The 50,089-nt window shown below is 68.9% G+C and carries 44 protein-coding genes and 9 pseudogenes; 24 read left to right on the forward strand and 29 right to left on the reverse strand.

The window, feature by feature from the left end; translation table 11 throughout:
• Positions 1–88: 88 nt before the first annotated feature.
• The 4 genes and pseudogenes from ACIRD7_RS40975 to ACIRD7_RS40990 form a co-directional block, all read left to right on the forward strand.
• A pseudogene (locus ACIRD7_RS40975) lies at positions 89–442 on the forward strand (VOC family protein); the annotation flags it as partial.
• A 188-nt stretch (positions 443–630) separates the two neighbouring features.
• Positions 631–1,635 (forward strand): serine hydrolase, encoded by a 1,005-nt coding sequence (locus ACIRD7_RS40980; protein ID WP_403461197.1) that lies wholly within the window; start codon positions 631–633, stop codon positions 1,633–1,635.
• Positions 1,636–1,817: 182 nt separating this feature from the next.
• Positions 1,818–2,612 carry a hypothetical protein gene (locus ACIRD7_RS40985; protein ID WP_403461198.1) on the forward strand — a complete coding sequence of 265 codons (795 nt, stop codon included), beginning with the start codon at positions 1,818–1,820 and terminating at the stop codon, positions 2,610–2,612.
• Entirely contained in the window at positions 2,605–3,081 is a 477-nt protein-coding gene (locus ACIRD7_RS40990) for a GntR family transcriptional regulator (RefSeq protein WP_403461199.1), read from the forward strand. Before ACIRD7_RS40985 ends, ACIRD7_RS40990 begins: the two co-directional genes overlap by 8 nt.
• Positions 3,082–3,250: 169 nt before the next feature.
• On the opposite strand, the gene ACIRD7_RS40995 is transcribed toward ACIRD7_RS40990, so the two are convergent.
• The 3 genes from ACIRD7_RS40995 to ACIRD7_RS41005 form a co-directional block, all read right to left on the reverse strand.
• On the reverse strand, positions 3,251–3,964 hold the full coding sequence (locus ACIRD7_RS40995) for a 2-phosphosulfolactate phosphatase (protein ID WP_403461200.1): 714 nt from the start codon (positions 3,962–3,964) through the stop codon (positions 3,251–3,253).
• A gap of 990 nt (positions 3,965–4,954) precedes the next feature.
• Complete coding sequence (locus tag ACIRD7_RS41000; protein WP_403461201.1) at positions 4,955–7,294, reverse strand: GDSL-type esterase/lipase family protein; 2,340 nt, start codon at positions 7,292–7,294, stop codon at positions 4,955–4,957.
• Positions 7,295–7,508: 214 nt separating this feature from the next.
• A complete protein-coding gene (locus ACIRD7_RS41005; RefSeq protein WP_403461202.1) occupies positions 7,509–7,799 on the reverse strand; it encodes a DUF1330 domain-containing protein in 291 nt (96 codons plus the stop codon).
• A gap of 136 nt (positions 7,800–7,935) precedes the next feature.
• Here ACIRD7_RS41005 and ACIRD7_RS41010 point away from each other — a divergent pair, with 136 nt between their 5' ends.
• Both ACIRD7_RS41010 and ACIRD7_RS41015 read left to right on the forward strand, forming a co-directional pair.
• Positions 7,936–8,901 (forward strand): AraC family transcriptional regulator, encoded by a 966-nt coding sequence (locus ACIRD7_RS41010; protein WP_403461203.1) that lies wholly within the window; start codon positions 7,936–7,938, stop codon positions 8,899–8,901.
• A 208-nt stretch (positions 8,902–9,109) separates the two neighbouring features.
• A pseudogene (locus tag ACIRD7_RS41015) lies at positions 9,110–9,886 on the forward strand (3-beta hydroxysteroid dehydrogenase); the annotation flags it as partial.
• Positions 9,887–10,521: 635 nt separating this feature from the next.
• Here the strand turns inward: ACIRD7_RS41015 and ACIRD7_RS41020 are convergent.
• From ACIRD7_RS41020 to ACIRD7_RS41030, 3 genes and pseudogenes are all read right to left on the reverse strand, one after another.
• Positions 10,522–11,496, reverse strand: coding sequence for a GNAT family N-acetyltransferase (locus ACIRD7_RS41020; protein ID WP_403461204.1), 975 nt, complete (start codon positions 11,494–11,496; stop codon positions 10,522–10,524).
• 296 nt (positions 11,497–11,792) lie between these two features.
• Positions 11,793–12,272 (reverse strand): annotated as a pseudogene (locus ACIRD7_RS41025) (DDE endonuclease).
• Positions 12,273–12,491: 219 nt separating this feature from the next.
• Entirely contained in the window at positions 12,492–12,926 is a 435-nt protein-coding gene (locus tag ACIRD7_RS41030) for a hypothetical protein (RefSeq protein ID WP_403461205.1), read from the reverse strand.
• An 83-nt stretch (positions 12,927–13,009) separates the two neighbouring features.
• Here ACIRD7_RS41030 and ACIRD7_RS41035 point away from each other — a divergent pair, with 83 nt between their 5' ends.
• Positions 13,010–13,687, forward strand: a complete 678-nt coding sequence (locus tag ACIRD7_RS41035; protein WP_403461241.1) for a helix-turn-helix transcriptional regulator — start codon at positions 13,010–13,012, stop codon at positions 13,685–13,687.
• 492 nt (positions 13,688–14,179) lie between these two features.
• Positions 14,180–14,943, forward strand: a pseudogene (locus tag ACIRD7_RS41040) (IS5 family transposase).
• Between the two features lie 12 nt (positions 14,944–14,955).
• On the opposite strand, the gene ACIRD7_RS41045 reads toward ACIRD7_RS41040, so the two are convergent.
• The gene (locus tag ACIRD7_RS41045; protein ID WP_403461206.1) at positions 14,956–15,525 is read right to left on the reverse strand and encodes a dienelactone hydrolase family protein; all 570 of its coding nucleotides are present in this window, start codon (positions 15,523–15,525) and stop codon (positions 14,956–14,958) included.
• Positions 15,526–15,583: 58 nt separating this feature from the next.
• Between ACIRD7_RS41045 and ACIRD7_RS41050 the strand changes: the two genes are divergently transcribed.
• The 3 genes from ACIRD7_RS41050 to ACIRD7_RS41060 all read left to right on the forward strand — a co-directional run bounded on the left by ACIRD7_RS41050 (position 15,584) and on the right by ACIRD7_RS41060 (position 18,039).
• Positions 15,584–16,165: an ArsR/SmtB family transcription factor gene (locus ACIRD7_RS41050; RefSeq protein WP_403461207.1), complete on the forward strand. Its 582-nt coding sequence runs from the start codon at positions 15,584–15,586 to the stop codon at positions 16,163–16,165.
• A gap of 191 nt (positions 16,166–16,356) precedes the next feature.
• Complete coding sequence (locus ACIRD7_RS41055) at positions 16,357–17,025, forward strand: hypothetical protein (RefSeq protein ID WP_403461208.1); 669 nt, start codon at positions 16,357–16,359, stop codon at positions 17,023–17,025.
• Positions 17,026–17,553: 528 nt separating this feature from the next.
• A complete protein-coding gene (locus ACIRD7_RS41060; RefSeq protein ID WP_403461242.1) occupies positions 17,554–18,039 on the forward strand; it encodes a hypothetical protein in 486 nt (161 codons plus the stop codon).
• Positions 18,040–18,106: 67 nt separating this feature from the next.
• Here ACIRD7_RS41060 and ACIRD7_RS41065 read toward each other — a convergent pair.
• The 7 genes and pseudogenes from ACIRD7_RS41065 to ACIRD7_RS41095 all read right to left on the reverse strand — a co-directional run.
• A pseudogene (locus ACIRD7_RS41065) lies at positions 18,107–18,289 on the reverse strand (IS110 family transposase); the annotation flags it as partial.
• 373 nt (positions 18,290–18,662) lie between these two features.
• Complete coding sequence (locus ACIRD7_RS41070) at positions 18,663–19,136, reverse strand: hypothetical protein (RefSeq protein ID WP_403461209.1); 474 nt, start codon at positions 19,134–19,136, stop codon at positions 18,663–18,665.
• 345 nt (positions 19,137–19,481) lie between these two features.
• Positions 19,482–20,094 (reverse strand): annotated as a pseudogene (locus tag ACIRD7_RS41075) (transposase); the annotation flags it as partial.
• Positions 20,095–20,183: 89 nt separating this feature from the next.
• The gene (locus ACIRD7_RS41080) at positions 20,184–21,110 is read right to left on the reverse strand and encodes an alpha/beta fold hydrolase (protein WP_403461210.1); all 927 of its coding nucleotides are present in this window, start codon (positions 21,108–21,110) and stop codon (positions 20,184–20,186) included.
• An 834-nt stretch (positions 21,111–21,944) separates the two neighbouring features.
• Complete coding sequence (locus ACIRD7_RS41085) at positions 21,945–22,397, reverse strand: LysE family translocator (protein ID WP_403461211.1); 453 nt, start codon at positions 22,395–22,397, stop codon at positions 21,945–21,947.
• A gap of 147 nt (positions 22,398–22,544) precedes the next feature.
• A complete protein-coding gene (locus ACIRD7_RS41090; RefSeq protein ID WP_403461212.1) occupies positions 22,545–24,581 on the reverse strand; it encodes a hypothetical protein in 2,037 nt (678 codons plus the stop codon).
• Positions 24,582–24,952: 371 nt separating this feature from the next.
• Positions 24,953–25,906 carry a LysR family transcriptional regulator gene (locus tag ACIRD7_RS41095; RefSeq protein WP_403461213.1) on the reverse strand — a complete coding sequence of 318 codons (954 nt, stop codon included), beginning with the start codon at positions 25,904–25,906 and terminating at the stop codon, positions 24,953–24,955.
• Between the two features lie 169 nt (positions 25,907–26,075).
• Here ACIRD7_RS41095 and ACIRD7_RS41100 point away from each other — a divergent pair, with 169 nt between their 5' ends.
• Together ACIRD7_RS41100 and ACIRD7_RS41105 are read left to right on the forward strand one after the other, a co-directional pair.
• The gene (locus ACIRD7_RS41100; protein ID WP_403461214.1) at positions 26,076–27,197 is read left to right on the forward strand and encodes a PrpF domain-containing protein; all 1,122 of its coding nucleotides are present in this window, start codon (positions 26,076–26,078) and stop codon (positions 27,195–27,197) included.
• 108 nt (positions 27,198–27,305) lie between these two features.
• Positions 27,306–28,559: an SLC13 family permease gene (locus ACIRD7_RS41105; protein ID WP_403461215.1), complete on the forward strand. Its 1,254-nt coding sequence runs from the start codon at positions 27,306–27,308 to the stop codon at positions 28,557–28,559.
• 258 nt (positions 28,560–28,817) lie between these two features.
• On the opposite strand, the gene ACIRD7_RS41110 is transcribed toward ACIRD7_RS41105, so the two are convergent.
• The 8 genes and pseudogenes from ACIRD7_RS41110 to ACIRD7_RS41145 all read right to left on the reverse strand — a co-directional run bounded on the left by ACIRD7_RS41110 (position 28,818) and on the right by ACIRD7_RS41145 (position 34,732).
• Entirely contained in the window at positions 28,818–29,462 is a 645-nt protein-coding gene (locus ACIRD7_RS41110; protein ID WP_403461216.1) for a GAP family protein, read from the reverse strand.
• A 4-nt stretch (positions 29,463–29,466) separates the two neighbouring features.
• On the reverse strand, positions 29,467–29,700 hold the full coding sequence (locus ACIRD7_RS41115) for a hypothetical protein (RefSeq protein ID WP_403461217.1): 234 nt from the start codon (positions 29,698–29,700) through the stop codon (positions 29,467–29,469).
• 228 nt (positions 29,701–29,928) lie between these two features.
• Positions 29,929–30,193: pseudogene (locus tag ACIRD7_RS41120) on the reverse strand (DUF4235 domain-containing protein).
• Between the two features lie 164 nt (positions 30,194–30,357).
• Positions 30,358–31,239, reverse strand: coding sequence for an SDR family oxidoreductase (locus ACIRD7_RS41125; protein ID WP_403461218.1), 882 nt, complete (start codon positions 31,237–31,239; stop codon positions 30,358–30,360).
• A gap of 185 nt (positions 31,240–31,424) precedes the next feature.
• The gene (locus ACIRD7_RS41130) at positions 31,425–33,044 is read right to left on the reverse strand and encodes a phytoene desaturase family protein (protein ID WP_403461219.1); all 1,620 of its coding nucleotides are present in this window, start codon (positions 33,042–33,044) and stop codon (positions 31,425–31,427) included.
• Positions 33,037–33,531 (reverse strand): SRPBCC family protein, encoded by a 495-nt coding sequence (locus ACIRD7_RS41135; protein ID WP_403461243.1) that lies wholly within the window; start codon positions 33,529–33,531, stop codon positions 33,037–33,039. Before ACIRD7_RS41135 ends, ACIRD7_RS41130 begins: the two co-directional genes overlap by 8 nt.
• A gap of 144 nt (positions 33,532–33,675) precedes the next feature.
• A pseudogene (locus ACIRD7_RS41140) lies at positions 33,676–34,317 on the reverse strand (NADP-dependent oxidoreductase); the annotation flags it as partial.
• Positions 34,318–34,525: 208 nt separating this feature from the next.
• Complete coding sequence (locus ACIRD7_RS41145) at positions 34,526–34,732, reverse strand: hypothetical protein (protein WP_403461245.1); 207 nt, start codon at positions 34,730–34,732, stop codon at positions 34,526–34,528.
• Here ACIRD7_RS41145 and ACIRD7_RS41150 point away from each other — a divergent pair.
• From ACIRD7_RS41150 to ACIRD7_RS41190, 9 genes are all read left to right on the forward strand, one after another.
• Positions 34,731–35,051, forward strand: a complete 321-nt coding sequence (locus tag ACIRD7_RS41150; protein WP_403461220.1) for a gas vesicle protein — start codon at positions 34,731–34,733, stop codon at positions 35,049–35,051. The genes ACIRD7_RS41145 and ACIRD7_RS41150 overlap by 2 nt on opposite strands.
• A gap of 34 nt (positions 35,052–35,085) precedes the next feature.
• Positions 35,086–35,532 (forward strand): gas vesicle protein GvpJ, encoded by a 447-nt coding sequence (gene gvpJ, locus ACIRD7_RS41155; protein WP_403461221.1) that lies wholly within the window; start codon positions 35,086–35,088, stop codon positions 35,530–35,532.
• Between the two features lie 3 nt (positions 35,533–35,535).
• Positions 35,536–36,285, forward strand: a complete 750-nt coding sequence (locus ACIRD7_RS41160; protein ID WP_403461223.1) for a GvpL/GvpF family gas vesicle protein — start codon at positions 35,536–35,538, stop codon at positions 36,283–36,285.
• A gap of 1 nt (position 36,286) precedes the next feature.
• Positions 36,287–36,604: a gas vesicle protein GvpG gene (locus ACIRD7_RS41165; RefSeq protein ID WP_403461224.1), complete on the forward strand. Its 318-nt coding sequence runs from the start codon at positions 36,287–36,289 to the stop codon at positions 36,602–36,604.
• Positions 36,597–36,992, forward strand: coding sequence for a gas vesicle protein (locus tag ACIRD7_RS41170; RefSeq protein WP_403461226.1), 396 nt, complete (start codon positions 36,597–36,599; stop codon positions 36,990–36,992). The genes ACIRD7_RS41165 and ACIRD7_RS41170 overlap by 8 nt, the downstream gene beginning before the upstream one ends.
• Positions 36,989–37,801: a GvpL/GvpF family gas vesicle protein gene (locus ACIRD7_RS41175; RefSeq protein ID WP_403461227.1), complete on the forward strand. Its 813-nt coding sequence runs from the start codon at positions 36,989–36,991 to the stop codon at positions 37,799–37,801. The genes ACIRD7_RS41170 and ACIRD7_RS41175 overlap by 4 nt, the downstream gene beginning before the upstream one ends.
• A gap of 20 nt (positions 37,802–37,821) precedes the next feature.
• Entirely contained in the window at positions 37,822–38,049 is a 228-nt protein-coding gene (locus ACIRD7_RS41180; RefSeq protein WP_403461230.1) for a gas vesicle protein, read from the forward strand.
• The gene (locus ACIRD7_RS41185) at positions 38,046–38,327 is read left to right on the forward strand and encodes a gas vesicle protein K (RefSeq protein WP_403461231.1); all 282 of its coding nucleotides are present in this window, start codon (positions 38,046–38,048) and stop codon (positions 38,325–38,327) included. Before ACIRD7_RS41180 ends, ACIRD7_RS41185 begins: the two co-directional genes overlap by 4 nt.
• Positions 38,328–38,454: 127 nt before the next feature.
• Positions 38,455–38,604, forward strand: a complete 150-nt coding sequence (locus tag ACIRD7_RS41190) for a hypothetical protein (RefSeq protein WP_403461244.1) — start codon at positions 38,455–38,457, stop codon at positions 38,602–38,604.
• Positions 38,605–38,668: 64 nt separating this feature from the next.
• Here the strand turns inward: ACIRD7_RS41190 and ACIRD7_RS41195 are convergent, their stop codons facing one another.
• The gene (locus ACIRD7_RS41195; RefSeq protein WP_403461232.1) at positions 38,669–39,205 is read right to left on the reverse strand and encodes a hypothetical protein; all 537 of its coding nucleotides are present in this window, start codon (positions 39,203–39,205) and stop codon (positions 38,669–38,671) included.
• A gap of 103 nt (positions 39,206–39,308) precedes the next feature.
• Positions 39,309–40,631: an RNA-guided endonuclease InsQ/TnpB family protein gene (locus tag ACIRD7_RS41200; protein WP_403461233.1), complete on the reverse strand. Its 1,323-nt coding sequence runs from the start codon at positions 40,629–40,631 to the stop codon at positions 39,309–39,311.
• Positions 40,632–40,654: 23 nt separating this feature from the next.
• On the opposite strand from ACIRD7_RS41200, the gene tnpA reads away from it, so the two are divergent.
• Positions 40,655–41,083, forward strand: coding sequence for an IS200/IS605 family transposase (gene tnpA, locus ACIRD7_RS41205; protein ID WP_403461235.1), 429 nt, complete (start codon positions 40,655–40,657; stop codon positions 41,081–41,083).
• Between the two features lie 217 nt (positions 41,084–41,300).
• A pseudogene (locus ACIRD7_RS41210) lies at positions 41,301–42,194 on the forward strand (IS5 family transposase).
• Between the two features lie 43 nt (positions 42,195–42,237).
• Here the strand turns inward: ACIRD7_RS41210 and ACIRD7_RS41215 are convergent.
• From ACIRD7_RS41215 to ACIRD7_RS41235, 5 genes are all read right to left on the reverse strand, one after another.
• Positions 42,238–42,621 carry a contact-dependent growth inhibition system immunity protein gene (locus ACIRD7_RS41215; RefSeq protein ID WP_403461236.1) on the reverse strand — a complete coding sequence of 128 codons (384 nt, stop codon included), beginning with the start codon at positions 42,619–42,621 and terminating at the stop codon, positions 42,238–42,240.
• A 50-nt stretch (positions 42,622–42,671) separates the two neighbouring features.
• Complete coding sequence (locus ACIRD7_RS41220; RefSeq protein WP_403461237.1) at positions 42,672–44,183, reverse strand: hypothetical protein; 1,512 nt, start codon at positions 44,181–44,183, stop codon at positions 42,672–42,674.
• Between the two features lie 100 nt (positions 44,184–44,283).
• Positions 44,284–47,292, reverse strand: a complete 3,009-nt coding sequence (locus tag ACIRD7_RS41225) for a family 16 glycoside hydrolase (protein WP_403461238.1) — start codon at positions 47,290–47,292, stop codon at positions 44,284–44,286.
• A 907-nt stretch (positions 47,293–48,199) separates the two neighbouring features.
• Positions 48,200–49,135, reverse strand: a complete 936-nt coding sequence (locus tag ACIRD7_RS41230; protein ID WP_403461239.1) for a GNAT family N-acetyltransferase — start codon at positions 49,133–49,135, stop codon at positions 48,200–48,202.
• Between the two features lie 216 nt (positions 49,136–49,351).
• Positions 49,352–49,861, reverse strand: coding sequence for a helix-turn-helix domain-containing protein (locus ACIRD7_RS41235; RefSeq protein ID WP_403461240.1), 510 nt, complete (start codon positions 49,859–49,861; stop codon positions 49,352–49,354).
• Between the last annotated feature and the right edge of the window lie 228 nt (positions 49,862–50,089).

The following is a 50,089-nucleotide window of genomic DNA, read 5'->3' on the forward strand; positions in this document are numbered from 1 at the left end:
AACGGCTCGATCCACTTCGCATCATCCGCTGAGATCACCCCACCCATGCCCAGCCAACGCACCAACCGCCCCACCGGTTACGGGACAACCTCTAGGCGGCGAGGTGGTGCTGGAGGAGAATCCCTGCACGGTCAGGCTCGCAAACGGGTGGATCATCATGAACCCGGGCGGCGGCCCCACCTCGGACAAGCCGGACGTCACCCTGCGCCCGCCCACCGACCCCAGCACGGTCAGCAGCTTCCTCAACCTCCGAGTCGCCGACATCGAGGCGTGTCACCGGGAGTGGAGCGCGAAGGGTGCCCAGTTCCTCACGCCGCCCCTCGATCGCAAGGCCGAGCTGCGGTGCTACTTGCGTGACCCGGACGGCTACCTCATCGAAGTAGGGCAGGCCACGGGCATGCTGCGCGGCGTCTACGCGGACCGGCCCGCAGGCACGAGCTAGATCCTTGACCTGTGTGCGGCCTGTCGTCCGCAGGGCACGACCGGCTCGCCCGGCGCGCTTCGTGCAAGGCCGAGGGACCTAGCTCGGGAGACAGCCACGGGCGTGGTTGCGGCTGCCCAAAGGATTGACACCCATACCGGCACTGGTGTCAATCACGGCCATCGCCTGCAGGTTGTCGTATTTTCCTGTTGCTCGTCGTCTCCCTCCACAGGAATACCGAGGCCTGCCCAGCCATGCCCGACGGACAGAACCGGATGCCCGCGACGCGCAACCTCCGCGCGCACACGCTACGAGCTTGCGCCGCGACATTGGTCGTGGCGTCGCTCACCGCCTGTTCCACCATCGGCACGCCCCACAAGGCGCAGGCGCCCACGGTACGGGCGGACGAACCGGCTCCGGGGCCGCCGGCACGAAAGCTCAGAACCCGGGGTGCGACGCTCGCGAGAGCGCTCAGGACAGTCAAGCCCGACGGCCACGCACGGCTGGCGGTGGCGGTGCTCGACCAAGACGGCGCCGACCAGGAGATCGCGTCGTACGGCAAGGGTGCGACGTTCGAAACGGCGAGCATCGTCAAGGTGGGAATCCTCGCCACCCTGCTGCTCCAGGCGCAGGACGAGCACCGCAAGCTGACGGCTGCGGAGCGCGCGAAGGCCGAGTCGATGATCCGGACAAGTGACAACGAGGCAACGAACGAGCTGTGGCAGGCGATCGGCGAGGCGGAAGGCCTCGACGAGGCGCACGAACGGCTGGGGCTCTCCTCGACCCGGGGCGGCCCCGGCATCAGATGGGGGCTCACCCGGACCACGGCGACCGACCAGGTCAAGCTGTTGCGCGCGATCTTCGCCCGAGGGCCGGCAGCCTCAGCACACTCGCCCGAGGGTCTGAGTCAGGAGTCCCGTGCCTACATCCGCTACCTGATGGCCCGGGTCGCGGAGGGCCAGGACTGGGGGGTGTCCGCAGCCGACCCTCAAGGCTCCCGATGGGCCCTCAAGAACGGCTGGCTGCAGCGGAGCAGAACTGGCCTGTGGGTCATCAACAGCATCGGTCAGGTCACCGTGCACGGGCGTCGCTACCTGGTTTCGGTCCTCAGCCGCGGCCATGCGTCGATGCAGAGCGGGATCTCGCTGGTCGAACGCGCGGCGAGAGCAGCGGCCGGCGCGGCCAGCGCACACGTCCGCCCGTGGCCGCAATGAACGGTCCGACGACGGCCGCCGTCGCTTGCCGACGGAGCGCCCCCGCCGCAAGACAACGAAGGCAGGGCGCCCCCACCGGATGGCCCGTCAGCATCCTCCTTGTACCGAGCATTTGACACAAGATTTCGACCACGGCATCTTGTACCCACCACTTGGTACAAGATGATTCGGGGGACCTGCACGTGCTCGACACCGCTCCGCTCCAGTCGCGGCTTCTGGATCACGCCGACCACTACGCCCGCTGGTCCGGCCTGGCCATAGGCGTGGTGCTGGCACAGCAGTTGGTCACGATGGAGAGCGGCGACATCACGACGCCCCTCGTCTTCGCCATCACGGCTTTCGGCTTGTGCGCGGTGGGCGGTGTCCTGCTCGGCGACGCTCTGACCCTGCGTCCCCAGGAGGCGGTACGCACCGCGAGTCTGGCTCCACGACTGGTCCGGGACCACGTGCCGCCGCGAATAGGGCCCCTGCTCCTCCTGCAGGCAGCCTCACTCGTCTCTCTCCTTTTCATGGGCGCCGTCACGGCCTCGTACGGCGCCGACCAGGCAGACAGAGCGGGACGTGTCATGATCGTCAGTTGCGAAGGGATGAGCGCATCCCTCGGTCCCTGGCCCGGCCTGTACTACAGCGGCCCGATGTTCGCAGCCCTCGCGGTCGGGACCCCCGCCTGCGTCTGGGCCCTGCGCCGTATCGCCTTCGGGCCGGGGGAGTACCAGCAGCGCCGCGACCGCGCGTGGGCGATTGTGGGAGCCTGGGGGCTGCTGGTGTCGAGTCAGGTGCTACTCGTCGTTCTCATGCTTCTCATCGCACTCACGGAGGGGGAGTGCGCCGGCCGGCTGGGCGCCGCCACCATCGTGGCCATCTGCCCCCTGGGCCTGCTGAGCGTGTTCACGTTCGGGTGGTCCCTGGTAACCGTGGTGGCACCGCGGGCGGTTGACGACGCGGTAGTGAACGATGGGACTTTCGACGATGAGTGACCGGGCCGTCCGCGTCGACACCTCCAGCCAGGTACCCCCGTACGAGCAGATCCGCGCCCAGTTGGCCGCGCTCATCCGCACCGGCCGACTGACCCAGGGCGAGCGCCTGCCGACCGTACGACAGCTCGCTGCCGACCTCGGACTGGCGCCGGGCACCGTTGCCCGCGCCTACCGCGAACTGGAAGCCGCCGAACTGATCCGTACCCGCCGTGGCGCGGGCACCCGCGTGGCGGCACTCCCGTCCGGGCCGCACGCGCACGACGTCCACCAACTCGGCACCCTGGCCAGGGATTTCACCTCCGCCGCACGAGCCCTCGGTGCCGACACCGAGGAAATCCTGACCGCCGTCCGCAACGCCCTGAACTCGGGACACGCCCCTGCGACGGCCGCTGGTGACAGCGCAGTGGGCAGTCCGACCGAGGCGTCAGTGAACGTCACGGGTGTGAGGCGCAGGCTCGAGCAGGCGTAGCGGAGCACGGCGCAAAACCGAGGCCGCTCAAGGGATGTCAGGGTGCGGGAGGCATCGTGGCGGTGGTCCCACCCACACGTGGCCTCGTCAGGGCTGCCCTCACCCTCCGCCTCGCATCAGCGGGAACGGGAACGGGGACGGGGACGGGGACGGGTACTGGAACGGCTCATCATTCATCGTGCGCGGTCACCATGGGCACCGCATCTGGTCGAGTCCGGAGCGGCCGCAGTACTGCCATCCCTTCCTCGAGTCCGACTTTCATGGCGAAGTCGAACCGGTCCACTTCCAGGCACAACCCCACATCGGCGGAGTGAGCACCGCGGCGTCGCCCGCCGCGCAGGTCGTTCGCGGCTGGAGAGGTGTCGGCGCGGTGCAGATAGGGGCCGGGGGCGGGACGATCCCCGGCCAGGAGGCGGTCCAGGTACTCGGCGCAGGCCAGATCCTCCGCCGCACGGCCGTCCTCGCCGGTGGCCACGAACGTGACTGACTCGGCGCCGGCATCCATCACGGCCCGAGCCGTTGCGCCGGCCACGACGAAACTGGCGCACAGCGCCAGTTTCGCGTCAACCACCGCCAGGGCTCCGACCGTTCCCGCGGTCGTCTTCTGAATCACCGTGCGGCCGGCCAAGTCGGCCTCCCGGATCAGGCCAGGGGAGTTGGCCAGGTCGAACCCGCTGACCACCGCTCCGTCCTTGAGTGCCAGCCAGCCCGGGTGATCCGCCTTGATCGCCAGTGCCTCTTCGACGTCGGAAGCGAGAACGATCTTGTCTGCCCCGCGGTGAAACGCCCATGCGGCGGTGGTGAACGCCCGCATCACGTCGATCACAACGGCCACTTGTTCGGTGCCGTTCACCTCGGTCAAACCGACTGTTCGCGAGTTCATGGCGGGATGGTCGCAGCCCACCGGAACGGTCCACAAGACGACTTGGCGATCTCTCGACGCCACGGGATCTCTTGCACAGGGTCGCGGCGGCGGCTCTTTTGCTCTCTGTCCCCGCTGAGCACCCAGCCCGGGGAGAGCGTCGGACTACACCGAAGCCTGCCTGCTGCAACCGGCCGTCACAGTTGAGGGTTTGCACGGCCGAAGGTCGCGACCGCAGTGACGTCCATGAAGTAGGGCGCATCCGTCACCGCCGCTGAGAAGGCATAGAGGCAGGCCGCGGGAACGACGACAAGCCGGGGGAGTTGAAGGTCACGCCCCTGTGACGGGGAACCGACGAAATGCGTCCCATCCCGACACTCAAGCCACACTCCGCACCCTCAGGCTCGGGACTGGCCAGGGACAGTTGGCACGCGGATTTCCGGGTACCCACGTCGACATGGGACCCGGAATTGATCACGCTGCAACCGTACGAGCCCCGCGCCAGCTGCGCCGAATCCGCACCCACTACACCGCAGGCGCCGCCGTGTGGGCCGTTTCGACCGTACTGGCGGGGTGGGATGACCCGGGAGGGACACAGATGTGGGTGTCGCTGGTGTTGCTGGTGATCTTTGCAGCTCTGTCGTCCATGACGTCCCTGTGGCTGTGGCGTCAGCAGACTGCCAGCCCGGAAGAGCCCATGCATCACGCCGCTCCGCGGAGGACGGCCTGAGCCGTCGCCTCCCTCGCCGCGAGGCCGAGCATGGGCCAACACCGTGGTGCCGCGACCCTCGAGAGCAGATCCCGCCTCACTCCTGCGCACTCCACCGGTGAGATGTTGGGCCGTGGGGCGCGCCTGCGACGTTTCACAGTGACGGAAGCGGGGGCACAGGAGATGCTCGGTGTGTCCGTTGACCGTGCCCACGCTCGGCGCCGTGGCGCGATGAAGGCGCCAGGGCACCGAGCTGGCCGTCAGGCCGATGTGCGCAGTTGTGTGCCGTCGCTTCCCTTACCTCAGATGTTTCCTCCTCGGTTGAGCCAGCAGCGGATGGATCCGCCGTCGTAAACGACGACGTAGTCGGCTTTCCCGTCGCCGCTGATGTCACGGAACGTCGACTTGTCGCCGGGGTATCCGGTGTCGTTGACGAAGTATTTGTGCTCGGTGAACCCGCCAGCGCCTCCGCCGCCGTTGTTGAGGTAGGCGTGGACGGCTCCGTTGCTGCCGACCATCAGGTAGTCGGCCCTGCGATCGCCGTTGACGTCGGCGAGGCGAAGCTTGTCCCGGGAGCCGTAGGAGACCCCCGGAGCCCAGTTGAGCCGTTCTACCCAGTGGATCAGACCCTGGTCCGTGACGGTGTTGAGGTAGGCGTGGACGGTACCGGTGTCACCGGTGCGCAGGTAGTCGTCACGGCCGTCGCCGTTGACGTCAGCGAAGCGGATGGCTTCACGCGTGGCGCCGGAGACCCCGGCGGCGATGGGCTTGCCCAAGGACCAGTCGATCCGTCCATTGGCGATGCCTTGGTTTTCGAAGGCGAGGACTGAACTATCAGGCCCGAGTTGCAGCCAGTCGTCGCGTCCGTCCCCGTTGATGTCGGCGAACCGCATCCCGGCACCGTCTTCAGGGGTACCAGCGGGAATGCCGGAGTCCACATCGACCCAGTTCGGTTTGCCGGGTGCGCCGGGAGTGTTCAGCGCGGCTCGTACTGCGCCATTGGGAGTGATGCGCACATAGTCGGCGCGGTTGTCACCGTTGAGTTCGACAAGATCGGTCCGGCCCTCCGGATGCGTCATGCCGGAAGCGATGACACCCAAGGGGTTCCAGCCCGGGCCCGCCGCGGTGTCCGGATCGCACTTTTGTCCCGTGCCTGCGACCGGCGGCTGGAGCCAGCCTTCGTTCTCCACCAGATGGGTGACGTCGAGAAATGCCTGCGCCATCTTGCGGTAGCCGTCGTCGTTGGGATGCGAGCCGTCGACATCGGCGGTGGTCAGCTCCCCCATGTTGACCAGCATGACGTGCTTGCCTTGGGCCCTGCGCTGGTCGACGATGCGGGGCAGTTCAGCGTTGTACCGGTCGATCTTGTCCTGCATGCCTTCCTTGGTGGAGGGGATCAAGGTGGCAACCAGCACTGTGGTCTCGGGCGCATCGCGCAGGATCTGATCGATCAAAGCACCGAGCCGCTCGGGCGCGGTGTCGAGCTGGTGGTTTTGGTTCATGTCGTTGGTGCCGGCGTGCAAGGTGACCAGGTTGGGCCGATGCGCTCGCACCGAGCAGGCCGTCATGCGGGCGATCTCGTCGATCCGGAAGCCGGGATGGCCCTCATGGTGGGGGTCGGCCATGTCGCCGGACCGCTGGGATCCCACAAAGTCCACTGATCTCTTCATGATCCCCGAGATCCCGGTCAGGCTCTCGTAGTACCAGTAGCGGTAGCCGTTGCCGGTGGAACTGTTGACCCCATCGGTGATCGAGTCCCCGGTGGCCATCACGGTGGTGGGCACCGGCGGTGAGGGTGGCTGGTGAACGGGTTGGTCCAGGCCCACCTGCACCGGCCAGTGATCGGAGTTCTCACGCAAGAGCCGGTGTACCGGAATACCGGGATCCAGGCGGTCGGCAACCACGTAGTCCAACTCCCGAAAAGCGGTTGCCTGCGTGGGCTCACCGGAGTTGTACAACGCCGCGGGCGGCATTCCGGCACGGGTTTCCAAAGTCGCCGGAGTGACGTTGAAATCGCCACCCACCACCCAGTCGTAGGAGGTCCGGTCCGCCAATTCCCAGGCCATTACCGCCCTGTCGATCCTGTCCAGCATGTCTGCGGAGTCACCGCCACCCTCACCGCCGTTGCGCGCGCTGGACAGGCCGTGGAAGGTGAAGTACCAGGTCGTGCCGAACCGTACACCCAGCGCGCTACGGCCGGCCTGGACGCGGTTGTTGACCACACGCACCTGATCCGGCACACCGCGGCTGACGACCGAGATGTTGACCCGGCCGCCCGTACTCGTGCCGCCGGTGGTGTCCGTCTGCAGGAAGGTCACCGTATAGGGCCCTCCGCCGGTTCTCTCGGTCTCCGGGTTCCACACGCTGCTTTGGTACCTATGCCCATCGACCGTCCAGTGAACGGTCGATGGGATACGCCGGTTGTTCTCGTTGAGCAGGCTGGACACCGGACCGGGGCCCGACTCCTGGAGCAGCACGATCGATGCCTGCCGCAGGTACCTGCGAACCGTTTGCCAGTTGGCGCCGGTGATCCCCCCTGCGCTCTCACCTTGCATGTTCCAGGTGACGACCGTCATGCGGTCCAGCCAGTCCGCGCGTGCCGCAGTCGGCGTGAGCACGACCACCGTCAGCGATGTCGCCACGGATGTCAACGCCAAGACCATCGTCAGCAGCGCTCTACGCCATAGCGCACCGTCCCGCCGACGTATCGACCGGACTCTCGGCCATAAGTGACGCATACCTGTGGCACCTCGCGGAGATCTCATTCGGTTTCGCTTTCGCTTACTGTTCCGGCACGGCATAAAACATGGGCATGCCAACAGGTGCGGGGTGTGGGACGCCGCACAGGCCGACTCGTCAGGCGGCTGTTCCGCCCACGACGACGCTGACCCTCGAGTAGTTGCGGCGGAGTGCCTTCAACGGTTGGTACTCCGGGGCGTCCCAGAACCGGCGGGCGGCATCCTTGCTCTCGAACTCGTGGATGACCAGGGTCGTGGGGCGCCACTCTCCTTCGAGGAACACACAGTTGTCGTCGACGAGCAGGTTGCGGGCCCCGGCCTTCTCGATCAGAGGGGTCACGGCGTCGACGTACTGCTGGAAGCCGGCCGGATCGTTGACATCCAGGTCGATCACCACGTATGCGGTCATTTCGCGTGCCTCCGGATGGGTCATCAGTGGGGTGATGCACCGACAGTAGGAGCCCGATCCGAGGCGTTTCTATGCCTCAGGCGCCGAGAAACATACGTGATCGTCCGGAACTCCGGACCAGCGGTATGGTGCCGCCATGGATGTGTTCAGTGATGCAGTGGCGACGATGAAGGTCGGCCGGGCGAAGCTGACGCGCTCCAGGCGTGCCGGCCGCTGGGGCCATCGCTTCGGCCCTTACCCAGGGGCGGGGTTCCACGTCGTGCTCGGCGGTGCCTGCTGGCTTATCCCTCCGCACGGCGCGCCCGTGTGGCTGACCGCCGGTGACGTCGTCTTCCTGCCTCACGGAGCGGCACATGGCGTGAGCAGCACCTCCGACCGAGCCTTGAACGAACTGCCCTTGGAAAGAACCGAAACGGCGGGCCCGGACCTGATCACGGACAGCGTCGCTGTCCCCGCCGACACAACCGACCCCGCGGACCACACGGTGCTGCTGTGCGGCGCCTACCGGCTCAACCGGGGATCGGTGCATCCCTTCCTACGGAACCTGCCCGACGTCATCCATCTGCCGGCCCGTATCGGCCGTCACGGCTCACTCCGTTCCGCCGTCGAACTGCTCGGCAGCGACGTGACGGAGCAACGTCCCGGCGCGGAGGCCGCGCTGCCCGCCCTGCTGGACCTGATCCTCGTGTACGCCTTGCGTGCCTGGCTGGACGAGCAGTGCCCACAGGAGTCAGGAGGCTGGTGCGCGGCCTTGAAGGACCCTGCCATCGCTGCCGCCCTCGACCATATGCACCGCAATCCCGCCCGCGCATGGACCGTCGCGGAACTCGCCGCGGCCGTCGGTCTGTCCCGCACGACCTTCGCTGCACGGTTCGGCTCCTACGTCGGCCAGTCCCCGATGGCCTACCTCACCTGGTGGCGCCTCAGTGTCGCCTCGCGCCTCCTGCGTGAGAGCGACGCACCGCTTGCGGCACTGGCGCGCCAGGTCGGCTACAGCTCCGAGTTCGCTTTCGCGCACGCCTTCAAGAAGGAGTTCGGGAGTCCCCCTGGCGCCTTCCGCAAGGTTCACGGCGGTCTCCACGAACCGCGCTCGCCCAGCTGAACTGTGGCAAGCGTCAGCGGCGTCGAGCTGCGGTGGAGAACGCTCCGACAACGATGGCGCGCAGCCGACATGATGGGGCAGAGGGCACATCGGGGACGCTCGAAGAAAGTGGACGGCCGCCGGCTAGACCAGGCAAGAGCGCGCTGTACGGGTGCGGCTACACGCCGACGCCGGCGGTGGCGGACGGGCTGTACGGGTACTGGGCACTGGTGCCAAGGTGCTGCGAGAAGAGCTGGCGGACCTCGACGTCCTGCGGTCCGGCGCTGCGCAGTGCGACGGCGTGATCAGCTTGGCGTGCGGACGCGACCACAGCAGTCCGGATGCGCTCGCGCAGGCCATCACTGAGGAGAGCGCCGCTCTCGCCGCGCTGGGGCACAAACTCATCGGGAGCGACCGCCCCACCGTCGCGGTCTCGGGTACGCCCTGGGTGCCGGGACGTGCCTCCACCGAGGCCGATCCGCTGCCGACTGACGGACCGGTGGGCGGTCGGGGCCGTTCGGTCACAGCGCTGCTGGATCTCGCCTCGCGTGGTCTGCGCAGCATGGCTGACCGCATGCCGCGCACGGTCCACAACGAGGGCCAGGGCGGATTCGCCGGCCCGTTGGTCGATGCAGCGCGCCGTACCGGGGTGTCCGGTTACCCGGGCGATGGCACCCAACGCTGGCCAGCCGTGCGCGCGCTCGACGCGGCAGTCCTGTTCCGTCTGGTCCTTGAGTCGGCACCGGCCGGGACGTCCTGGCACGCCGTCGCCGACGAGGGCGACGCGGTGCGCGACATCGCAACGGTCATCGGTCGGCGACTGGACCTGCCGGTCAAGGAGATTCCGCGGGAACACTTCGGCCCGTTCGGTCCGATCATCGCCATGGACCAGCCGGCGTCCAGCGCCCACACCCGCAATGCCCTCGGGCGGCGCCCGACGCACCCCGGCCTCCTCGAGGACCTGGTAAGACGTCGCCAGCAACGGCAGCAGTCCGATATAGGTTGATTCGGCCGCGTGTGATCAGCACCGCAGCCCTGTCCGTCGGGCGCAGACCGGCACGGCTGACGCGCTGCGGTCCGTCCTCGTTGACGGCGCGAGTTCGGAGGCAGTGATGGCCGAGGAACAAACAGCGTCTCGGACTGTTTCTCCGGGCTGAGACCGCCGATCCATTCGACGCCCTGTGGCATCGGGTGCAGCTCTTGGGTGAGTTCGTCGTGTGTGGCGTCGCGTCCGGTCATGACTGGCGACCGTGGGACCGGCGGCGCTGCGCCGCGCTGATCAGGATTCCGCGCATCACCGCGAGTCGGCCGCGCCTTCGGTGTCGTGGGCCAAGCGGGTGGCCTGCATCGGGTGCACATGGTCGAGTCAGACGCCTTCGCGGGCCAGAGGGCCAGGCTGGCGCTTTCGGCGAGGCAGTGCGCGCATCGTGCGTGCGTTCGGGCTCGAGGCCGTAGCGCTCTCGTCCACCCGTGCCGGCAGAGGCGGGTATGGTCTCGTAATCCCTGCGGTAGGCATGGGACCGACGTGGTCAGTAGGAACGGCGACGGTCGGACCGGTGACAGGTCGTTCAGCGTGGAGTCCCGGTGTCAGTCGTCTCATGACGGCATCGGGTCTTCCCGAAGCCGAGCAGGACAGTGGACTCAGCGCCAGTCGTCGATCACGTAGGCGTCCGGGTGGCTGTAGCCGGGTTCGTTGGGCTTGTGCATGGTCACGCCTTGCAGCCAGGTGCGGAAACCGCGGTCGACCATGCGCCGGTAGGCATCCTGGCGGGCCAGGTTCATTCCGGCGTCCAATTGCCCCAGCCCCTTCTCGGTGGCCAGCTGCTCACACGCATCCAGCAGTCGTTCGAACCGGTCCGCGGCGTCCGGTCCAGGGCGGACGGCGCCGAATTTGACGAAGCACACGTCCTCACCGGCCTCCGACCCCGCTCCACAGTGGCAGACAGCCAGACCGTCGAGGTCGGAGTCGGCGCCCTCGAGGAGGATGGTGTCCCCGAGCCCCTGCGCCTGTGTGGCCATGATCTCGCGTTCCAAGCTCAGGCCCTCGTACACGGCCTCTGTCAGTGCGCGGCTGAGGCTCAGTGCGTCGGGCCGTTCAGCGTCGGTCAGCTCGCTGTACAGCACTCGGCCGGGGACCGCGGCACTGACGGCGACCTGTTTCTTCATGATGGCCGTGAGGAATCGGGGCCAGAAGCCGTACCGGCGGTAGAGCTCGAGGTGCTTGGGACTCTGAGAGAACGTGAACAGGCCGCGGTGGCGGTTCTCCCAGGTGTCGAAGCAGGCCATGATCGGTTCCATGAGGCGCCTGCCGATGCCCTGGTCCCAGAGATCCGGGCGTACGGTCAGCGGGCCGAAGTACCCGACGCTGCCCCAGTTGGCGGCGAAGTTCGATCCGACGACCTCGTCCTCGACGACCGCTGCGAAGGCCGCGTGTGGATCTGCCGCCCAGCGGGTGCGGACATAGTCGGCGGTCCCGAAGAACGTCTCCGGCTCAGGGGCCCCGAGGAAGGTCCCGAAGGCGACCCTGAAGATCTCGTCGGCCCGATCCAAGTCCGGCTCGACCAACGGGCGGACCGACACCGAGGCGGCGACACTCGTTTGCTTCGCTGCGGGCATGATCGCTCTCCTTTCCGCCCCCAGTTCCATCGCACCATGGACGTGCGCGGCGGGCGAAACGACGGGTCGGGCCGGTGCCCAAGGATTGAGCGGCGGCGTTCCCCGACGACAGGGCGGCCGTCTTCCTGCTGATCGACCACCCGCTGGCCCGGTCCTCCGGGGGCCTCGGAGGAGCCGGAGGGCGCGGACTGTGCCTGCTCGCCTAACCCCACCATGCTTGTCACCGCCGTCGACAAGTTCGCCCAGCGAACCATTGGAGCCTGCCATGGCCACTTGACCGTGGATGCGTGATGTCGTCACGGTGGCCGGCGTCGGAGCCCGGTGCCGATGAGGCAGCTGTCGAGGATGCCGGTGCGGTACTGAAGCCGGCAGAGGCCGCGTCGGAATGCAGTGATCAGGTCATCGGTGTCGGCGAAGGCACGATTGGCCACGGTGTTCCGTCGCAGAAGGGACCAGATACCTTCGACCCGGTCGAGGTCGGGCGCCCAGCACTTGGAAGAGAGTGAGCCTGGCGCGGTCGGCGATGCCGCAGCACATCCCAGCGATGAGGTGGGTGTTGAGTCTGTCCCATACCAGCACAATCGGATCGCCAAGGTGCTGGTGGGCAGTCTGGATCAGGTCGCGGTAATCCCTCCAGCAGACGCCCTTGAACCCATCGAGCCGGTGTCCAGGCGGGGCCGGTAGATCAGCCGCGAGGACTCACCCGCGTTGTGGCAGGCCAAGGCGAAAGCCGATATGCGCAGACCGGACCAGGTGCCGGTGATCGACGACGTCATCGAGAGTCCGGCTTCGTCCTCGAAGAGGAGCCAGGCGTCGAGCGCGCCGCCACAGTGTTGCCGCCTGCGACCAGGTTCTCCGCCATCCAGCCGACCATCACCTTCTCGACCCGCTCGACCGCCGGCCGGGCGGGGACGTGGCATCTCCCGCCGTGCATGTTGAGTAGGGCGGCCACCGGTTGCACGGTGTAGTTCCTGTGCGGACCGCCCTCCGGTGCGTCAATGCTGCTTGGTGCCGTGATAGCGCTTGGCGAGCCGCGCGAGTGCGACCGCGCCGAGCAGTAGGCCGAAGTCGCGCAGCGCGATGTCGTAATGGTCGGGGATCGTCAGCAGGTTGACGATAATCCCTGCGAGCCAGCCTGCCACCAGCCAGCCCCCGAAGCGGGGGGCCACCGCGACGATCAGTCCGGCGATGATCTCGATGACGCCGACGGCGTACATGGCGTCCTGTGCACTGCCGGGGACGACGTCGTTGATCCACGGGGCGAGGTAGCCCGGCCAGTCGACGAGCAGGTTGGCGAATTTGTCCAGCCCGAACAGCACGGGGGCGACGGTGAATCCGGCGCGCAGGATCCAGAAGGCCTGGTAGCCGGGGTCGGTGGTGATGGCAGGCCGCGCGGTGACGGGCGTGGCGGTGGCGGGTGTGGACGACATGACGCCCTCCTTCTATAAACAACCTCTCTTGTCGATAGAAGCGCATCCCGCTTCTTTAGTCAATGGAGGTTGGTTTTACAATGGTGTGTGTGGACCACTCGAAGGAAGCACCCCGCGACGATCTCTCCGCCGTAGCGGCGCTGGACGAGCCGACGCGCCGCCGGCTGTACGAGCACGTGGCGCGCAGTACCGGCCCCGTGGGCCGGGACGAAGCAGCCGAGGACTTGGGACTGGCCCGGCAGACTGCGGCGTTCCATCTGGACCGCCTGGCCGACGAAGGGCTGCTGGACGTCGTCTACGAGCGGCGCAGCGGGCGAACCGGACCAGGCGCCGGGCGGCCGGCCAAGCTGTACCGCCGCTCCGAGCGCGAGGTCGGCGTCAGCGTGCCCGCACGGCAGTATGAAATGGCCGGACAACTGTTGGCCGAGGCGGTGGAGGAGTCCGACAGCACCGGCGAGCCGGTCCGCGCGGTGCTGTACCGCAAGGCGGCCGAGCTGGGCGAACGGCTGGGCGGCGAGGCCAGGACAGGCGTCGTGGAGGTCCTGGAGCGGTACGGCTTCGAGCCGCGTCGCGAGGGGCAGACCGTCGTCCTCGGGAACTGCCCCTTCCACCTGCTGGCACGCAAGCACGTCGAAACGGTGTGCGGAATGAACCTCCACCTGCTGCGCGGAGCCCTCGCCACCTCGGGCGACACCGCCTACCAGGCATGCCTGGCACCGGCTCCGGGCCGCTGCTGTGTGGTGCTGGAGCCGGCGTCCTGAGGCTATTGCGGAGTTGCGGAAGCCGGCGCTGGCGCACCCGACATCCGTTGCAACGGCGCCCCACCTGAGGACATCCCGCACGCGTCCGCCTGCCGCAGCACCCTCGCTTGCCGGTCCAGCGGACTCCATGGTCGTCGAGGTCGAAGAACCGCCCTCGACGCAAGCCTCCAACGGTGGCGGGTCCGAGGCGTGGCCTGACGGGTCAGTCCTCCGCCGCCGACGCGGCCACAGCGGCACGCCGGGCCCCTCATCGGGGCGGGCCCCCTTCACGCGGAATGCGCGGCCACGGCCGGGGTGAGCGGTGTTCGCGACGGCCGCCTTCCAGGCTCCCGGGCCCGGGCCTTGCGTCACCAACCTGAATGGAAGCCCAGGTGAACCCGCATCCTCCGGCATGCGCCGGAAAGCACACCTTCGGGGGATTTGGAATGCGAGAGTGCTAGGGCCTGTCCGATAGGTCAGTGACGAGCTGGACCGCCGATCGTTCAGCACTGCGTGGGGCGAGGTGATGTTGCTGACTTTGAATGGGCCCAGCTGGAGCCGCACTTGCCGAAGAACACCGGTCGGGGCGGACGCTGGAAGGAACACCGGAAGATCATCAATGGGATCTTGTTCCGCATACGGACCGGCATCCCGTGGAGGGACCTTCCAAGGAGGTTCGGGAGCTGGCAGACCTGTTACGACCGGCACCGGCGGTGGTCCGCGGATGGCACTTGGGAGAGGATCGTCCGGGCCGTCCAGGCCGATGCCGACGCGGACGGCCGGATCGACTGGTCCATGGTGAGTGTGGACTCCACGGTGTGCGGTGCTCATCAACACGCCGCCGGCGCACGCAAGCAGGCGCCGCGGAAAACGGGAAAGCACACCCGGCCCGCCCAGCGCCCCGATGAGGCGCTGGGCCGTTCGCGCGGGGGCCTGACAACGAAGATTCACTTGGCATGTGAGGGCGGTCTTCGGCCTCTCAGCGGCGACAAAGCGTACTCGTCACGCCGCAACCGCCGTTATCTGCGGCGTCGGCAGATCAAGCACAGCATCCCCGAGCGCCGTGATCAGCGGGCCCACCGCCTGCGCCGTGGCAGCAGCGGCGGCAGGCCCACCGGCTTCGATGCGGCACGCTACGGCCGCAGAAACGAAGTTGAGCGGCTGATCAACCGAACCGATTGAAGGCGAACCGGGTGGCCACGCGATTCGCCAAGAGGGCGTATGTCTTTTGCGCCACCTTGACCGTCGCAGCTCTGCGCCTCTGGCTTTGCGCATGACCCGCCAACAACCTAGCGCGAGCCGAGGAACTCGATCGCCCGCTGGGTCAGGAGCTTGGCGGCGTCCGGGTCGTAGGACGGCAGCGAATTGTCCGCGAACAGGTGCTGGTCTCCGGGGTACAGGAGTATCTCCGCATCAGCGCAGTCGGAGACGAGCGCGCGGGCGGCGTCGATGTCCTCGGCGAAGAGCGGATCGGCTTCCGTCGCATGCACCTGCACCGGAACACTGTCAGGCCATGCCTCGCCGAACTCCGAGACGGGGATGCAGGCGTGGAACAGGAGCGCACCCCGCGCGCCCGCCCGCGTCTGCGCCAGCTTCTGGGCGGGCAGCACACCGAGTGAGAAGCCGGCGTAAACGGCGTCCGGCGGCAGGTGTTCGGCCGCACGGACGCCCCGCTCGGTGATCTCGCCGAAGCCGAGCTGCTCGACGTAGCCCTGGCCCTCTTCGAGGGAGTCGAAGGTGCGTCCGTCGAAGAGGTCGGGCGTGTGGACGGTGTGGCCGACCGCGCGGAGGTCGTCGGCGAAAGCGGCGACTCCGGGCGTCAGTCCCTGCGAGTGATGGAACAGTACGACCTCTGTCATGCCCGAACCCCTTGCCTTGTGGGTAGCGAATGATCCGGAAGTTTAGAATAATCGAAGAGTGTCGAACAATCCCCGTCTCCCCGACTACGACCTTGCCGACGTCACAGACGTAACAGCCCCGGCTCAGCTCCGCGCGCTGGCCAACCCACTGCGCAACGCCATCCTCGAGCTGCTCCTCGAACGCGCCGCGACCGTGAGCGAACTGGCCGCCGCACTCGGCCGCCCCAAGAGCACGGTCGCGCACCACGTGAGCGCCCTGGCGGATGCCCAGTTGCTGAAGGTCGTACGGACCCGCCGGGTGCGAGCCATCGACGAGCGCTACTACGGCCGCACCGCGCGCATCTTCCGCGTCGGCACGGTCAGCCAGACCGGCGAGGCCGAGGCGCCCTACTGCAACAACGATCTCGCCACGGCCGCCGCCGAGTCGGCCCCCGCACACCGGGCAGATCAACTCTCCTCGATCGTGCGGCATGTGCGGATCCCCCAGGAACAGGCCCGCGATTTCTGGGCGCGGGTGCTGGAGCTTGCCAACGACTACGCGCAACTGCCACGCGGAGGCGATGTGGTGTACGGCTTCGCTGCCGGGCTCTACCCGACCGACTATCCGGCGCTGCCAGAGGCCGAGTCTGCGGCGGACTGACCTGTACCGCAGGTCGTGTCGTCCGTAGCCACGGCCTGCAGCACTCGAACCTTCACCACTTAGGCCCCATCTCAGGCAGAACCCACCGAGTCACATGACCTGTCGGACACGCCCTAATTGATGGACTTTATCGGTGGCTGGCCCGGCAGACTCCCCGCGTGCGGTGAACTTCTACGGTGTGCGGAGGAACGATGGTGGTGGTGCATGTGAGTTGTCCGGCGGTGGCGCTGGGCGAGCACCGGATTCCGACCAGCGCTGTCCTGGAGGACATCGAGCGTGCCCAGCACGGCCGCCCGGGTGTGACAGCGGCGCTGCGCATCGTCGAGAACCTCAAGGTCGACACCCGCTACTGGTCACTGCCGCTGGAGGAACTGCGCACACCGCAAGGCATCGCGGCCCGCAACGCGTGGGCGACAGCAGCGGTGTACAGGCTCGGGGCCGAGGCGGCCCGCGGAGCGCTGCGCAACGCCCGCCTGGAGCCGGATGAGGTGGACTATGTGATCCCGGTGCACAGCAGCGGGGTCGCCATGCCGGGATTGGGCGTGCACCTAGCGCAGGAACTCGGCCTGCGGCCGGATGTGCTGTACGTTCCAGTGACGCAGGTGGGCTGCACGGCCGGGGCGTGGGGACTCTCGCTGGCCGCGCAACTGGTCTCGGGGATGCCCGACCGGCGGGTGCTGCCGGTCGTCGCAGAGGCGCTGAGCAGTTGCTACCGGCCGACGGAACCGGGCATCGTCCCGGCGATGAACTCCGGGCTGTTCGGGGACTGCGAGGCCGCAGCTGTGGTGACCGCCAACTGGCGCGGGCCGGGCCGGATCATCCAGGCCCAGGCCGAAGGCTGCCCGACGCCCCTGACTTGACACACGCCTGGGACAGCCTGCGCGAGCACGGCAACCCCGGCGGCCCCGCCGTCCTCGACGTGCTGCGCCGCATCCACGATGCCCCACCCCCACACGACGCCCCGGGGCTGCTGTGCGGCTTCGGCCCGGCTTCTTCGGAGCGGCAGTGCGCGGCAGGTGGCGCCAGCAGGAGTGACAGCATCCCTGTGCGACGCGCTCACCGCCCTGCCGCCAGTCCCCACACCGCCCGGACCCGGGCTGCAGTCCCTTCGATCCCGGCACGCTCGGCCTGCGGCCCGCTCACGGGGAGCATTGGCACGTCTCCGGCACTCAACTGCTGCGCCGCGAGGGGTGCACGGCGAGGCCATGGGCGACGTGAACGATGGCCCGGCCGTGACGACGATCGGCCAGCGAAGTCGAGTGCAGCAACCGGAAGAAACCCTCATGGCTCTCGACCATCGCTCCACGGAAGAACTCCGGGGGTGCCCTACGTCTTTGGTCAAGGGAAACGGGGCTGCGTTGGGCCTGGGGGATGGGCAACATGGCGGGGTGGCCGACCTGCTGTGGGATGACGTGAAATGCATCTTCGACCCTGACTTGACGGGGTCGTTGCCGGACGTGCGTGTCCCGGATGCCTCGGTGGAGGACTGGCAGACGGTCCTCGATCTTGTCGCGGATAGGTGCTGGAAGTGCCAGCACTCCGAGGGAGAGACGGTGCTTCCGGTGCCCCGGGCAGAAGCAGTTCTGTCCCGTCCGGCGGATGCCGAGTGTCCGGACCTGCGGGTCTGGCCGACTGCAGATGTGTTGGCGATCTTCCGTTTTCATGCCGCCGATGAAGTCGACTTCGACGTCGACCTGCGCGAGTTGCAGGGCCAGGAACGACTTGATGTGTTCTGCGACTTCCTCCAGGAGATCGGCCGACGGCTCGGCAAGCCGGTGCTGATGGACCCGGAAGGCGACTCCGGCCATCCAGTGCTGGGCTTCGATGTCGAGGGCGATCGAGTCGTTCTCCTCGCAGACCCGCAAATCAGGTGACTGCGGCCGACGGCTGCGGTTCGTAGAAAGCTCCGTCCCGGAGCATCCGAAGAGGACGTGCTTGTTACCCCCGTCTGGAGGGCTGTTCACCGCGGATCGAATGACCCCGAGCTCCGGGTCGCCGAGGCGAGACCCGCGAAGGCGGCGAGGTGGCCGGCGGTCCGGAAGTTGCTGCCGTCACCGACCTTGATCAGCATCCTGGCTCCGGTCCTGACGCGACTCCCGGCATGGACATCAGGACCTTCGAAAGATGGCCCACTGCGCTAGTGCGCTAGTTGACCACGCTGCCACCGGAACCAACAGGGACGGTCGCGGCGAGATGCCGCACAGACGTCAGCGGTGGCCCCAGTGGGCCTGCACCTTCTGCACGTCGGCTTCGAGAATGTCGCGCAGGTCGTCGTCGCCTGGAGTGGCTTCGTTCACTTCGCGGGGTTCTGGCACGACTTCCGTGAAGTCGTGCGGCTCTCGCCAACGCACCAAGCGAGGCCGACGACGAGAGCGCCGCCGGCAATGGCTTCAGCCCGTCTCCGCCACGGACGTGTTCGTCCGAGTCTGTGACTCGCTGGAATGCCCGCCCCAGCACGTCATGACAGCTCCGATGCTGCTGGCCTGTTTTCGGCACTTCAACTTGCGTCGGTACCCCTGGCTCTGACGGTGATCCGTGCGTAGTCGTACCCCCCAGGCGCAGGCGACGGGTTGTAGGTGACGGTGAACGTCCGCCGTACGTCGCCGAAGCGGTCGGAGTACGTCACCCCGGACGGGCTGGAGCGCTTCGGCTTGGCGGTGATGTCGTACGTACGAAGGAAGTCCTTGACGCTCGAGTCCTGGCTGTTCCCCACTTCGTACCGGAGCACCGCGACGCCGTCGTTCTCCACAATGGCGTATGTCGGTATGTAGTAGCGTCCCGCAGTTTGATGCTGTTCGTGGTGCATCCCCGCCTTGCGCTCCACGGCCTCCTCCGGACTGTCACCGGCCGGCGTGAGCAGCGCGACGGCCGCCCAGGCGATCGCGCCGAGCGTCCACACCACGCACAAGGCCAGGAACCACCACAGCCACCTGCGTCGGCGCGGCCTAGTGGGGCGCGTCTGCGTAGACACCCGTTCCATCCCTGATCTTGCGTGGGTATCCCCGGCTTCAGCCGGGGGAGGGAATCGTATCCTTACCCCGGAGGCGCGAAGCGCCGGAGTTCTCTGCGCCTGCGGGGTGACGGTCAGACGGGCCGCTTCTGGCCCTCGATGTATTGACGGATCACAGTCAGCGGTGCTCCGCCGCAGGAGCCCGCGAAGCAGGAGCGGGATCAGAGGACCGAGCCTGCCGATGCGGTTGGTCCGGCCGGTGTACTCGGCCGGCAAGTAGCGGGAACTGACGCCTTTGAGGCTGTTGATCAGCTTGGACAGGGTGACCTTCGGCGGTTACAGAGGTCGTTTGCTCCCGTTGTTTCATCACGTGTTGCGTAGTTGATCCGGTGATGCCGGTTCGCGCCAGGAGACGGTTGCTTCGCCGGTGAGGCGGCGGGCCATCAGGTCGGTCATGGCGAGCTGGATCACGGCCTCGGAGCGGGCGGGGAGGGTCTCGTAGTCGCGGGCCAGGCGGCGGTGGAGCATGAGCCAGCCGTGGGTCCGCTCGACCGTCCACCGTTTCGGAATCGGGGTAAAACCCCTGGTCCCTGGGGTGCGGGCGACGATTTCCATGTTGATGCCGATGGAGGCGGCGTGCTCGACGAAGTGCTTGCGGAAGCCGCCGTCGACCCAGGCCGTGCGGCTGGTGGGGTGGTCGACGGCGACCTGGTCGAGCAGTCGGGCTCCGGCGGCGGAGTCCTGGATGCCGGCCGCGGTGACGAGCGCGGCGAGCAGGAGGCCGAGCGTGTCGGTCACAATGCTGCCCTTCCTGCCCACGATCTTCTTGGCTGCGTCGGTGCCCTGGCTTGTGACGGGGACACTGGTGGAGGTCTTGACGCTCTGTGTCGATCACGCATGCCGACGGGCTTGCATTCCGGGCCTCCTGTTGCCGAACCAACTCCCGCAGCAGGCCGTTGAGCTGGGCGAATACCCCGTCCTTCACCGACAACCCGGCAGTCCAAACCGCACCAACACATCGGCGGGTGCAATAGTCCAGGTACCGTCGCACTGCAGGTGAAAAGCTTCTTAGCTCCCGCTGGACGGCTCCTCCACGGTGGCCGGCGGTGGGCCGTTGCGGAGTTCTTCGCGCCACACCGAGCGGTCGTAGCCCGCAGGGTCGGTGGTGTGCAGGAAGTCCAGCACTAGTTTGGCGAACCGGTCGGGGTCATGGTGGTGGGGGAAATGGCCGGATGCCTCGAAGATCTCCAGCCGGCTGTTGGTCAGCGCCTCGTGCGCCGCCGCCGCGTGCGACACCGGGATGATGCGGTCCCGCCCGCCCCAGATGATCAGCGTGGGCAGATGCCGCGCCAGGTAGCCCCGGTCGAGCATGGTGATGTGCTGGCCGCGCAGATCCACCGCCGCCCGGATCGTGCGCAGGAAGGCGCGCCGGGCAGCGGCGTCGGCGAAGCGCCGGTAGCGGTCCATGACATAGGGCAGATCCGGGCCGAGGCCCCCGCCGCCGGCCAGCCGGACGACCGGCTCGGCGATCGCGGCCACCGCCTGGGCCAGGGGCGAGGTGAGCAGATACATCCCGGCGAACGCCCCCGGCCCCGCGGCCAGCCGGAACATCGGATGCACCTCCGGCCCCATGCCCGCGCTGCTGACCAGCACCAGCCGCTCGCACCGCTCGGGGAACTGGTAGGCGAACTGCATCGCCACTCCGCCACCCAGTGAGTGCCCGACAACGCTGACCCGGTCCACTCCAAGCACCGTCAGCAGATCCCTCATCCCGCAGGCGTACGCGGCGATGGCGTAGTCGGCCCGCGGCCGAGCGGACTCGCCGTGCCCGAGCAGATCGGGGGCGATGACGGTGTAGTGCTCGGCCAGCGCGGGCATCACCTCCGACCAGGTCTCGGAGCTGTCCGCGATTCCGTGCAGGAGAAGCAGCGGCGGCCCGTCCCCCTCCATCCGGTAGGCCCGCCGGTAGCCGTGCACGTCTCGGTACTGGACCACAGCGCCGATTCTGGACTGCGGACGTTTCAGGGCCGCTAACCCGCGATGTGCACAGTGTGCCCCCTCCCACTGGGCGAACCGGGCACCGTTTCAAGATCTTCAGGGAGCGGCCGGCGCGGACGCGCGCTGCCCCACTCCGTGCGACGACGGGGGTTCCAAGACAGGCTCTTGCCGATTCGGCGAACAGCACGTCAGGACGACGCCGCTGCTGGGCCCCTGCGGGCGGGCGGCAGCGGGGGGAGGGGCCGATCACCGCTCGCGGCCGGTCCCGCTCGCTTCTGAACCGCAACTAAGCTGCGGCAGCTGGCGCAGCCGGACCCGGAGTCGGCCTCGTTCCACCGGCCGACCGCGCCGGCAGGTCGTACCGCGGGGTCGGGTACGAGCGAATCGACCAACGACCTCCACGACGCACCGCCGTGGCCCCGCCTATCGCGCGTAGAAGCCCGGCCGTGCAGCTGTTGCGCCCTCTGTCCCTCGCCGCTCAGGTTGGGTTGCCCGCATACGTGCTGGAGGCCGACGTCACCGCCCAGGAGTTTGTGGTCGCCCAATTCCCTCTTTCCCGCGCCCGCTTCGTACGGCTGCAATCGTCCGACTGCGCTCGCCTGATATCGGCCGTCGTAGTCGTGTGGCGCCCGGGCGGTGCAGTGCTGCTAAGCAACGTGGCCGACCGGACGAGCAATCGGAAGCCCGGCACGCCGTACAGCGTTGATGCCGGCGATGTGGCAGGACTACTTGCCCACATGAGCCCTTACGCCGCGCAGTGCTGGTGACCGGTCCGCAAAGGGTGTTCGGCATCCGATCAGTAACGCGCTTCAGGACCAGGTCCGCCCCGGGTCAGTCCTTGCGACCTGTCGCGGCGGCGGTGATGCCGAGCCCGATCATCGTGAATCCGCCGACGCCGCCAATGGCCGCGAGCCGGCGGGGAGAGCGGGCGAACCAGTCCCGGGCCGTCGCCGCTGCCAGGCCCCACACGCTGTCGATGAACGCGGCATGCAGCGACCGCCGCTCACGCAGCGCCTTGACTCCCAGATACACCAGGTATGCGGCACCGACCAGCTTCAGTGACGTGAAGACCACGGACGACCGCTCCACGACCGAACCGACCCCGCACGCCACCGCCACCACCAGGACATACGCGCCAAGGGTGTTGCCCACCACGGTGGTCAGCGCGGCACGTCGGCCCTGCGCCAGGGCGCGTCCGATCACGAACAGCACACTGGGGCCGGGAATGACGATCAGCAGGAATGACATGGCTGTGAAGGCAAGGAGGCGGTCAGTGGGAACCATAGGGTCACGGGAACACGCCTTCGCCCTCCTGCTCAATGCCTGTGGGCAGTGACGAGTAGCGATTACTTACAGCCCACCCGACCGCCGGACTCCTGGCTGACACGGCCACCCCCAGGACCTCTCGTCCCGGATGGTCCCCGGCAGGGGCTACCTCCGAGCCAGCGTGCGCGTGAGTCCCGCAGCGACGGTCGTGGCGAGGATCCAGCCGGCGGCAATGACGGCTGCTGCCAACCACTGTTGCCAGCCCAGTGGATTGAAGGCCTGCTGCTGGCCGAAGCCCACCACGGGCAGCAGCAGGTCAAGCGTGTAGAGAAGCGGGTTGAACGGTGGCGCTTCAGCCGGCTTCACGGCGGGTGGATGGTGGGCGGCAAAAGCGCACGCGCCGGCGACCAGCAAGAACAACAGCCATACAGCGGCCCGCATCGGCCGGTAGCCGTAGCCGACTGTCCAGTCCTGCAGCAGTCCCCACCAGCGCCGCGCCGTCGGCTGCACTGACTGCCGCCTGCGGCACTTGGCCAGGAGCACCTGCCGTGCCGCATCATCGAGACCCTGCCGGGCGTAGGCGGCCGCCAGTTGTTCGTAGGGCTGAGGCAAGTAACCGGCTTGCTCCCTGGCCAGCCAGGCGAGCCGCTCGCTCACCGGGTCCGTGACTTTGAGATGGTCGTAGAGGAGGCCGTCCAGGGAGAGGACGTCGGGCCAGTGGGCCGGGAGGTCCGCGAGGACGCCGATGCGGGCATGCCGTAGATCGACCAGGCCGCGGAGCCGCGTGCTGTCATCCGTCCTGAGTGAGCCCGCGGTGATCCTGTTCAGGGTGAGTGGTCCGTCGACGGTCGTTCCCTCGAGGCACAGGTCGCTGTGGATGCGGCTGTTGGTCAGTGAGATCTGGCCGTTGGAGAGGAACCCGTCACAGCAGTCGAGAGTGCCGCCGACGGAGAGCCCCCAGGCTGTGAGGGTATGGCCCGGTGGGTTGGTCAGGCGAGCGTTCGGGAGTTCCACACTGGCGCCGACGCGCGCGTCGTTGAGCACGATCTGCCCGGTGGACACCAGTCCCTCCGCGCCGATGCGCCCGAGCACGTGCAGGCGTCGCGCCGAAAGAGTCTCTCCGTGGGGGTGATGCAACCGTGCGCCGGAGAGCACGACGGAGCCGTCCACATGCGTCTCCTCCAGCATCAGCTGTCCGGTCGCGGTGAAACCGGAACCTGCGGCGACGTCGCCGCTGATACGGGCGAGAGACGCATCCAGGGCCCGCTCACCGGCACCATTGAGCGTGGCGCCCTGCAACAGGAGCGGCCCCTGCACACTGGCCCCCGTCAGGACAACCGGGCCTTCAGCTGTGAAACCGGTGTCCAGCGCGAGTGGGCCCTCCACGTGCAGGCGTTCGGCGTTGAAGGCGGATCCGTACGCGTTGCGAAGCCGTGCGCCCGTCAGTGTGCAGCAGCGGGATATTTTCGCGTCCTGCAACCGGAGTTCACCTTCGGAGACCAGTGGGCTTCCGGGTACCTGCGGGGAGACTCCGCCGAAGAGGCCGCCGTCCACGACGAGTCCGTCGCCATTGAGGGTCGCTCCCGCGGGGTGGGTGATGCCGGCGCCTTCCAGGACCAGGGTTCCGCCGACGTGGGCGCTCCACAGCAGGACCTCTCCGTCGATGACCGCATCGCGGCACAGCAGGTCACGCTCCACCACGAGGCTGTCGCCGAGCAGGGCGGGAGCGCCGCTGACCCTCAGGCCGGTCAAGTCGGCGGTCTTGGTCACATGGGCCCGAGTGAGCCGCACGGCCTGACTGCTGCGGCAGCCCGTGAGCCGCAGAAGTCCGTCGACGCGCGCGTCCCGCAGGAGCAGTCCCGGAAACGCTGAACCGCTGAGGTCGATGAGTGCGGTGGACGAGGCTTCCAGCAGCGGCTGCTGGTCGAACGTGCAGTCCTGGGCGACCAGGGAGTACTGGAGGTCGCAGCCTGACAGGTCCAGCGCCCCCGTGATGGTTGCGCCTCGCAGCCGCAGCGCAGGCACGCGCCCCGGCCGTGCCTCGACCTCGCCTAACAGGAGACGGGCGAGGACCTCGGCTCGGATGTCCGCGCCGGGCACAGGCGGGTCACCTACGACGTGATGCCGCAGATCAACCTGTCGTCCGGCCGGGAAGGCATCCCACAGCGACTGCTCTGCGTCGGAAAGTCCAGTCCCGGACATGAGTCCCCCCACAGCGGCGTCTCGACAGGCCTCCTCCGGAGATGATCGGTGGGAATGGGCGGTTCCAACCCAAGGCGACAACACCCAAGCTGCCAAGAGCTTCTCCGGGCTCGCCAAACAGCCTGATCCTCGAGTCCTCCCCAGGTGCACTGAGCATGTTGCCCGGCCCAGGAGCAGGGCACGGAGCCCCTCAGTGTCCCCTCCGGACGCGTCAACCCGGGCCGGGGCAGGAAGACGAGTTGGTAGAGCAGGATGCGAGCGGCACGCCGGCGGCATCATTCGGGCGCCGGCGTGCGCACAGACCGCGGCGCCGTAGGTTCCGCGACGACCAGCATGAAAGCCTGCCCGGGGACCAACTCGTGGCCGCACCTTCAGCCCCGCCGGACCGCCCCGAGCTGGGCCCGGTGCAGGTCTGGGGTGGTGAATCGCTGGGCCACCGTGCGCAGGACGCGGGCCATCGCCTGGGCGGGCGGGGTGGCGGGGCGTGTCGCGGCGCGGGCGAGGAGGATGCGGCGGGTGGGGGCCGGCACGTCGGAGGCGAACGGCAGGAGGCGTACGTCGCTGCGTCGGCTGGTGAGGGCCAGGCGGGGTGCGAGCGCGATGCCGAGACCGGCGGCGACCATGGCCTGCGCCTCCTGGTAGTCATGTGACGAGTAGGCGATGCGCGGTTCGAATCCCGCCTGGCGACAGCTGCGGCGCAGGACGTCGGCGACGGGGTGGTTGTCGGCGCGGATGATCCACTCCTGATCGGCGAGGTCGCCGAGGCGCACGGAGGGACGTGTGCGCAGGGGGGAGTCGGCAGGGACGACCAGCACCGTGGGGTCGTCCAGCAGGTGGGTGAGGGCGAGTGCCGGATCGTCGAGGCGGTTCCATTCGTAGTCCCACAGCAGCCCCTGCTCCACCTCGCCGGTGTGCAGCATCTCCCTGAGCTCGGCCAGGACTCCGGCGCGTACCTCGATGCGGATGCCGGCATGCCGACGTCGGAAACGCGTGAGCGCCAGCGGCAGCAGGGACGCGCTCGCCGTGGGGAAGGAACCGAGCCGCAAGGTGCCCTGGTCGAGGGCGGCGAAGGAGTCCAGGTCGGCCTGGGCGGCACGGAGTTCCCGCCGGATGCCCTGACCGCGTTCGGCCAGTGCGGCACCCGCCGGGGTGGGGCGGATGCCGCGTGGCAACCGCTCGATGAGGGGCTGGCCTGCCTCCTGCTCCAGCAAGGACATCTGCTGAGAGGCGGCGGAGGTGGTCATGCCGAGGGCCTCCGCCGCGGCAGTGAGTGAACCGCGTTCGGTGGCCTCGGTGAGCAGCAGCAGGCGACGCACGTTGAGCATGCCGGTGACTTTAGCTGAGCTAAACCCAGGTGAAGCGAACTGCGATTGTTCGGAAGTCATGCCTCTGCGAAGGTCTCCGCAATCGCCGAGCGGTTCACCGGCCCGCAATACGCCCGTAACCGCAGCCTCGGCCTCTCCCTACCGTCGTTGATTCAGGAAGAGCTCAGACGTGCACATTCCCGCGACCCTGGTGCGTGGCGGCACAAGCAAGTGCTGGCTGTTCAACCAGGTCGAAGTCCCCGCCGACCGTGGCGACCTCGAAAGGCTGCTGGTCGCCGCGTACGGCGCCACCGACCCCGTGGAACTGGACGGGGTGGGCGGTGCGACCCCCACCACCTCGAAAGCGGCCGTGGTCAGCGCCTCACCCCAGCCCGGAATCGATGTCGACTACCTGTTCGCTCAAGTCGGCATCGGGACGGGCTCGGTGGAGTGGACGAGCAACTGCGGCAACTGCGCCACCGGCGTCGCCCTGTACGCGGTGTCCAAGGGAATGGTTCCGGTCACCGGCGACCGGACGCGCGTGGTGATGCGCAACACCAATACAGGCGCGGTGCTCGAAGGGATCGTCGACACCACCGGAGGCGTGGTGCACCACTTCGGCCGCCAGACGGTACCGGGCACCCGTGCCGGCGGGGTCGCGGTCGGTCTCACGTTCCGCGACCCGGCCGGTGGGCCCTCCGGACTGCTGCTCCCCACCGGCCAGGCCGCCCAGGACCTGCGGGTCGGCGCCGCCGAGCCGGTGCGCGTGAGCATGGTGACCGCAGGCGCTCCGGTCGTCCTCGTCGACGCCGCCAGTGCCGGCCGTACGGGTGCAGAGTCCCTGGAGCGGATGAGCGCGGACGTCCCCTGGCTGCGCACCTTGCGTCACACCGCCGCACCCCTGATGGGGCTGCTCCATCCGGGCGAGGAACCGGGCGACGCGGTGCCCAAGGTGGGCCTGGTCGGCCCGCCGGTGCCGTACACCACCACCCTCGGTGAACCGATCGGTGCCGAGGACTACGACGTGTCGGTGCGCATGCTCAGCATGAACGCCCCGCACCCCGCGATCGGCCTGACCTCTGCCGTCGCCGTCGCGGCGGCCGGGCTGCTGCAGGGGTCCGTGGTCTCCAGGATCACGGGCGGTCCGACCGACGAGTGGTTGCGCCTCGGCACGCCCGCCGGCGTCGTCGCGGTCCGCTGCACCGATGTGAGGGACGGCCTGCCGCACCGGGTCACCGTGCAGCGCGCGGCCCGTCTGCTTGCCGACGCCCGGATCTACGTACCGGAAGCAGGCAGCCCGCAAGCCGCCTGAGCCGCGACGAACATCACCTCGGTCAGGCCGGCTCCCAACCGTCCACACCGGGATACTCTCGCGCCCCGCGGGGCGCGCCCCCCCGTCCCCACCGCACCAAGGACAAAGATGTCTGCTGAAGTGATCTCCATAGGCGCCCTGTTGGTGATGTTCGTGGTCGGCACCGTGCTGCCGATCAATCTGGGCATTCTCGCCTTCGTCGCCACCTTCGCCGTCGGCACCGCCTCGCTCGGCCTCACCGAGGACGAGATCTTCGAGGGGTTCCCGGCGAAGCTCTTCGTCACCATCGTCGGAGTCACCTACCTGTTCTCCGTCGCCCGCCGCAACGGCACCATCGACTGGCTCGTGGCGGCCGGGGTGCGGCTGGTACGCGGCAAGGTCGCGCTGATCCCCTGGGTGCTGTTCCTGGTGGCCGCCCTGCTGACGGCGTTCGGTACGTTCACCCCGGCCGCGGTTGCGATCCTCGCGCCGATCGGCATGAACTTCGCCTACCGCTACAAGCTCAACCCGCTGGTCGTGGGCATGATGGTGATCAGCGGCGGGCACGCGGGGGCGTTCTCCCCGCTGGCCGTCTCCGGTGCGCTGGTGCTCGGTCTCGTCGACAAGACCGATCTGCAGGTCTCCGCCGTGGCGCTGTTCAGCGCGAGCTTCGTGATCAACCTGGTGCTCTCGATCGTCACCTACGCCCTGCTCGCCAAGCGTCCCGCCCCGCTGGTCGAGGGCGCCGCGGAAGCGGCCGACGACGAGGACCTCGCCGTCTCCGGCAGGCCCGACTGGCGGCAGTGGCTCACCCTCGCCTGCCTGGTGGCCCTCGTCGTCGGCGCGCTCGGCTTCCACCTGGAGATCGGCTTCCTCGCGCTGGCCGCCGGCGCGCTGCTGGCCCTGGTGGACATGAAGCGGCAGGAGAAGGCCGTGGACGGCGTCAGCTGGTCCACCCTGCTTCTGGTCGCGGGCATGATGACGTACATCGCGATGCTGGAGAAGGCCGGCATCATCGAGGAGATCTCCGAACACGCCGCCAACCTGGGCGCCCCCCTCGTCGTCGCTCTGCTGCTGTGCTTCACCGTCGCCATCACCTCCGCCTTCGCCTCCTCCACCGCGATCCTCACAGCGATCATCCCCATCGCCGTACCGCTGCTCCTCTCCAGTCATCTCAGCGCCGTCGGACTGATCGCCGCGCTCGCCGTCTCCACGACGATCGTCGACACGTCTCCCTTCTCGACCAACGGAGCACTCGTCCTCAGCAACGCCCGTGGGGTGGACACCCGCCGCTTCTACCGGCAGGTCATCGGCTACACCGGCGGAATCGTCGCCCTCGGCCCCGTCGTCGCCTGGGGCGCCCTGGTCCTGCCCTGGGCATAGCGCACCACGGACGAGCGGAAGGATGGTGTCCGCTTCGGCCCGCCGGGAACCCACCCGGGCCGCCCGCGGGCGAGCTCTCAGGGAGCGGGCACATCCACGCCTGAGTCGTCTTGCCATCGGGGGTGTGCGGCTCAGTCGTTGAGGAGGTGGCCGTCGGGCAGCGGTCCTGGTGGTGACGAACCACCGGGGGGCCGGGAGATGGTGGTGTCCCTGAGCAGGACAGGCGGCTACGAAGTGGCGCTCCCGGGGCCGTCCGTGTCAGGCGACCAGCTCGGCGATGCTCCGGGCCGTCAGCCACAGGCCGAAGAGCAGGGAGAGCGTGACGATCAGTTGCTCCTGATGCTGCTCGAGCCAGGCCCGCAGGGCGTTCAACCGGGCGCTCGCGACCGCGGGGGCCCAAACCACGTACATCTCCATGACGACGAGGCTGAGCGTGCCCAGCAGGCAGTAGCCGGTCAGCGCGAGCCAGCTGGCCAGGGTGGAGAGGTCGGCGTCGACGGCGGTCGCGGCGCCGGCGCCGACCAGCGCCCAGGGCTGCAACAGCCATGCCAAGCCGGCTGCCGTGATCGCGGAGGCGTCGTCGATCCGGGTGGTCCAGCGTGGCGGGCTGTGCGGACGGGGTGGTCGGTGGTACCGGTAAGCGCCGTACAGCACCAGCGCCAGGCCGAGGGCGAGTTTCGCATCGAGCACGGCGGTCGAGGGTGTGCTGTCACGGGCCGGGGGCTGACCGCCGGTGAGCAGCACCACACAGGCGATCACCGCGATCAGGTTGGCCAGCCACGACAACAGGAACGCCAGGCCGAGGCGAACGCCGCGCCGCGAGGTGAGCAGCAGGATGAAGGCGCTGTTGTGCAAGGGCCCCAGGGTGATGGCCGTACCGATCACAACCAGGTCGAGGACCATCGGATCAGCCGCTTCTGGGGCTCAGGGCCGCCGGCGACCTGTCATCGGGGTGACCGGTCGGCCAAGTGGGCCGGTGCCGCTGCAATGGCTCGTCCATCCAGAAGCCGTCGACTGCCATCGGGTGCACGAGACGCTCCTCCGGACGGAAATCCTCGAATCCCGCCAGGAAGGAACAGCCGGGAATCCATGCGCTCTCCCGGATCGGCGCCGCGGCTGGGCACTGGACGGTCGTCGTCATGACAACGACGGTGCACCAACGCATCCGGGCTGTTCCAGCGACACGCTCAGATGGCAACGTCCTCGTCGCCGCCCAGCGTTGTCCAACCCTGTCCGCCACCAAGCACACACCGGAGCCAAGACTGGCCGCGAGGGGCTGGCGGTCACGGGCGTGATCTTTCTTCTCCGGCAGATCGGCTGTCCGCCGGTGCCCGCGCTTTGAGCATGCAGCGCGAGGGTAGACGGGCGGTCAGCCGGACCAGGTGCCGGTCGGACGACGGGTGGCGGTGGCGCCGCCGCGGTCTACAGCGGCTATGACGCCGACGAAGACAGCGCCCTGCAGGACCGCTGCCGACATCACCTCACGCCAGGTGCGGTGTCGGCGGTGGCGGCGGGGGCGTTTTCTTCGTGGCCGAGCCGTTTCCACAGTTGCTTGAACACCGCGCCGGCCAGGACGCCGCTGAGGGCGCCGGTGGCATGCCGACCGGCTTGTAGGTGATCTTCGAGGCTTTCATCGCCGCCTCCTGGCACGTCGGATAAGAAGCAGTGCGATGAGCGCGCCGGCGGCGAGCAGCGCAGTGCGGTTGGCCCGCGCCGTTGCATGCCCTGGCCGGCCTTCTCGCGGACCGGCTCGGGGGCCTTGTCCCGGGCCAGCTCCGCGACGTGCACGGTTGTGCCGTCAGCGATCCTGCCCGGCCACCGCTCGGTCGGCCTGGCCGCCGGCGCCGAGGGGGCCGGTGTACTCGACGGGATGTGCGGCTTCCATTCGGGGCAGGGCGCGGCGCGAGACGCGGAGCACCAGGGGTGGCAGGGCCGCGCGCACCGGCTGGGTCAGGCGCAGCCACGCCGGGGCGTACACGGCCGTTCGGCGGGTTTCCAGGCCCCGCACCAGGCGGGCGGCGACCGTCTCGACGGGGTATACCCGGCGGGCCGGCGGGGGCATGTGGGCGCGCAGTTCGCGCAGGACGGCGTAACGGTCGGCGTCCCGGATCATGTCGGTGTCCGTCCAGTTGATGTAGGCGATGCCCACGCCGACCCCTCGATGGGCCACCTCCGCGCGCAGTGCGTGCGCGAAGGCCTCGACTCCTGCCTTGGAGGCGCAGTAGGCGCTCATCAGGGGGGCGGCGCCGATCGAGGCCAGCGAGGCGATCTGCAGGAGGTATCCCGCCGTGTCGAGGAGGTCCGGAAGGAAAGCGCGGGCGGTCTGGGCGCTGCCGGTGAGGTTGACGTCGATGACGCGGCTCCACGAGCTCGGGTCGGAGTCGAGGAACGGGCCGCCCTCGGCGATGCCCGCGTTCGCCACCACGGCGGAGGGGGGTCCGAGTCCGGCCCGCACGGCAGTGGCCGCGGCGGCCAGGGCTGCGGGGTCGGTGACGTCGACCTCGACGGCCAGGGCCGGCCCCGGCAGGGACGCGGCCAGCGCTTCCAGGGCGGCCTGCTCGTGGCCGAGCAGTGCCACCCGGGCGCCGCGCCGGGCGAGGTCGCGGGACAAAGCCGCGCCCAGGCCGCGTGCGGCTCCGGTGACGACGACCGTACGGTCGGCGAGCGGACTGCTGCGCACCTGCTGCTCCTTCCTCCGGCCGGGCGGGCGTTTTGCCGGCCGGCGGCTCGCCTTCGACTTCCGCGCGGCGGTGGTGTTTGGTTGCGGGTTACCTGAAGATGTGTCGGCGGACGCGGGGTGTGTACCTGCCCTGGCGCGGGGGCAGGGCGGTGGGTCAGGGCTGGCTCCGGTGCGGTCCCGGTGGGTCAGGGCTTGGCTCCGGTGCGGTCCCGGTGGGTCAGGAGCTGTTGGACGCGGGCGAGGCCGGGTGGCCGGTTGCGGTGCAGGGCGGTGCGTGCGGCGTTGGCGCCGGGTGCGCCGTGCACGCCGCCGCCCGGGTGGGCTCCGGCGGAGGCCAGGAAGAGGCCGGCGACCGGGGTCTCGGGGCGTCCGGTGCCGGGCACGGGGCGGAAGACGAGCTGCTGGTGGAGGGCGGTCGTGCCGCCGTTGATGGCGCCGCCGCACAGATTGGCGTCGAGTGCCTCGAGGGTGGGGGGTGCCAGGATGCGGCGGGCGCGGATCAGGGAGCGGAAGCCGGGCGCGAAGCGCTCGACCTGACGTTCGACACGGTCGGCCATGAGTTCCTGGTCGGTGGTGTCCCAGCGGCCGGTGATGCCCTCCTCGGCGGCGTCGGCGGTGATGTCCCGGGACACGTGGGTGTAGGCCCACGCCGATTCGGTGCCCAGCGGGGAGCGGGTGGCGTCGGCGGTGGTCATCTGGCCGAACAGCAGGAAGGGGCGGTCCGGGACTTGCCGCATGGCGATCTGCGCGGCGAAGCGCGTGAGCTCGTCCAAGCCGTCGGCCAGGTGGACGGTCCCGGCCCGGGAGGCCTGGTCGGCCTGCCAGGGCACCGGGCCGTCGAGGGCCCAGTCGACCTTGAAGGTGGCGAAGTCCCACTGGAAGCGGCGCAGGTCGTCCATGACTTGCGCCGGCACGTGCACGGGGTCCAGGAGTTCCCGGTACAGGGCGGGCACGGAAACGTCGGCCAGCACCGCCCGGCGGGCCGGCACCATGTCGCCGACCGCCGTACGCACGCCGACGGCCCGGCCGCCGCGCACGTCGATCCGCTCGACGCGCTGCCCACAGCTCACTCGCCCGCCCCGTGTTTGAAGACGCTGGGTCAGGGCCTGGGTCAGTGCGCCCGAGCCGCCGACGGGCACGGGGAACCCGTACGTCTGTCCCAGCATGGCCATCAGCCAGCCGAAGCCACCGCTGCCCGCCGACTCGGGGGCGAGGTCGGCGTGCAGGGCGTTGCCGGCCAGCAGGAGCCGACCGCCCTCGCCGCGGAACTCCTCCTCGCCCAGGCGGCGCACCGGCAGCACCAGGGAGCGGGCCATGCGCAGGCCGCCCGCGGCCCGCAGCCGGAAGGCCAGCCGTGCCGCCGAGCGGACCGGCGGGAAGGGGGTGAACAGGGTGTTCAGCAGATCAGGGTGCAGGTGCTGCCACAGGCCGTGCAGCCGACGCCAGGCGGCTCCGTCGCCACGGGCGAAGGCGTCGAGGGAGCCTGCGGTGACGTCGACGTCCCGGTCCAGCACGGCGCAGCTGCCGTCACTGAGGGGATGGGCGAGCACGCTGGGCGCGTGGCTCCACCGCAGTCCGTGGTCGGACAGGCGCAGCGAGGACAGCACCGGCGAGGCGGCCGCGAGCGGGTAGAAGGAGCTGAAGAGGTCGTTGACGAACGCGGGGTCAACACCTCGGTCGTGACGCACGGCGCCGCCCGGCTCCGGCTGTTCCTCCAGGACGTCGACGCTCCACCCGGCGTCCGCGAGGAGGTTGGCGGCCACCAGGCCGTTGGGGCCGGCACCGATCACCACGGCGTCAGGCATGGCCGCCCCCTTCCGCACCCCGCACCGCGCCGGCGACCGCGGAACTGCCGTTTCGTGCCTCGCGCTCGCACAGCCGGGCGAGGCGGGCGAGCATGGCGCGGTGGCGCAGCTGGATCAGGGTCTCGAAACCGACGTTGTGCAGTCGGCCGCCCGCGCCCTGGAGGGGGTGTTCATCCACGACCACCAGACAGCGATCGCCCCACGGCCGCAGCTGGATGGCGATCCGTGCCGTGCCGAGGGGGCCGGCGTGGGCCTCCAGCTCCAGGCAGTCGCCTTCCTCGACATGGCGGACGACCGTTTCGTTGACCAGCTGGAGCGGACCGATCCGGACCTCGTAACGGATCGCCGCACCCAGCTCGGGCCACTGCCCGCGCACAGGGTGGGACCGCGAGGTCCCCACCACCCACTCCGCATATCGGCGGCCGTCGGCGAGAACGGCCCACACGGCACTCGGGCGAACGTGTACCAGACGGTGGCGAACGGCCACAGAGACCTCCATGTGCCTCGACCGGATGGTCCGTGGACCAGGAGCCGAGTGCCCGCGCCTCACGGCTCCAACCAGCACCACTGGCACCGATCGGGGCTCGCTGAGGAGTTTGAGGCGGTGCGAAACTGCCTGATCGGCGCGGCTGAGGTGGCCGTTTCGCAGGCGCTGGACGAGGTCGGACAGGCGGGTCCGATCAGGTTCGACGACGAGAAGGACGGCTCGCCCGTCGCGCGGGTGGATGGTGACCGGATCGGCGATGGTGACCCGGGCGCCGCCGGGGCGGACCAGTGCGGTGGAGCGTTCGAGAAATCGCCGCCGATCACGTTGAACACGACGTCGACCTCGCCGATGTCCGACAGTTTCCCGGCCTGGAGGTCGGCCTTCTCGGCCTGGAGGTCGACGAAGCGTCCGCGCCGAGGCCGAGGGCGGTGTCGCGGTGGGAGGCCCGGCCGGTGGCGATCGCCCGGGTGCCGGGCTCGCGTGCCGGCTGCACGGCGATGAAGCCGACGCCGCCCGCGGCGCCGTGGATGAGCAGACCCTGGCCGGTGATCAGGTGGGCGTGGCCGAACAGGGCCCGCCAGGGGGTGAGCCCGGAGACCGGCAGCGCGGCGGCCGTGACGTGGCCGACGTCGGTGGGTAGTGGGCGAGGTGGCGGGCCTTGACCGATGTGTGCTGGGCGAGTGAGCCGTTGCGGGTCCAGTCGGTCGGACCGAACACCCGCTGCCCGGCGGTCAGGCAGGTGGTGCCGTGGCCGAGCTCGGTGACCACGCCGGACAGCTCGTGGGGGAGGGGAGTGGCAGTCGCGTCTGGTGGGCGAAGTCGTCGGCCCGAAGGAGGCCGGCCGCTCGGGCCGGTGACCAGAGGCGCGTCATGGGCTCTCCAGCTTTCCCGGCGAAGGGATGGATAGCGTGTTGTGGCGGACTGGGATGCGCCGGGATCGTCCGGGCGGGTTCGGCGGAGGTGTCTTCGGGTGGCGTGGGACGGTGGCCGGTCGTCAGCACGTGTCGTCGGCCCGGGCATGGGCGGGGTGGCGGGGCCTGTGCACATGGCGAGCGACCCCGACCGCGCCGCGCCGGCCGTCCCCTGAGCGCCCCGAGCGGCCGGCGCGCAGGAGTGCCGGGTAGCGGCGGATGTCCGCGGGCACCCCGATGGCTGCTGCCGGGATGCGGAGGCCCACTGCCGAGACCAGGCTGGCCCTCATGGCAGAAGAGCGTCCTTCGCGCGCGAGGAAACCCTCGACCGCATCCACCCGCCGCACATCCTCCTCTCGCGGACCGGAATACGCCGCGCATGCCGCCTGCCGCAGCCTTCAGGGACTGATCGACCATCCTGCGGAGGGCGTGTCGGCCGTCACGCCGAAGGACGACGGATGGTGCGTCGTCGTGGACGTCCTGGAACTTCCCCGGATCCCGGACACGACGAGTCTGCTCGCCTCCTACGAGGTGCACGTCGACCGAAACGGCGAGCTCAAGGAATACCGCAGGGTCCGCCGCTATCGGCGCGGCTCCGCCGACGAGTGATCCCGGTTCACCCGACGACTGGAAGGACGCCCCCATGCCCCCGCCCACCTATTCCGACGAGGTAGTGGCGTGCCCTCCGCGCGCCGGCACGTTGTACGACGTGCTGGAACTCATCCTCGACCGGGGCATGGTGATCGACGTGTTCGTCAGGGTCTCCCTGGTCGGCATCGAGATCCTCAAGATAGACGCGCGCATCGTCGTGGCCAGCGTGGACACCTATCTGCGCTTCGCCGAGGCCTGCAACCGGCTCGACCTGGAACGGGACTCACGGAGCACCACCGTTCCCGAACTGTTCGGCGGCAGCGCCGCCAAGTCGATCGGCAAGCGCAAGGTGCGCAAGGCCGCCGAAACGGTCGGTGACACCGTACGCAAGGTTGTCGGCGGTCGGGACGAGGAGTCCGAGGAGGAAGAGGAGGAACGGCCGCGCAAGCGCCGTGCCTCCTCCGGCAGCGGTACGAGCCGACGACGCGAGGAGGCATGAGCCGTGTCCACCGCTGGTGTGTACGTCTACGCGATCGTCCCGGCCGACGCGGTCCTGCCCGCCGACGCCGGCGGCGTGGGCGGACCGGCCGCTCCGCTGCGGACGATCAGTGAGGGGCGGGTCGCGGCCGTCGTCAGCGACGCGCCGCAGAAGCTGCGCGCCCGGCGCCGCGACCTGCTGGCCCACCAGGAGCTCCTGCAGCGCCTCGCGGACGACGGACCCGTACTGCCCATGCGCTTCGGCATGGTCGCACCGGACGAGGAGACCGTATACCGGCAACTCGCCGATGCAGGAGGGGGCCACACCGCTGCCCTGGAGCGGATCTCCGGCGGTGTCGAGGCCAATGTGAAGGCGTTCCCGGCCCAGGACGCGCTGGCGGCCCTCGTCGCGCAGGACGGGAAGGTGCGCCGACTACGCGACGAGGCGCGCCGTCGTCCGAGTTACGAGGCCAGTCTGCGGCTGGGTGAGGCCGTGGCCTCCGCCCTGGCCGCCCGCGCCGCCGAGGCGGGTCGCCGGATCCTGCGCGAACTGACGCCCCTGGCGCGCGAGACGGCCGCCGGACCGGACGTCGAGGGCTGTGTGCTCAACGTGTCGTTCCTGGTCGATCGAGCTGCTCACGAAGGCTTCCGCGCCACGGCTCAGCGGTTCGCCGACGGACATCGTGAACACGTGGAACTGCGGCTCGTGAGCCCACTGCCCTGCTACAGCTTCGTCACCGGCGCAAGCGGGCCGGCTCGGACCGCTGGAGTCTGACATGGGGCTGATCACAGGACTGCTCACACTGCCCATCGCCCCGGTGCGCGGTGTGGTCTGGGTGGCGGAGAAGCTCCAGGAGACCGCCGAGCGCGAACTGCACGACCCGGCCGTCCTCCGTACCCAACTGGCCTTGCTCAACAAGGAATTCGAAGACGGCTTCATCAGCCTGGAGGAGTTCGAACGCGAAGAGGAACGGCTGCTCGACCGGCTCGAGGCCGCCACGGCCCGTCCTGCGCCCAGAGATCGAAGCGGCACGGGGGACGAAAGGGAAGGGCCTCATGTGAGGCGCGGAGCGAGCAGGCGGCGCCATGGCTGAAGTCGACTTCCGAGGGACGGCCCAGCCGGTTGCAGGCCCCCCGGCCGCCAGCCTCGCCGACATCCTCGAACGCGTCCTCGACAAGGGGATCGTCATCGCCGGCGACATCAAGATCGACCTCCTCGACATCGAACTGCTCACCATCCGGCTCCGGCTGTTCGTGGCATCCGTGGACACCGCCAAGAAAGCCGGCATCGACTGGTGGGAGACCGATCCGGCGCTCAGTTCACGTGCGGCCCGCGACGCCCTGCGGGAAGAGAACAACGAGTTGCGGCGGCGACTGGAGGCACAGGGTGCCGGGGAGGACGAGTCGCCCCGGGCGGTCGCCGCGCCCGGCGCGGACACCACCTCCACACCAGCGGCAGAGAAGGGAAGCCCAGACGTATGACGGATCGCGGCCCTGCGGTTGCGGGTGCTCTGGCCACCTATGTCTTCGCGGTCTGCCGCGATGCGGACCCGGCAGTCGTCCGTGATCTGCCCGGCATCGATGACGCAGCGCCCGTACGCGCACTGCCACTCGGGACGCTGACGGCCGTCATCCAGTCCGTCCCGGCGGCCGACTTCACCGATGAGGCCTGGCAGTCGCGCCTTTCCGACCAGCGCGAACTGGAACGCTACGCGCGCGCCCATCACGAGGTGGTGTCCGCGGCCGCCGCCGCCTCACCCACGGTTCCGCTGCCACTGGCCACGCTGTATCACGGCGACGAGCGGGCGCGGCAGGCCCTGGCCGAGCAGGCGGACCGGTTCCATTCCGCACTGAGACGCATCGCCCGGCACACCGAATGGGGGGTGAAGGTGTACACGCCGGCGGAGACGCAGGTCCGCCCGGAGCCCGTCGCGCCCTCGCCGCCGGCGCCGACGGGACGGACGCGCCCGGCCGCTGGCGCGGGCCTCGCCTACCTGGAGCGCAAACGGGGGATGCACCAGCGGCGGGAGCGCCGCCATGACGACGCTCTGCGCACAGCTGAGATCGTGGACGCCGAGGTAAGCCGTCTGGCGACGGCGTTCCGCAGACTCCGGCCGCACAGCGCCCAAGCCGGGGAGCGGGGTGTCCAAGTCCTCAACGCCACGTATCTCGTCGCGGACCATCGAGCCGCAGAACTCGCACAGTTGACCCGGGCGTTGCAGGAGCGGACCGGGGCGCGCATCGAGCTGTCCGGCCCGTGGGTTCCCTATTCATTCGTCGGCGAGGTGTAGGCGATGACGAGGTGCGGGCGATGACGCACACGATGGTGCCCTGGGACAGCCCCGAGCCGCTCGGCGGCCCCGTGGGAGTGCCACTCGTGGATCTGCTGGACCGTGTCCTGGCGACCGGCGTGGTGATCAGCGGAGACCTGGTCATCGCGATCGCGGAGGTGCCGTTGGTCCGGCTGTCGCTGCACGCCCTCCTGTCGTCGGTGAACGAGCGCGTTCCGGCACCCTGGGCGGACGGGGGACCCCTGTGACCGACGGCGGGCGCCTCGACCTGGACCCGGACCGGATGGGGCGCGACCTCGTGGCACTCGTCCTCACCGTGGTGGAACTCCTTCGCCAGCTGATGGAGCGCCAGGCGATCCGGCGGGTGGACCAAGGTGATCTCAGCGAGCAGCAGATCGACGAGATCGGAACGACCCTCATGCTGCTCGATGAGCGCATGACAGAACTCTGCGAGCAGCACGGCTTGCGACCGGAGGACCTGAACCTGGACCTCGGCCCCCTGGGCACCCTCCTGCCCCGAGACTGAAGCGACCGCCACGAGACGATCGACATCACGCCTGCCGAACCGGCATGAGCCCACCACACCTGCGCGGCACACATGGAGTGCCACGGCGAGGGACTCGCTCTTCCGGATCGCGTGCATCACCAAGCCGATCACGACGGACGCGGTTCTGATGCTGGTGGAGGAGGGGCGGCTCGCTCTGGAGGCGCCGGTCGAGGAGTGCTGCCGAAGCCGGCGAAGCCGAGCGTGGTGCGCACTCCCGACGCCCCGGTCGCCAGGCGCCGTCGCTGGGGACACCTGACTCGGACGGCGATCCGGACTTGAGCCGCTGCATGAAGGCGTCAGTCAGCCGCCCCCGTCCGGTGTCAGGAACGAAACCCGATGACCCCGAAACCCCGTCGTTCCTGCGCGTGTCTCATCCACCCGAGGCACTGCATGACGGCGTCCACGACCTCGGGCTCCAGCGGCGGTGCTTCGCCCGACTCGTCGACCGCCCGCTTGGTCGCCTCGAACTGCTCCAGTGCCTGGGCGATCTGTGTGGGCGTCCACTCGCCGCAGCCCGGCGTGAAGGTGTACGGCAGTGGAGACGGCAGACCGCTGTAGCTGAACTCCTCGACGGACACCGCTGTGATGCCGAAGGTCTTCAGGCCCTGGTCGACGACCGACAGCCAGTCCCCGCGATGCGGAGTGAAGCTGCTGTTGTCCAGGAACGAACCGGTGAGGGAGCACAGCCGCTTGTAGGCGTAGCCGTACTGGAAGGCATGGTCCTCGTCGTCGCTGAAAGGCCCTCCGTGGACGACCGCCCGCAGTGCCTCGTATGCCTTGGGGGCGCCTCGCCCGATCTCGTAGCTGAAGTAGTCGTCGGCGCGGGCCAGGTCGTCCCCGAAACTGTCGCTGATCACTTCCAGCAGCTGATCGTCACGGGATCCGACGAGGGCGCGCGTCGCGGCGACATCGAGCAGTTGAAGTGCTCTCCCTCGTAAACTAAACGAGGGAGATTCCTGCCTACCTTGCGGTGGCGGGCTTGACGCCACGGGGACGCCTGACGACTGCCCTCCCGGCAGTCGGGATGAGCGCGTGGCCCATCCGGTACAGGTGCAGGACGTTCCGGGCCGCGTTCCAGTCGGCGTTGCCAGACCATCCGCAGTCGGGGTTTTTGCACACGAACGTGGCCTGGTCCTCCCGGCTGCCCGGTGTGGTGAAACCACAGGCTGAGCAGCGCAGGGAGGTGCCGGGGGCGGGGACCTTGTGCAGGGTGCCGCCGTGACGGGCGGTCTTGTACGTCAGCATCGTCACGGTGCGGCCCCATGCCTCCTGGCTGATGGAGCGGTTCAGGCCGGACTTCTGGCCGACGTTCCTGCCGGGTTCCTCGATGGTGCCCCTGGCGGACTTGACCATGTTCTTGATGTTGAGCTGTTCGACCACGACGGTGCAGTACCGCTTGGCAATGCTGGTGGTGGTCTTGTGCTGCCAGTCAACGGCGCGGCGCGTGGCTGTTGCGCGGAGCTGCTTGATCTGGTCGTAGGTGTGCCGCAGGCGGCGGGAGGCCTTCTCCCCGCGCCGGCGGTTCTGCTTGCGCTGGGCGGCGCGTCGTTCCAGGCCAAGCAGTTTGGCCTTCTCCCGCGGGTTCAGCCACTTGTCCCGGTCGGCCCTCCCGTCGGGGAGGCGGGGCGGGCGTCCGTGGTCGCGGTGGTCGCCATCGGAGAGGGCGAGGGGCAGGCTCACCCCGGCATCGATGCCGACCTCGGTTCCCTGGTGAGGCCCGGGCCTGGCTTCGAGGGTCCGGACGCGGAAGGCGATGTGCCAGCCGAGTGCGTCCTTGACCAGTCGCGCCCCGGTGATCCGGTTCTCCTTGTCGGCACGCTTGCCCACGGGGAGGTCCCTGGTCCAGCGGAACCGGACCCGTCCGATCTTGGGGATGTTGGCCATTCCCCAGCGGCGGTGCACGCGGGTGATGTTCAGATCCCGGCCCTGCGGGATGTCCACGGACATCACCCTGCGGATGCGGGCCTTGAAGTTCGGCGCGTCGGCGCGGCCGTCCCAGCAGTTCTTCCATGCCAGGAAGTACGTCTTCAGTACCGCTTGCGCGGCCTGGGCGGGGAGGACGGCGAGCCAGTCGATCTCGCCTCGGGCCCGGCGGATCGCCGTGTCCGCTGTGGCCAGGGAACGCTTGTCCTTGGGGAGCATCGTCCACCAGTCGTGCAGCAGGTTCCACAGGGTGCGGGCCGCATGCGCCTGCTCGTCCATGAGCCGGATCTGCGCAGGGGTCAGCGCGAGTCGGGCACGATGCCCGAACTGCCGCGTCTCTCCTGCACGTTCCGTGGTCACTCGATCACGATACCATTTGGCTCATGTCACCACGGTGGGATCCGAATCCCGATGTACGCACTGGCCGTCACGTCGTCTACAACCTGCATGTCCACTTGGTGTTTCTCACCAAATATCGGCGCAAGGCCATGACGGACGCCATGCTGACCAGGTGCGAGGAGATCATGCGGGAGGTCTGCCAAGACTTCGAGGCCGAGCTGAAGCAGTTCAACGGCGAAGAGGACCACGTGCACCTCCTGGTGCGCTATCCGCCGAAGGTCCAGCTCTCCAGACTGGTCAACTCCCTCAAGGGCGTCTCCTCCCGCTACCTGCGCAAGGAGTACGACGCGCACGTCCGCCGGTACCTGTGGGGCGGACATTTCTGGTCCGGCTCGTACTTCGCCGGCAGCTGCGGCGGGGCACCGCTGACCGTCGTACGCCAGTACATCGAGAACCAGCAGCGCCCCGTGTGACCTGGCTGCGGCCAACAGCACAGATCCGCGCTCAAAGCCGAGGTCAGAGCAGTATTGAGATGCGCTTCACCTCCCCCGTGAACGGGGGAGCACTGCGCAAGATCAAAGGTAGACACTCAGGGAAGAACTCATAGGACGAACCTACGGGATGCCACTGACACTACCCGTTCCCCCATGGTGCCCCTCGGCGCATGGCTTCTCAGACCGTGTTTGAGATCTGCCGTGTCCAGTGGCCTGGGCGGACGTTGAGTCTCACGTGAGTGCCGTTGGGGATGGGTATCCGTCGGACTTGACGGATGAACAGTGGGCGCTGGTGGAGCCGTTGCTGCCGCCTGCGAGGGTAGGTCCGAAGGGTGGGCGGCGGGAGAAGCATCCCCGACGGCGGATCGTGAATGCGATCTTCTACGTCGTGCGGACCGGGTGCGCTTGGAGGCAGCTTCCGACGGACTTCGCGCCGTGGCCCACTGTGTACTGGTATTTCACGTGATGGCATGACGACGGGACTGTCGAGCGGATCCATGATGCTCTTCGCGGCCAGGTCCGTGAAGCCGACAGCCGCAAGGCGGATCCGAGCGCGGGGCTAATCGACTCGCAGTCCGTCCGCACCGCCGACACCGTCCCCATCGCCACCAGGGGCTTCGATGCGGGCAAGAAGGTCAAGGGCCGCAAGCGGTTCCTCGTGACCGATACGCTCGGCCTGCTCCTGGCAGTCCATGTCGTCGCTGCGAATGTGCAGGACCGTGATGGTGCGAAGCGCCCGCTGCTGTGGACCCGCCTCGATCACCCGAGCGTCCGCAAGGTTTGGGCCGACCAGGGTTTCGCCGGCCGCCTGGTCGACTGGGCTTCCCAGATTCTCGGCCGCGAGCTGGAGATCGTCCGCAAAGACCCTGATCAGCGTGGCCTTCAAGTTCAGCCGAAGCGGTGGGCGATCGAGCGCACGCTGTCGTGGATCACTGCCCATCGGCGCCTTGCTCGGGACTACGAGACCAGACCGGCTCACTCGGAGTCCATGATCCGCTGGGCGATGATCGGCGTCATGGTCCGCCGTCTCACCCGCGGCCGTCCCGCGACGCGTCCGGGCCCGCGCCCGCTCGTACGACTACCGCCGTAAGCGGCACGCTTACGCGGCACCGGCAGTCAGGCGCTGCGGCGGCCTACAGAGCCAGGAACCGCTCTGCGTCTTGCTTGAGGACCGGCGTCAGATCACTCAGCTCCGAGACGATCAGACGAAGCTCACGCCCGAGTTCGGGTGATCCGCTCCAGACCTCCGGGTTCCTGGTGGGTACGGCGGCCAGCAGATCACCCTCGTACATGTCACCCTCCGCCATCGGGTCATCCCGGAGCACCTCCAGTGCCACCGGCAAGACATAGGCAAGGCCCACGTCTTGCCTGACCAGCAGGCGCAGGTCCTCGACGGTCAGCTCGCCGACCGGCTTACGCCGAAGCGCGTGCACGGTCGCCACAAGGCGGGTCACATCGCTCGACGGGGTCGGCCAACGATCGCGCTCAAGCTCCTCAAGGGAGCGGTCACGGTCCACGAGTCGAGTCACCGAGGGATCGTCCCATGCCATAGATCTCAAACGCGGTCTCAGGGTGTCAGTTCCGCCATCACCGCGGGGGCCAGTGACGGGTTGGAGGCTGCCGCCTCCGCCACCAGGTCGTCGTTGTCGGTGAGGAGTTGCGCGATGTCGGCCGGGGGCAGGTTCGGGTGGGCGGCGGCCAGGGGGCGGGCGTGTCGGTCGGTCAGGCAGGCCAGTAGCGCGGGAGCCGGGGCGTGTGGGTGCCGGGCGACCTTGCGGAAGACCTTCCGCACGGGGGGCTGGTGCCGGGTCGCTTCCTCCAACAGGGTGGACGAGGCACTCGGGTTGGCGGCCACTGCGGCCACCACCTGAACTCCGTGGCGGGCGACCATGGCGCGCAGGTGGGCTTCGGACAGGCCCGGGTGGGGTGCGACGGACTTGGCCACCTTCGCGTCGGGGTCTGCGGCCAGCGTGTCGCGGATCGCGGCCGGCAGGTCGCGTCGTTGGGCCACGAGCATCCGTACGACCGGGTTGCGAGATGCGGCCAACTGCGCCGTCTCTTGGGGGGAGGCGGCGGCGATCCGCGGCAGCAGGGTGGAACCGATCCTGGTCGCCCGCGCCAGGTCGGCCAGCACGTCGAGCGGCACGTTCGGGTTGTGGGCCAGTCTGCGCTGCACGTCGTGGCCGCGGTCGGCGGCCAGCGTACGGATGAGGGTGTCGTCGATCGCGGGGTTCTCGGCGAGGTCGGCCCGGACTCCGGGAATGGGGTCCTTGGCGAGTTGCGCGCCCACGCTCGGCGGCAGGTCGGATCGGGCCGCGAGGGCGCTGCGCAGCAGCATGGAGGGGTGATCGGCGAAGCTGACGGCGGCGTCGATCGGGGTGGCGGGGTTGAGCAGTGCCATGCGCTGGATCTCGTGCACGGTCGACTGATGCGATCCGTCGCAGGCGGCGCCCGCGGGCAGTTCGCACTGGGGTCGCGGGCAGGACCGCTCATGCACGAACGGCGTCACCTCGCGGTCGCAGACCAGGCACCGCTGCGCCGGCGGGAGCCCTTCCCCGGTGATCAGCATGTCCAGCACGGGCGGTGGCGTGGAGTCGTTGGCCGCTGCCGCGCGGCGCACCTCGGCGTGCGGATGCCGGGCGAGCCTCGCGGCCGTGTCGGGGGTGGTCCACAGTGCGAGTTCCGCGACCACCTGGATGTCCGCGTCGGCGGCGAGCGTCCGTACGACGTCGGGTGGCAGGTCGGGGCAGGCGGCGAGCTTCTCCCGGACGTGGGTGGTCCGGTGGGCTGCCAGCAGGCGTGTCCACTCCTGCCGGCCGGCCCCTTCATCGAGGAGAGCGAGCGCGGCGTACGGCCGGACGGCGGGATCGATGTCGTCCGCGGTCAGCCTGCCCTCGTATGCCAGTTGGACGGCGATCTCGTCGCCGCGGGTGGCCAGCGTGGCCAGTTGCGCAGGAGTGAGGTCCGTGCGTGCGGCGAGCTCGCTGCTGAGGTCGGGGTCCGCGACGGTGATGAGCCGGTCGATCAGTTCGGGTGGCAGGGACGGGTTGGCGGCGAGTCCGTGCAGGACGTGGTTCACGGGCACATTTTGGTCGGACTTCCGTCGGATGGCTCGTGGATTTCAACGGTGAGGGCGCGCCCACAGCCGCGTGGGCGCGCCCCCTTCCTTGCTGACCCTCCTAGCTCAGCGGCTCCACCCAGATGTTGCGGTACCGCACCTTGTTGCCGTGGTCCTGGAGGCGGATCGCCCCGGCCGACGGTCCTTCCGGTCGGCCGCCGCCGGTCGGACCGTCGATCGTGATGTCGTCGTGGATCTTCTTGCCGTTCCAGACGACGGTGACCCGCGCGTCGGCCGTCTTGGTGCCGTCGGTGTCGAAGCGGGCCGCTCGGAAGGTGATGTCGTACGTCTGCCAGGTCTCCGGCGCTGTGGCGGCGTTGACGTCCGGAGCCTTCTTCAGATAGATCGCGCCGGCCTCGTTCGTGTCGAGCGTGGTGTCACCGAAGGAGTCGAGGATCTGAAGCTCGTACCGGTCCTGGAAGTAGACGCCGCTGTTGCCGCGGTCCTGGCCGGTCACGTCGTCCGGCAGGAGCGGTACGCGGAACTCAACGTGCAGTTTGAAGTCCTGGTAGGCGTCCTTCGTCCGGAGGTCGCCGCAGCACACCTCCATCGACTGCTCGTCGGTCAGCGGCCATTCCACGGTACGTCCGTCCGTGTGCTGCCACTGGCTCTGTGACGCGGCGGTGCCGTCGAAGAGGGAGATCCGGGCGCCGTGCGGGTGGACCGTGATCAGGTCCAGATTGACGTGGCCGGTGTCGCCGGAGTCGAAGCGGTAGGCGATCGTGTTCTGGCCCGCGCGCAGGGTGACCCGTTCGGTCTGGGTCGACCAGGTGTCCCAGTTGTTCGTGGAGGCGAGCTTGGTCTGTCTCAGCTTCTGCCCGTTGGCGTACAGGGAGAGGGACTTGGTGCCCTGGAAGGGGTTGGGTCCGTTGGAGTAGCGCAGGTTGACGTCGTAGTCGCCGGCTTTGGGGACGGTGACGTCGAAGGTGGTGGCGACCTTGCCCTCGGTGGCGTAGCGGTCGACGAAGCCGCTGCCGGAGTAGCCGGGGTGGTCGGTGTTGATGCCGGCGGTGCCGGTCAGCCGTGCCTCCTCGGCCTCGTACAGCGTCGCGGGTGGCGGCTGCTTGCCCGGCAGGGCGTTGAGCGTGTACCAGGCTTCCGTGCTCCACAGTGCCTCGCCGGACGTGGACGCGAAGGGGCGGGGTGAGCGGACGTGGACGACGTGGCCCGGTTTGAGGCCGTCAAGGCGCAGCGAGACCGTGCGGCCGTCGTCGGAAAGGGTCGCTGAGCGGACGTCGAGCCGCTGCTCGGCGATCTTCGGTCCGCCGTAGTCCGATGTCGGGGTGTAGCGCCACTGTTCGGCCTGGTAGCGGGAGGCCAGCTTCTCGGCGGTGGCCCCGGACAGCGGCTGGGTGTACTCCAGGTCGAAACCGCCGGGAACGGCGCGCATCTCCTTGATGTCGAAGGTGTTGCCGCCGTTGGGCGTCAGCTTCTGGAGACCGAACTTCAGCTTTCCTTCCTGGCCCCAGTTGCCGTCCGCGCCGAGCCCGCCCGCGTAGACCGCGCCGTCGGGGCCCATGGTGATGCGGTTGACGCCGGCTTCGAGTCCCTGCGTGTAGCGGAACACGGCGCCCTGGTACTGGCCCTTCACCTTCTCCAGATAGGCACGCTGGAGCCCGCCGTAGGTGACGTCACCGAGGAGCATCTGCCCGGCGAACCGGCCCTTGGTCAAGTACAGCGGTGTGCTGGGGGAGTTGGCGATCTCGTTCTGCGGCAGCCACAGCACCGGTTCGGTCACCGACCGGTCGTCGAAGGGGCCCGAGGGTTCGGTGTAGTGGTTGAAGAAGCGGTCCTGCTTGATGTGGACGAGCTTGGACGCGGGCAGCCAGCCGCCTTGGTTGTCCGTGGTGAAGATGTCGCCGCCGGGTCCCCAACCGATGCCGTTGGGGGTGCGCAGGCCACCCGCGATCGGCTGGATCTTTCCCGTCTTCTTGCTGATCTTGTACGTCGTCCCGCGGCCGGGGGCAGGCTGCGGAGTTGTCGTCGCGCCTCCGTAGTTGATGGCGACGGACAGGTTCACGTAGAAGTAGCCCTCGCGGTAGAGCAGCCCGAAGGCGAACTCGTGGAAGTTGCCGCCGTAGGGCCAGGTGGCGACGGTGCGGTACTCGTCGGTGACGAAGTCCCTGTTGGGGTCGACCAGTTGGGTCAGCTCGTGCTTCTGCGACACATACAGCGAGCCGTCGACGTATTTGATGCCCATGGGCTCGCGCAGCCCGCTCGCGATCTTCTTCACGGTCACCTTGTCGCGACTGGTGTCGCCGGTGACGTTGTTGAGGAGGTACGCCTCGCCCGTGGTGGTCTGTGAGCCGCCCCAGGTGGTGATGGCCAGGCGTCCGTCGGGCAGCCAGTCCATGCCGGTGACCTGGGGCTCGAAGCCGTCCGGTCGGAGGTCGGTGAGGGTGAGGTCGGGGCGTACGTCGGTCAGCGGCAGACCGTCGCCCGGGCTGTCGGCCCCGGACTCGCATTCCTTGCGGCCCGGGGCGGTGACCCGGACCACTCCGGCGTCGGTGCTCAGTGCCTCGCTCGGCACGGTGGTGAAATCGTTCGCCGACGGAGGCTTCCAGGCCAGTGCGAGGCGCTGTTCGCCGCCCCGTTCGAAGTAGTCGATGCGGAACGGGTGGGATCCGGCGGTGAGTTGGACGGATCCGTCCTTCGGCTCGGCGCCGTGCAGTCCGTCGTGGTCGATGACCGTCCGGTCGTCAATGGTGAGCCGGGAACCGTCGTCGCTGGTCAGGCGGAAGGTGTAGGACCCGTCGTCGGGGATGACGAGGTAGCCGGACACCTCGGCCGAGAAGTTGTCGGCGAAGCCGCCGAAGTCGCCGGTCGTGGACCAGTCCACGGTCGGCATCAGCTTGTCGTGGTTGGGTGTCTGCCCTGGCTTGAGCTTGCACAGCTTGCTGAGTGGGACCTGGGTGTCGAACACCCGCAGGGTCACTCCCGGTTCCTGGGGCGGGATGTCATCGGGGGCTGCGGCGGAGGGTGGCGCTGTCCACACGCCTCCGATGAGGAAACTTCCGAGAAGCAAAGGGGCGAGCCGTCTTCGGGCATGGCGGAACCACCGTTGATGCATCGGTCCTCCAGAACGGACCGGAGGCCGCCGGATTGCACTCCGGTCGAGTTACCCGCTGCGCGGGGGCGCGCAGAGGTGGTACTCGTGCGGTTGCGCCGATACCGTAGGGGACTTTCGCTGAGCGAGTCCATACTTTGTCATCAGCGAGTTCAAAGTCCTCTCGGCGACCTGGTACTGCACCGGACCGCCGCTCGATGCAGACTGTGCGTGCCGCTCGCCCCGGTGGTGCCTGCGGTGGACCTTGGATGCTCGGTGACCCGAAGGAGACCCGGATGGAACGAGGTCAGCTGCAGTGATGCGGCGGGAAACTCTCTCACCGGCTCGCTCAGGGCGTCTGTCTACGTCTGGCCGGTGAGGCCCTCGTGCGGCTGGCCCGGCAGTGCTGGGCGACTTGTCCACCGCGAGCTCCCTGTGCGAGAGGTTTCGGGCTCAGCGGCGGCGGCTCGGCATCGTTTCGCAGACGGCGCAGACGGCGCAGACGGCGCAGACGGCGCAGACGGCGCTCTCGGCCGACCCCCTGGCCGACATGCTGGGCTACTTCCACCGAGCGCATCCGAAGGTCAGCGTGCGCGTCGTCGATCCGGAACGAGGGCCTGCCGTGGCGCAGATGGTCGCGGCCGGGCAGCGCGAGTTCGGTCTGGTGGATGCCTCGGTGCCCAGGGCAGACCTCAGCCGGATCGACCTGCCCGGAGCAGGAGACGTGAAGCCGAGCAGCGACTGGGCGAGCGCGAGGCACACAAGCTCGAAGTCGGTCAACATCGAGGCCTGCCCAGCCGTCGTGGGCTCGCCAGCTCGTCGTCGATCTTCACGTACAGGGCGGTCAGAAGGGTCTCGATCGTCCAGCCCTACCAACCGAGGCGGGGAGGGGGCCCTCAGCATTCGTTACGGCGCGGGAGCGGGCCCCGGCTCACAGCTGGCGGGTGAACTCCTGGCGGTCGGCGAAGTTCTCGTAGCCTGCCCGTTCAAAAGCCATGATCATGGCGGTGTTGGCCGCGTCGCAGTCGCCGCGGATCTCCTCGGCGCCCGCTTCGACCAGCAGCCGCGTGCCGCGGGCCACCACCGCCGTCGCGTAGCCGTTGCCGCGGCAGGCCGGAGACACAGCCACCAGGCCGATCACCGCGGTCGAGGCGTTTTGGGCGGGGAGGCTGAGTGCAGCCGGCGTGCCGTCCGGGGCGTAGCCGAGTTCCCACCACGAGGGCTCGTACGAGAACTCCTCCATGTCCGCGAAGAGGCTCTCCGCCGCGCGCTGGGCGCCATGCCGGGCGACCCTGGCAGCGAGTTGGGCGTCGGCGCTGGTCGGCAGCGCCTCGGCGAGGAGAGCGATGAGCGGTTCACGGCCCAGACTGGGCAGGGAACGCCAGGTCAATCGGTCATCATGCGAAGTGAGTTCTACCCCGGAGCGGCGGCGGAAGCGGCGACCGTCACGGGCCCGCTCGAAGCCCGCCAGACGGAGAAGCTCGGCGCGCCGTTCCGGCTCCGCCTGGAACTGCGGCGGCTGCGTCGGCGAGTCGATGACGTGCTCCAGCTCCGTGGCGCCGAGCGAGCCGGCCAGGGCGACGGCCTCGGCCAGCAGCGCCCGGCCGGTGGCCAGGCCCGGCTCGTGCCACGGTGTCTCAAGGAGCACCAGGGCCATCGGGACGTCGTCCCCGGGGAGGGTCCACAGCGCGGTGGCCGCGGTGAGCCGACCGGCCTCGTCCTCCGCGACCAGGCACCACTCCGGACGGGTGCACTTCTTGGCAAGTAAGTCGGTGAGGTAGGCGGCCGTCCCGGCGTTGCGCTCGGGCTGGTCGGAGTGCTGGACGAGGGCAGGTAGTTCGTCTGGGCGCGCTAAACGTATAGGCATGTACTGGGATCATCCTGTCTCTCGATGACGTAGCTGGCTTTGCATGAAATCGCCACCCAGTGGCACCGGCAGGCCTGGCTGTTCCTGCCCTTGTCAGACCGACCATCAGACCCGGGCCTACGGACTGGATGCTGTCGGCCTCCTGCCGCAGCGGTGGATCCCACGGCCGATCGGCGGTGGTCGTGGCCTGGCGCAGGGCGGTGCGGCGTAGGCATCTCATTCCACCGGGTAGCGCACCACCAACACCCCCTCCACATCCCTCCCCACCGCCTCGTACAGATGCGGTACGTCCGCCGCCCACCGGGCGTGGCCGCCCGGGCCCACCTCGAGCGGGGCGGAGGCGGGACCAACCCGGGCCGTGCCGCTGAGGACCAGCAAAAGCTCCTTCGTGCCCGGCACATGAGCGGCCGAGCGCTGCACCGCGCCGCTCTGAATGCGGATGCGATACACCTCCGACACCGCAGCCGCGTCCTGCACGCGGTCGGTCAGCACCGCATGCACCGCCGCGCCCTGCACCGGTGCGGGGCCAACGACTGTGCTTAGCGGCGCCTCGAGGGCTGTGGTCAGCGCGTACAGCGTCTCCAGGGTCGGATTGCGCCGGCCGGTCTCCAGTTCCGAGAGCGTGCCCTTGCCGACGCCGGAGCGGCGGGCCAGTTCCGACAGCGACAGGCCGCCGTCCTGGCGCAGACGGCGCAGCCGCTCGCCCACCTCCTGGGCCAGGTCCATAGCTCTCCGCCCCTACCGCGCCGGTGATGCATTGTCGTGACGCGACTAGCGTTCCATAAACAGAACGTTCTGTAAACGGAACGATCGTGGCGATGCACACGCACCGCGGCTCAGGCGGGGTTCGGACTTACTCGTCTAGAGGTTGTCCCGTAACCGGTGGGGCGGTTGGTGCGTTGGCTGGGCATGGGTGGGGTGATCTCAGCGGATGATGCGAAGTGGATCGAGCCG

The sequence above is a fragment of the Streptomyces sp. NPDC093568 genome (assembly GCF_044764945.1).
Lineage (GTDB): Bacteria > Actinomycetota > Actinomycetes > Streptomycetales > Streptomycetaceae > Streptomyces.

What these genes read in the sequence shown, in the direction of transcription:
- ACIRD7_RS41055 (WP_403461208.1), top strand. Translation starts at nt 16,357, where the DNA reads ATGGTGGTGGTGCATGTGAGTTGTCCGGCGGTGGCGCTGGGCGAGCAC.
- ACIRD7_RS41005 (WP_403461202.1), bottom strand. Translation starts at nt 7,799, where the DNA reads ATGACCGCATACGTGGTGATCGACCTGGATGTCAACGATCCGGCCGGC.
- gvpJ (WP_403461221.1), top strand. Translation starts at nt 35,086, where the DNA reads ATGCCCCCGCCCACCTATTCCGACGAGGTAGTGGCGTGCCCTCCGCGC.
- ACIRD7_RS41180 (WP_403461230.1), top strand. Translation starts at nt 37,822, where the DNA reads ATGACGCACACGATGGTGCCCTGGGACAGCCCCGAGCCGCTCGGCGGC.
- ACIRD7_RS41145 (WP_403461245.1), bottom strand. Translation starts at nt 34,732, where the DNA reads ATGAGGGCCAGCCTGGTCTCGGCAGTGGGCCTCCGCATCCCGGCAGCA.
- ACIRD7_RS41105 (WP_403461215.1), top strand. Translation starts at nt 27,306, where the DNA reads ATGTCTGCTGAAGTGATCTCCATAGGCGCCCTGTTGGTGATGTTCGTG.
- ACIRD7_RS41175 (WP_403461227.1), top strand. Translation starts at nt 36,989, where the DNA reads ATGACGGATCGCGGCCCTGCGGTTGCGGGTGCTCTGGCCACCTATGTC.
- ACIRD7_RS41225 (WP_403461238.1), bottom strand. Translation starts at nt 47,292, where the DNA reads ATGCATCAACGGTGGTTCCGCCATGCCCGAAGACGGCTCGCCCCTTTG.
- ACIRD7_RS41030 (WP_403461205.1), bottom strand. Translation starts at nt 12,926, where the DNA reads ATGTCGTCCACACCCGCCACCGCCACGCCCGTCACCGCGCGGCCTGCC.
- ACIRD7_RS41235 (WP_403461240.1), bottom strand. Translation starts at nt 49,861, where the DNA reads ATGGACCTGGCCCAGGAGGTGGGCGAGCGGCTGCGCCGTCTGCGCCAG.
- ACIRD7_RS41150 (WP_403461220.1), top strand. Translation starts at nt 34,731, where the DNA reads ATGGCAGAAGAGCGTCCTTCGCGCGCGAGGAAACCCTCGACCGCATCC.
- ACIRD7_RS41085 (WP_403461211.1), bottom strand. Translation starts at nt 22,397, where the DNA reads ATGGTTCCCACTGACCGCCTCCTTGCCTTCACAGCCATGTCATTCCTG.
- ACIRD7_RS41230 (WP_403461239.1), bottom strand. Translation starts at nt 49,135, where the DNA reads ATGCCTATACGTTTAGCGCGCCCAGACGAACTACCTGCCCTCGTCCAG.
- ACIRD7_RS41170 (WP_403461226.1), top strand. Translation starts at nt 36,597, where the DNA reads ATGGCTGAAGTCGACTTCCGAGGGACGGCCCAGCCGGTTGCAGGCCCC.
- ACIRD7_RS41010 (WP_403461203.1), top strand. Translation starts at nt 7,936, where the DNA reads ATGGATGTGTTCAGTGATGCAGTGGCGACGATGAAGGTCGGCCGGGCG.
- tnpA (WP_403461235.1), top strand. Translation starts at nt 40,655, where the DNA reads ATGTCACCACGGTGGGATCCGAATCCCGATGTACGCACTGGCCGTCAC.
- ACIRD7_RS40995 (WP_403461200.1), bottom strand. Translation starts at nt 3,964, where the DNA reads ATGAACTCGCGAACAGTCGGTTTGACCGAGGTGAACGGCACCGAACAA.
- ACIRD7_RS41130 (WP_403461219.1), bottom strand. Translation starts at nt 33,044, where the DNA reads ATGCCTGACGCCGTGGTGATCGGTGCCGGCCCCAACGGCCTGGTGGCC.
- ACIRD7_RS41095 (WP_403461213.1), bottom strand. Translation starts at nt 25,906, where the DNA reads ATGCTCAACGTGCGTCGCCTGCTGCTGCTCACCGAGGCCACCGAACGC.
- ACIRD7_RS41165 (WP_403461224.1), top strand. Translation starts at nt 36,287, where the DNA reads ATGGGGCTGATCACAGGACTGCTCACACTGCCCATCGCCCCGGTGCGC.
- ACIRD7_RS41110 (WP_403461216.1), bottom strand. Translation starts at nt 29,462, where the DNA reads ATGGTCCTCGACCTGGTTGTGATCGGTACGGCCATCACCCTGGGGCCC.
- ACIRD7_RS41020 (WP_403461204.1), bottom strand. Translation starts at nt 11,496, where the DNA reads ATGCCCGCAGCGAAGCAAACGAGTGTCGCCGCCTCGGTGTCGGTCCGC.
- ACIRD7_RS41115 (WP_403461217.1), bottom strand. Translation starts at nt 29,700, where the DNA reads ATGACGACGACCGTCCAGTGCCCAGCCGCGGCGCCGATCCGGGAGAGC.
- ACIRD7_RS41045 (WP_403461206.1), bottom strand. Translation starts at nt 15,525, where the DNA reads ATGACAGAGGTCGTACTGTTCCATCACTCGCAGGGACTGACGCCCGGA.
- ACIRD7_RS41090 (WP_403461212.1), bottom strand. Translation starts at nt 24,581, where the DNA reads ATGTCCGGGACTGGACTTTCCGACGCAGAGCAGTCGCTGTGGGATGCC.
- ACIRD7_RS40990 (WP_403461199.1), top strand. Translation starts at nt 2,605, where the DNA reads ATGAGTGACCGGGCCGTCCGCGTCGACACCTCCAGCCAGGTACCCCCG.